Source organism: Halopseudomonas sp. L-58, assembly GCF_056859475.1.
The window spans coordinates 1-57,671 of sequence record NZ_JBSXON010000069.1; the positions used below are offsets into that span (position 1 = coordinate 1).

A 57,671-nucleotide genomic window follows, 5' to 3' on the forward strand; every position below is an offset into this window, starting at 1 on the left:
AGTCGGGTGGAAATAGGCCAAAATGGCCAGAGTTGAAGGCGATTTGCGGAGCAATGTCGCCAAGAACAGGTTCGCTGCATCAAAAATTCAGTTGATCGACACCGGTAATGCGCAAATCTGAATTGATCAGCGATTCCCTAATACCGCCAGCTCCTCGCCGCCCAGCCGCAATGCCAGGTCGTGCGGACGAATCGTCGCCACCATGCGCTGGCCGGCCTGAATCAGCACTTGGTCACCACCAGCGTGCCCACGCTCATCATTGATCCGCTTGAAATGATCCAGATCGCCATAGACAAAGCCGACCAGCAACCCCTCGCGCTCGGCACGACTGATGATCGCAGGCAACATGGTGCGCAACCCCTGACGGTTCCACAACTGCGTCAATGGATCAATCAGCGCCCGCCGCTCGGCCGCACCCAGCGCCTCCTGCAGCCAGGCCGCATCCATGCGCAACTGATGCGCAACAAACAGGGCCTCCAGCAACTGTTGAAAGTCGCCCATCGCCTCACGTTCGCTGTCGGTCAGCTCACGCGGCGCGGTATCGTGCACACAGAACGAGCCGATCCTGCTGCCATCGGGCGCATGCAGAGCAATGCCCGCATAAAAACGCACAAACGGATAGCCGGTTACGGCCGGATTATCGAAAAAGCGCTCATCGGCGTGCGCATCCTGCACGTAGAGAATATCGTCGGACAGAATGGTGTGACCGCAGAACGAAACGTTGCGCGGCCCTTCAAGATTCGTCGCTCCGATGCGCCCCTTGAACCACTGGCGATCAGAGTCGATCAGGGTCACCAGCGTACTGCCCACGCCAAACATCCGCTGAGCGATGCGCAGCAATGCATCAATATGCGGATCAGGTGGCGTATCCAGCAGTTGCATGGCGCGGAGCGCGGCCAGACGCTGCTGTTCATCTGCCGGTATGGACGCCTCTATCATTGCTCTTCTCCCATTACTGCCCAGCCCTTTCAGCATCACTTCTAATCTAGCTGCATCCAGCGGTCCGTGCGCCAGAGCCAGGCAAACCAGCCCCCCAGAAGCAGCGAGCGCAACGCCATAAACGTCAAAAAGCCAAACCAGACAAGATGATTACCTTGGCCTTGCAAGGCCCACGCCAGCGGCAGGTAGCACACCAGCGCGAGCAGCATGGTATTGCGCATGGCCAGGGCGCGGGACGCGCCGATGAACAAGCCGTCAAGCAGATAACTCCAAACGGTCACCAGCGGCATGATCGTAACCCAGACCAGATACTGCCGGGCCAGCGCCCTCACCTCCGGCAAATCCGTAAGCAAACGAATGAGCAGATCGCCGCCCAGAGCAAACGCCGCAACAAAAGCCAGGCTCAGCACCAGCGACCAGCCGGTGGTAATCACCAGCACCTGGACCAGCCCACGCTTGTCCCGCTTGCCCAGGGCGTGACCGCCAAGCGCTTCGAGCGCATGTGCCAGACCATCAAGCGCATGGGAGGTAATCAGCAGAAAGTTGAGCAGCACCGCGTTGGCCGCGACCACCTCATCTCCGAGCCTGGCACCCTGCACCACCAGCAGATAGAACACCGACTGCAACGCCAGGGTGCGAATGAGAATATCCCGATTGACCCGCAGCAGCGGTGCCGCCCCTTTGAGCCTGAGACCTCGCACCCAGTCAAACGCCCCGGGGTATTGCCGCAGGGTGGACCGCACAAGCGCGAGCCCGAGCAGCAGGCCGAGCACATCACCGCAGACGCTGGCCCAGGCCGCACCCTGCACGCCCAGATCCAGCCCAACCACCAGCAGCACATCCAGCAGCATATTGGTCAGGTTGACGGTCAGCAGCATCGCGAACGGCACGCGGCTGTTCTGGGCACCGATAAACCAGCCGATCAGCACAAAGTTGGCCAGTGCCGCCGGCAGACTGATCAGGCGAATCTGAAAATAGGCGCGGGCCTGCTCGAGCAGCGCCTCACTGCTCTGCAGATAGTGCAGCCCCATATTCAGTAGCGGCGTGCGAAACAGCCAGACCAGTGCACTGATCAACACCGCCAGCCAGATTGCCTGCAGCAGGATACGTCGGAGCTGATCGCCATCTGCGCTGCCACAGGCCTGCGCCGCAAACCCGGTGGTACCCATGCGCAGAAAGCCCGTTGCCCAGAGCACGAAGGTAAACAGCGTGCTGCCGACAGCCACAGCGCCCAGATGATGTGCCCCGTCCATATGCCCGATAACCGCGGTATCGACCAACCCGACCAGCGGCACACTGATATTGGAGAGAATCAGCGGCAGCGCGATATGCCAAACCCGGCGCTGCGCCAGCGGGTCGCGCCAGGCGTTCACCAGTTGCGGCCGAAGGATCACCCGCTCAGCCTCCGGCGCGCTTGACCTTGAACCCTTCCGCCACCAGCAGCTCGCAGACCTGATCGACCTTGTCGCCCTGAATCTCGATAATGCCGTCCTTGACCGCGCCGCCACAGCCGCAGCGATTCTTCAGCCGCTTGGCCAGCGCCTTGAGGTCATCGGCGTTCAGCAGTACACCGGTCACGGTGGTTACCGTCTTGCCACCGCGGCCTTTGGTTTCCCGGCGCACCCGGGCGATGCCGTCACCCTCGGGGATAGCCTGGTCAGCACAGCGACATTGCGCCACCGGCTGTTCACAGCCCGGGCACAGACGCCCGGCATCGGTCGAATACACCAGGCCACCCAGGGCCTGCAAACCGGTTTTTTTCATGCATGAAGTTCCAATGACGAGTGTTGCAACAGACGCGCCAGCGCTTCCAGGGAGTCGGGAGCGTATTGCTCCCCCGCACGCTGCCAGTCACTGCGCGGGTCTACCCAGCGTACCGCTTGCACCTCTTCCGGCTGCAGCGTCAGCGGGCCATCCCAGCGGCAACTGAATACCCCGCCCCACAGCTGGCTCTCGGCCGAGTTGAAGAAAAATCGGAAGTGTTCGGTCAACGGCACACCGGCTACCCCCAGCTCTTCGGCCAGCTCCCGTTCAGCGCCCTGCAGATAACTCTCACCAGCCGCCACTACACCGCCAGCTGCCACATCCCAGAAGGAAGGATACAGGCGCTTGTGCGGCGTGCGCTGATGCACACACAGCTCACCACGGGAGTTGAATACGAAGATAAAGGTACAACGGGTAATCAGACCACGCGACTGAGCGTCGGCACGCGACACGACACCCAGTTCACGATCCTGCTCATCGACATGAATCACCCGCTCGCTGCCGGAGGCCTGAAGATAGGCCGCGATGTGTTGCTGATCCACAAATCAGCCCTGTTCCAGCAAGCGGCGCAGCTCAATCATGCCGGCGTTGGCACGGGACAGATAGTTGGCCATGACCAGCGAATGGTTGGCCAGCATGCCGAAGCCGTCACCATTCAGCACCATCGGACTCCACAGCGTCTGCTGGGTGGCTTCCAGTTCACGGATGATCTGCTGCAGGCTTACCAGCGCGTTCTTCTTCTCAAGCACATCGGCGAAGTCATGCTCAACCGCACGCAGCAGTTGCACCAGGGCCCAGGAAGTACCGCGAGCCTCGTAGAACACGTCGTCGATTTCCAGCCAGGGCGTTGTCTCGCCAAGCTTTCCGCCGGTCGTCAACGGCGCGCGCCCCACACTGGCAGACAGGCGTTGCGACATGGAGCCAAGACGGGTGCTGACATCCCCTACCCAGCTGGAGAGGTTGTCTGCACGGGAGTAGAAGTCCGCCTCACCGCGTTGCAGGCGTTCGATATAGCTGTCGAGAGAGCGAATACCGTCGCGATATTCGCTTTCGCTGGCCGGCATGGCCCAGCTGTTGTTGTCGAAATGCAGCCGCGGCTCCGCCTTGGCCAGATCACGGTCCTCGGTAGACTGCGACTGCGAACGCGCCATATCGCGGCGCAGCGCACGGGTCATGTCACGCACCTGAACCAGCACGCCATACTCCCAGCGCGGCATGTTATCCAGCCACAGACCGGGCGGCATGATGTCGTTGCTCAGGTAGCCACCCGGCTTCTCAAGCAGGGTCTGCACCACAGCTCGCAGGGTGCGGGCGGTGTATTCGCCATTGACCATCTCGGGTTGCGGGGCACCGGCAACCGGCTCCAGATCAGGCTCGCTGCTCCAGTACCAGCCCACCAGCAGGCAGATAAAGAGCCAGATCACAACCAGTGCCAGCACTGCGCCGCTTACCAGTGAGCCATGACCGTCGCCGCCCGTAGCTGCGTTGCGCTTGCCAAATTTCATATTCCGACTCCTGTGGCTATTCTGCGGACCAGCATATCACGGCTGTTTGAATGGCTGCGCAGATCAGCGAAAACGCACTGCCGGGGGCGCGCCATCATCCGGCCAACGCATTCATCAAGCTGTCACACAACTGACATTATTATCCCGGCAGTCCGATTCTACCGGGGTACTGCCATGCGCCTGAAATCTCTCACCCTGTTCAATACCGTGCTGCTCGCTGCTGCCGGCGTAGCGCTGGGTGCCAGCCTGTGGTGGTCGCAACAGGCGTTGAAGGCTCCCTATGCACTGATGGACGCCTATCTCAACATGGTCGGACAGACCCAATCCCTGCAACAGGACACCGAGGCCTACCGCCAGCACGGTGATGCCCTGCGCCTGCAACAGGCCCAGAATACGGCTGCCGCGTTGCAGCAAAACCTGCAGCAGTTCCCGGAAACCATCCGCCAGCCATTCGACGCACCGCTGGCAGAGTTTGTCGAATTTATGCAGACCGATCTGCTGGCGGTCGGCAAGCTGGCCGGTGATCCGCAGGCATTACTGATTCAGGCCGAGCGCGAAGTGCTGGCCGAACTTTCACACCTGGCTGCCTACAGCCGCGACGGACAACGCCAGGGCGCTGAGGCGGCGGCAGATTATGTGCGCCTGATTGACGAATTGCAGGCCAACCTGGTGCGGATCAGCCTGGCAAGAGCCCGCCTGTTCAGCCAGAACGATCCCGCCTTGATTGAAAACCTGCAGCGCCTGCTTGCCACCACACGCCAGAACGCCGACGAGCTCGACCGGCTGCCGCTGCTCGGCGTGGTCGAGGCGCAGCAGAAAAGCAACGACCCCTTCGCCTCATTGCTGGGTGTCGATACAGGCAGCAAGGCAAGCGCCAGCGACCCTGGCAGCGACTACAAGCGCGCCCTGCAATCGCTGCTCAACCGCTACCCGGCAGAACTGGAACGAACCAGCGCATTGATCAGCGAGCGCGCCAGACTGCAACAGATCACCGGCGAGCGGATCGCCGGCCTGCTGCAAGGGGCCGAGCAAATGCGGCCGGCACTGACCGCTGCCCGCGACCGTGTCACCGCCCAGGTGCGCAACGTTCAGTTGGGCATCATCGCCATGCTGATTCTGATCGCGATTCTGATCGAGCGCATGCAGCGCTCCCTGGCCAACGGCATCAGCCAGTTCGCGCCGGTCCTGTCGACCTACGCCGGCGGTGACTTCACCAAGCCCGTTGCTACCCGCAGTCGGGTACAGGAACTGAAACAGCTCGAGCATTCGGCCAACCAGTTGCGCCAGTATCTGATCGAACTGGTGACCACCATCAATCAGCAGGCCGAGGCACTGAGCGGCACCAGCGACGACCTGGAAAGACTGTCTGCCGACACCCATGACCGGGCAGCCCAGCAACAGCGCGACACCCAGTCAATCAACCAGGATATCGGCGGCATGGACGAAGCCATCCGTCTGGTGGCCACCAACGCCGGCGAAAGCGCCGAGCTGGCACGGATCGCCAACCGCGAGGTGCGCGATGGCCAGCAGGTGATTGGCGGCACCATCGCCCAGATGCAGCAACTGGTGGTCGAGGTACAGAACAGCGCCCGTACCATCGACCGCATGGTGGCCGAATCAGACACCATTGGCAGCGTGCTGGAGGTTATTCAGGGCATTGCCGAGCAAACCAACCTGCTGGCCCTGAACGCCGCCATTGAGGCGGCCCGGGCTGGTGAGGCCGGGCGCGGTTTTGCCGTGGTCGCCGATGAAGTGCGGGGGCTGGCCCAGCGCACTGCCGGCTCGACCCAGGAAATCCGTCAGCTTATCGAACGGCTCCAACAGGTGGCTCGCCAGTCCGCCGGTCAGATGGAGGAGCAGGTCAAGCACGCACGCAATACCGCCGAGCAAGGCCAACTGGCGGACGCGGCACTGGGCCGCATCGTCAACGCCATCGAGCGCATCAATGAATTGGCCGAGCATATCGCCACCCACACCGACGCCCAGTCTGATCGGGTGCGCACCATCCGAGAAAACAGCCAGCAGATTCACCATCTGAGCGAGGCCAACCTCGGCATGGTGGTGCATACCCGCCAGCATACCCAGCAGATCAGCCAGCGCAGCCGCGCCCTGCTGTCGGCGGTCTCCGCCTTCCGAATCTGACCGGCTGAGCCATTCAGCAACAATTGCGGCACTGCGCCTCATGGCCAGTGCCTTTCACCTGCCTGCGTCAGCCTTTATGATGACCGTCCACTTTTCGGTCGGTTATCCCATGCGCGCGTTTCGTTTTTGCCTGATGCTGCTGGTATTGCTAAGCGCCAGCGTCCACGCCCAACTCTCCGGCAATGGCTCTCTTACCGGGCTGATCCAGAGCGGCAGCAGCCAAAATACCTTTCTGCCGGTTCATCAGGCCTTTCGCCCGGATATTCTTGACGCCAGCGCGCAACAGGTCACGGTCATCTTTGAAATGGCGCCTGGTTACTACCTGTATCGCCACCGCCTGCACCTGAGCAACCCGCAAAGCCCGGACCAAGACCTGCAGATCAGCCTGCCGGAAGGCAAACACAAGACAGACGAGTATTTCGGCGACGTTGAGGTCTACTACGACCAATTGCAGATTCAGCTCGACGCCAGCCAATTGACCGCAGGTCAGACCCAGCTGCGGGTCGGCTTCCAGGGCTGCGCCGACGCGGGTCTTTGTTACCCGCCGGAAACCGTCATGCTGGATCTGCCGGCACCGGCTGCGGGCGGCACTGCAGGCAGCGCGAACACCTCCGCAGCAGAGCCGACAACGACAGCAGCCCCCAGTGGCAGGGACAATGGCCGTCTGATGACCTGGCTGCTGTTTCTGCTCGGTGGCATCGGCCTGACCTTTACCCCGTGCGTGCTGCCCATGCTGCCGATTCTCTCCAGCATGGTGCTGGGCCGCAGCCATATCAGCCGCGGCCGTGCGTTGTCGCTGGCGCTGGGCTATGTGCTTGGCATGGCCGTGACACTGGCGATTGTCGGCGCACTGATCGGCAGCTTCGGCGCCGCGCTCAATCTGCAGGCACGCCTGCAATCGCCCTGGATTCTGGGCACCTTCGCGGTGTTCTTCGTGCTGTTTGCACTGGCCATGTTCGGCCTGTTCGATCTGCGCCTGCCCGAGTTCCTGCGCGAGCCGCTCGAACGTCTGAATCGCCGCGCCCACGGTGGGTCACTGGCAGGGGCAACGGCGATGGGCGCGCTGTCCACGCTGGTGGTATCGCCGTGCATTTCCGCGCCGCTGGCCGGTGCGCTGGTCTATATCAGCAGCACCGGGGACACCATAGGCGGCGGCCTAAACCTGTTCGCCCTGGGTCTGGGCATGGGGGTGCCGCTGATTCTGGTAACCCTGTTCGGCAAGAGCCTGCTGCCCGGTTCCGGCCCGTGGATGGAAACGGTCAAGCATCTGTTCGGCTTTGGCTTGCTGGCAGTCGCCATCTGGCTGCTTGAACGTGTCCTGCCGGGCCCGATAAGCCTCGCCCTGTGGGCTGCATTGGCCGCAGGTCTCGCCGTGCGGCTCGGGCTGATGCAAGGCGGCAACTACCTTCGTCAGACCATAGCCCTGCTGTTTGCGCTGTATGCCGCAGCCGCGCTGTTCGGCGCACTGGCTGGCGGCGAAGACCCGCTCAGGCCGCTGCAGCCACTGGCTGGCGGCAGCGCGACTCAGCCGGCCACTGCGGCTTTCACGCTGATCAGGGAGCCCGTCGAACTCGAACGCCAGCTGGCTTTGGCTGCCGAGCGCGGCCAGCCCGCGATCGTCGATGTTTATGCCGACTGGTGCATCAGCTGCAAGATCATGGAGCGCACCATCCTCAGCCAACCGGAGGTACAGGCACTGCTGGCCAACCATCTGCGCATCAAGCTTGATCTGACCGACAACAGCCCGGAACAACGAGCCTGGCTGACCCGCCACCAGTTGTTCGGCCCACCCGCCTACCTGTTTTTTGCCACCAACGGACAGGAACGCCGTGACCTGCGCATTCAGGGCGAAGTCTCACTGGAAGAATTCAGCAGCCTCGCCAGCCAGTCCGCGCAGGAAAAGATTGCGCCATAATGCAGCCATCATGCTGACATCTGATGTCAACAGTCCACTTCTGGACAGGCCGACCTGATTACGGCAAACTGCCGGAAAAATCTTGACTGACGGGTCACTGCCGCAGCGCACCCGTCCTGCAATGGAATACACGCACAATGGCCAGCATCCTGGTCCTCCACGGACCCAACCTGAACCGCCTCGGCAGCCGTGAACCCGGCGTCTACGGCGCGACGACACTGGATCAGATCAACCAGCACCTGCGCGAACTGGCCAGCCAGCAGGGGCATCATCTGCTCAGCCTGCAAAGCAACGCCGAGCATGAGTTGATCGAACGCATTCATGCCGCGGGTGACGAAGCCATCGACTTCATCATCATCAATCCGGCTGCTTTTACCCACACCAGCGTCGCAATACGTGACGCATTGCTCGCAGTGAGCATCCCATTCATCGAAGTTCACTTATCCAACGTGTATAAGCGCGAACCCTTCCGTCATCACTCCTACTTTTCGGACGTAGCCGAGGGAGTGATCTGCGGTCTGGGAGCCAAGGGCTACGAGCTGGCCCTGCAAGCCGCGATACACAAGATCGACCAAAACTGATTACGCAACCTGCTCTGGAGTGCATGCATCAATGGATATTCGCAAAGTCAAAAAACTCATCGAACTTCTGGAAGAGTCCGGCATCGACGAACTGGAAATACATGAGGGCGAGGAGTCGGTTCGCATCAGCCGTCACAGCCAGCACGCACCGGTACCGCAGTATCAGGTAGCCCCTGCTCCGGCCCCGGTTGCCGCCGCGCCTGCACCGGCCGCCGCACCGGCCGCCGAGCCAGCAGCTCCGGCCGAACCGAGTGGCCACCTGGTTCGCTCGCCGATGGTTGGCACCTTCTACCGCTCGCCGTCCCCGACTGCGGCCGTATTCGTTGAAGTGGGCCAGACCGTCAAGGCCGGCGACGTGCTGTGCATCGTCGAGGCGATGAAGATGATGAACCACATCGAAGCCGACAAGAGCGGCGTGGTCCAGGCGATTCTGGTAGACAACGGCCAGCCGGTCGAATTCGATCAACCGCTGTTCAGCATCGCCTGAGCCCGGGCCGGAGGCTTAGATGCAAAAAGTACTAGTTGCCAACCGAGGTGAAATTGCCCTGCGCGTGATCCGCGCGTGCAAGGAACTCGGTCTGAAAACCGTGGCAGTGCACTCCACTGCCGACCGCGAGCTGATGCACCTGGCCATGGCAGACGAAACCGTCTGCATCGGCCCGGCACCGGCGACCGACTCCTACCTGAATATTCCGGCGATCATCAGCGCTGCAGAGGTCACCGGCGCTGACGGTATCCACCCCGGCTACGGCTTCCTCGCCGAGCGTGCAGACTTTGCCGAGCAGGTGGAAAACTCCGGATTCACCTTCATCGGCCCGAGCGCCAGCGTGATCCGCCTGATGGGCGACAAGGTCTCCGCGATTGCCGCCATGAAGGAAACCGGCGTACCAACCGTGCCCGGCTCCGATGGCCCACTGCCGGAAGACGAAGCCGAGTGCCTGAAGATTGCCCAGCGCGTCGGCTACCCGGTGATCATCAAGGCCGCCGGTGGCGGTGGCGGTCGCGGCATGCGCGTCGTGCATGAAGAGTCCGAGCTGATCAAGTCGATCAAGCTGACCCAGGTTGAAGCGGGCGCTGCCTTCGGCAACCCGATGGTCTATCTGGAAAAGTTCCTGACCAATCCGCGTCACGTGGAAGTGCAGGTACTGTCGGACGGTCAGGGCAATGCCGTTCACCTGGGCGACCGCGACTGCTCGCTGCAGCGCCGTCACCAGAAGATCATCGAAGAAGCGCCGGCACCCGGCATCGACGAGAAGGCGCGCGCCGAAGTTCAGGCCCGCTGCGTTCAGGCCTGTATCGATCTGGGCTACCGTGGCGCAGGCACCTTCGAGTTTCTGTATGAAAACGGCGAGTTCTATTTCATCGAAATGAATACCCGCGTACAGGTTGAGCATCCGGTTTCGGAAATGGTCACCGGCATCGACATCGTCAAGGAGCAGATCCTTGTCGCATCGGGCCAGCCGCTGAGCATTCGCCAGGAAGATGTTGTCATTCGTGGCCACGCCATCGAGTGCCGCATCAACGCCGAAGATCCGAAGACCTTTATGCCCAGCCCCGGCACGGTCACCTTCTTCCACGCTCCAGGCGGCAACGGCATCCGTGTCGACTCCCACCTGTACAGTGGCTACAAGGTTCCGCCGAACTACGACTCGCTGATCGGCAAGCTGATCGCCTACGGCGCGACGCGCGATGAAGCGCTTGCACGTATGCGCAACGCCATCGACGAGCTGGTAGTAGACGGCATCAAGACCAATACCGCACTGCACCGTGAACTGGTCCGCGACCCCGGCTTCTGCAAGGGCGGCGTCAACATTCACTATCTGGAGCACAAGCTGGCAGGGAAGTAACTGCAAGCTGCAGGCTCACAGCGTATTATCTGCACCATTCGGGGGAGCGAATTATCGCTCCCCTTCTTTTTCTGCTGATCTTGCAGCTTGAAGCTTGCCGCTTGAAGCTGCGCCAAAGGAGCCCCCATGTCCTGGCTGCAACTGCGTCTTGCCATTACCCCCGAACAGGCCCCCACGCTGGAAGATCAGCTACTGGAACTCGGCGCTGTGTCGGTCACCTTTATGGATGCCGAAGACCAGCCCATCTTCGAGCCAGACCTGGGCACCACCCCGCTGTGGTCAAACACTCACCTGCTCGCGCTGTTCGAAGCAGACACCGACCCGGAAGCACTGCTGCAGCATCTGCGCCTGCTCTGGCAAGCCGAGCTGCCGCCGCACGAGCTGGAAAAAATCGAGGATCAGGACTGGGAGCGCAGCTGGATGGACAATTTCCACCCCATGCGTTTCGGTGAGCGTCTGTGGATCGTACCCAGCTGGCATGCAGCGCCAGAGCCCGACGCGGTCAACCTGTTGCTGGACCCCGGTCTGGCGTTCGGTACCGGCACCCACCCGACAACATCACTGTGCCTGCAGTGGCTGGATGCACAGCAGCTGCAGGGCAAGACGCTGATCGACTTCGGCTGCGGCTCAGGTATCCTGGCCATCGCCGGCCTGTTGCTCGGCGCAGAGCACGCCGTCGGTACCGATATCGACATTCAGGCACTCGAGGCCTCGCGCGACAACGCCCAGCGCAACCAGGTTGCCGATGACCGCTTTGATCTCTATCTGCCCGAGCAGATGCCGGATACACCGGCTGATGTGCTGGTGGCCAATATACTCGCCGGCCCGCTGGTCAGCCTGGCGCCGCGTCTGGCCAGCCTGGTAAAACCCGGGGGCCTGCTTGCCCTGTCCGGCATCCTCGCGGAACAGACCGACGAGATTCTGCAGGCTTACCGCGACGACTTCGAGCTGGACCCGGTCGCCAACCAGGAAGGCTGGATTCGGGTCAGCGGCCGTCGCCGGTGACAGCCCGCCCCTGATCCGGGCAGAATACCGACTCGAACAGCAAACCTCCGCAACAGGACAGCCGGCCATCCATGAGTGAACTGCAGGTCACCCAGTGCCCCTTCTGCAAGACGCACTTTCGTCTGACTCATGAGCAACTGCATGCCGCCGCAGGGCATGTCCGTTGCGGCGCCTGCCTCAAGGTGTTCAACGCCTTGCCTCAGAGCGCAATGGCAGACCTGCCGGCAGCGCCCGAACGGCCCGCGAGCTCCCATCGGGAGGATTTTCTGATCCATGACGACCTGGAACTGGACGACCTGGATCTGGAAGCCCTGGGTCTGGACGAGTCCATTCTCGACGAGATCAATCCATCTGCAGCGGGCAGCCCACCCCCTGCAACCGGCGACGTCGACCCTGCAGATGACGTGACGCCGGCCCGCGGTAAAACCGACGCCAGGATCGGAACCAGCCTTGACGCACTGATTGAAGATGAGCCGGATCTCGACGAATCCTTTCTGGCGACGCCACCTGCGCGTGATATCGGCCCGTTAAGCGCCAGTCGCTCGACCACCAACGATACCGCCTCAGCGCCGGCACAGGTGGTGCCGTCCACTCCCCTCATGCCCGACGACCGCATCGTGCCGCAACCGGACGACACCGACGAGCCGATACACCGTGATCGCAGGGAGCCCGCGTTCTCAGTGGTGCCCGATACGGAGACGGACAGCGTACCGGCACAAAGAGAGCCGGCCTTTGGCGATCTGCTGCACCTGCCGGAGCTGGAAGATGAGCCCTTGCCGTTCGAAGCACCACTTAGCCGACGTCGCGCACGCCACAACTGGCTGTGGGGCATCCTGTGTCTGCTCGCAATAGCGGCTCTGGCCACCCAGGCTGCGCTGTACAACCTGGATGCGTGGGCGCGCAATGCACAGTTGCGCCCCACGCTGGAGAGTATCTGTCTGATTACCGGCTGCCGCCTGCCGGCGCGCGTCGATATCAGCCAGATTCGGAGCAGCAACCTGCTGGTCCGCCCGCACCCGGAGTTTCCGAACACGCTGGACATCAATCTCATCATCTACAACCGAGCCGATTTCGACCAGCCATTCCCGGTCATCCGCATGGCATTCAGCGATAGCCGCGGCCGCGTTACAACGACCCGCGACTTTCGTCCCACCGAGTACCTGGCCGGCGAGCTGGCGGGGCGCACTCTGATGCCGTCACAGACGCCGATACATATCGCCTTGAGCATGGTCGCCCCGAGCCAGCAGGCAACCAGTTACCAGCTGGACTTCGTCACGCCCTGAGCCTTTCGTCGGCGCGCACCGCTGGCTGTCGCGCGGTGCCGCCAATTGGCCTAAACTCGCTGGTCAGCTGTACAAAAAACACCCAGAACAGTCTTTAACCGGTCATGCTTTGCGGGTATCATGTGCGCCCTTTTCGCCCATCTTCGCCCTGAGCCAGAGCGGACGGGATACAGCGACCCGCCAGCCGCACTGAAAACCGACAGTACAGGGATGGACCAGCAGTGATCAGTATCGGACCCTATCAACTCACCAATCGTGTGATTCTGGCCCCGATGGCCGGCGTTACCGATCAGCCCTTCCGGCAGCTGTGCCGGCGACTGGGTGCCGGGCTGGTCGTGTCCGAAATGGTGACCAGTGATACCCGGCTGTGGAACAGCCGCAAGTCACGTCTGCGTCTGGTGCATGAGGGTGAGCCCGAGCCACGCTCGGTGCAGATTGCCGGTGGCGATCCCGAGATGATGGCACAGGCGGCGCGGATGAACGCCGAGCTGGGCGCACAGATTATCGACATCAATATGGGCTGCCCGGCAAAGAAGGTTTGCAACAAGGCCGCCGGTTCTGCGCTGTTACGCGACGAGCCGCTGGTTGCAGCCATCTGCGAGGCCGTGGTTCAGGCCGTTGATATTCCCGTTACCCTGAAAATCAGGACCGGCTGGGATCCGGAGAATCGCAACGCCCTGCGGGTAGCGCGGATTGCCGAAGACAGTGGCATTCAGGCGCTTGCCGTGCATGGCCGCACCCGCTCCGAGCTATACACCGGTCACGCCGAGTACGACACCATTGCCGCAGTCAAGCAAAGCATCCGTATCCCGGTATTCGCCAACGGCGATATCACCAGCCCGGACAAGGCCCGCCAGGTCCTGCAGCACACTGGCGCTGACGCCGTCATGATTGGCCGTGCTGCCCAGGGCCGCCCGTGGATCTTCCGCGAGATTGACCACTTTCTGCGTACAGGCCAATACCTTCCGCCCGCGTCACTGGATGAGCAGCAGCAGATTCTGACCGACCATCTAAGCGCACTGCATGCCTTTTACGGCGCCGAGCACGGCGCCCGTATAGCCCGCAAGCACGTCAGCTGGTATCTGCAAACCCTGCCTGGCGCCACCGAGTTTCGCAGGGACTTCAACCGCATTACCGATGCGCACCAGCAACACATCGCCATCGCGCATTACTTCGCCCGTCTGCTGGAAGGAGATCTGGCAGCATGATTTACGACACCACCCTACCTGATGGAAGCCACACCGTGAGTGACAGCAGTCAATCCATCATCCCGGCAACCGGGATTGATGACATCCGCACCCCGAGAACGCTGCGCGACAGTGTCGAAGAGGCCCTGCACAACTATTTCCAGCATCTCGAAGGCCAGGACGTTACCGACGTCTACAACATGGTGCTTTCGGAGGTCGAAGCACCGCTGCTTGAGAGCGTGATGAATTACGTCAAGGGCAACCAGACGCGAGCCTCGGAAGTGCTGGGCCTGAACCGCGGAACGCTGCGCAAGAAGCTCAAACAGTACGGACTGCTCTGAAGCTGCCAGCCAGAATTGCCTCCACTTGAAGCTTGAGGCTTGTAGCTTGAAGCTGATTTTTTGAACCTAGCCTGGATCCAAGATGACCGATCAAACTACCCGCCTGCCGGTACGCCGCGCACTGATCAGCGTTTCCGACAAGACTGGCATCGTCGACTTTGCCCGCGAGCTTACCGCCCAGGGCGTTGAAATCCTCTCCACCGGTGGCACCTACAAGCTGCTGTGCGAACAGGGCATCAAGGCTGTTGAAGTAGCCGACTACACCGGTTTTCCGGAAATGATGGACGGCCGGGTCAAGACCCTGCATCCGAAGATCCACGGTGGTATCCTCGGTCGTCGCGACCTCGATGGCGACGTCATGGCGCAGCACGGTATCCAGCCAATCGACATGGTCGTGGTCAACCTCTATCCGTTCGCCGCCACCGTCGCCAAGCCCGGTTGCACCCTGCCCGACGCCATCGAGAACATCGACATTGGTGGCCCGACCATGGTTCGCAGCGCAGCAAAGAACCACAAGGACGTCGCCATCGTCGTCAACGCCAGCGATTACGACAGCATCGTGGAAGCCCTGAAGAGCGGCGGCCTGACCTACGCCCAGCGCTTTGACCTGGCCCTGAAGGCGTTCGAGCACACCGCTGCCTACGACGGCATGATCGCCAACTACCTCGGCACCATTGAGCAGACCCGCGACACCCTGAGCACCGAAGACCGCGCTACCTTCCCGCGCACCTTCAACAGCCAGTTCATCAAGGTGCAGGACATGCGCTACGGCGAGAACCCGCACCAGGCCGCCGCCTTCTATAAGGAAGCTGCCCCGGCCGAAGCCAGCATCGCCACCGCGACCCAGCTGCAGGGCAAGGAACTGTCCTACAACAACGTAGCCGACACCGACGCCGCGCTGGAATGCGTCAAGAGCTTCACCAAACCGGCCTGCGTCATCGTCAAGCACGCCAACCCCTGCGGCGTGGCGGTGGTCCCGGAAGACGAAGGCGGCATCCGCAAAGCCTACGATCTGGCCTGGGCAACCGACAGCGAATCCGCCTTTGGCGGCATCATTGCCTTCAACCGTGAGCTGGACGGTGCCACCGCCGCCGCCATCGTTGAGCGTCAGTTCGTTGAAGTCATCATCGCCCCGCGCATCAGCGCCGAAGCCCGTGCTGCGGTCGCCGCCAAGGCCAACGTGCGCCTGCTGGAATGCGGCGAATGGGGCACCGAGCGCCAGGCAGACTGGGACTACAAGCGCGTCAACGGCGGCCTGCTGGTGCAGAGCCGAGACATCGGCATGATCACCGCAGACGACCTGAAGGTGGTCACCAAACGCGCGCCGACCGAACAGGAAATCCACGACCTGGTGTTCGCCTGGAAAGTCGCCAAGTTCGTCAAATCCAATGCCATCGTCTACGCCAAGGGCCGCCAGACCATCGGTGTCGGCGCCGGCCAGATGAGCCGCGTCAACTCCGCCCGCATCGCTGCCATCAAGGCCGAGCACGCAGGCCTGCAGGTCGCCGGCGCGGTCATGGCATCCGATGCGTTCTTCCCGTTCCGCGACGGTATCGACAACGCCGCCAAGGTGGGCATCAGCGCCGTTATCCAGCCCGGCGGCTCCATGCGCGATCAGGAAGTGATTGACGCAGCCGACGAAGCCGGCATGGCCATGGTCTTCACCGGCATGCGCCATTTCCGTCACTAATCCCTGAGCCGCAAGCTGCAAGCCGCAAGCAGAGCGCCCAAACAGCGCCGCTTGCAGCGTGAAGCTTGAAGCTCTCTCCACAGGAGAGTTACATGAATGTACTCATTATCGGCAGCGGCGGGCGTGAGCACGCGCTGGCGTGGAAAGTGGCGCAGGACGAGCGCGTCGAGAAGGTCTTTGTCGCCCCAGGCAACGCCGGCACAGCGATTGAGGCCAAGTGCGAAAACGTCGCCATCGACGTGCTGGAACTGGACAAGCTGGTTGCCTTTGCCAAGGACAATGTCAGCCTGACCATCGTCGGCCCCGAAGCCCCGCTGGTTGCTGGTGTTGTTGACCGTTTCCGCGCGCAGGGCCTGCCCTGCTTTGGCCCGACCGCCGGGGCCGCGCAACTGGAAGGCTCCAAGGCCTTCACCAAGGACTTTCTGGCCCGTCACCAGATTCCAACTGCCGAGTACCAGAACTTTACCGAGATCGAGCCCGCGCTGGCTTACCTGCGCGAGAAAGGCGCACCGATCGTCATCAAGGCCGACGGCCTGGCTGCTGGCAAGGGCGTGATCGTTGCCATGACGTTGCAGGAAGCCGAGGATGCCGTGCGCGACATGCTGGCCGGCAACGCCTTCGGCGAAGCAGGTTCACGCGTGGTCATTGAGGAGTTTCTCGACGGCGAAGAGGCCAGCTTCATCGTCATGGTCGACGGCGAACACGTGCTGCCGATGGCGACCAGCCAGGATCACAAGCGCGTTGGCGACGGCGATACCGGCCCCAATACCGGCGGCATGGGCGCCTACTCCCCTGCCCCGGTGGTGACCAACGAGGTCCACCAGCGGGTCATGGAACAGATCATCTGGCCGACCGTGCGCGGCATGGCTGCCGAAGGCAACATCTATACCGGCTTCCTCTACGCCGGTCTGATGATCGACGCCGACGGCAATCCCAAGGTCATCGAGTTCAACTGCCGTTTCGGCGATCCGGAAACCCAGCCGATCATGCTGCGCCTGCAATCAAGCCTCGTTACCCTGGTTGAAGCAGCCAATGCAGGTACCCTGGATCAGGTCAGCGCCCAATGGGATCCGCGTTGCAGTCTCGGCGTTGTGCTGGCTGCCGGCGGCTACCCTGCCGACTACGCCAAGGGCGACGTCATCAGCGGACTGGAAGAGGCGGTCAGCGACAATGGCAAGGTGTTCCATGCCGGCACTGCGCTGAAAGATGGCCAGGTCGTTACCAGCGGCGGTCGGGTCCTCTGCGCCACCGCGCTTGGCGAGACCGTCAAGGCCGCCCAGCAGGGCGCTTACGAGCTGGCCCGACAGATAAGCTGGAAAGGGAGCTTCTACCGCAGCGATATCGGCTACCGCGCCATCGCCCGGGAGAGCTGAACAAGGCACGGCCGGACAGGAGACTGTCCGGCCGCTGCATTTCTGCAGGCAGATGGCTGCGCTATACTGGCCAACGCATTGTATCAACCGGACACCAGAACCAAGGACAGGACTCAATCGTGAAGCAGATCAGCTCGTTGATACTCGCCCTGATTCTGGGTATTGCCTTCACGTTCACTACCTGGATCGACAAGGTACAAAGCGGCACGCCCGCTTATCGAACCTATGTCGACGCCAGCGGCGAGCTGCTGCTGCAGGACATCCTGTCCAACCGCTACGCCAACCGCTTCGTACCCGCACCTTCCGCGCCTCTTAGCCTGCCCGGCAAACCGGGTGCGCTGTGGGTCGAAGTCCGTCTCGACAATGTCGAGAACCGATTACTGATCCTCGAAAACCCCAGCATCGCGCTGATCGAGGTCTATCGATTGCAAAACGGCGAGGCCAGCCACCTCTATCGCACGGGCAGCCGGATGCCGGCCGACACCCGGCCATTGCCATTCCATGGCTTTGCTTTCCCGCTTGAGCCCAGTACCAGCGCTGGCGACACCCTGATTCTGCGCCTGCAGAACGATTACCCGCTGAGCACCCGAATCGAGCTACTGGATGTCAAGGAAGCCTCGGCACGCCACAGCATGCAGCAGACGCTCCAGGGCATACTGGTCGGTCTGATGCTGGCCCTGGTGCTGCACTGTCTGTTGCACGGCGTGCTGGGACGCGACCCGTTCCACCTGCTGCTGGGCGGTGCAAGCCTGCTGATGTCGATCAGCAGCCTGAGCGGTTTGAGCTGGATTGCCGAGGCTATGCCGCGACTGTACGGTCATCCCGGCGAAATCGTTCATCTCAGTGCCTATCCGCTGCTGGCCCTGCTGACTTGCTCGCTGCTGGGTAACGACAGCCGCAGCAATCGACGTCATGCCATTTACGCAGCGGCGGTCGTAACGGCACTGCTGACAGCTGGCTGCGCGGTGTTCCCGTCGCTTTCGCGTCTGCTCATCCATACCGTTCACATCGGCCTGCCCGCGGCCCTGCTGCTGCTTGCGTACTGGGTAAGCATCCGCGAGCAACGTTTGGACGTCCCCTTCACCAGTGCAACCTGCCTGCTGCTGGGTAACGGCCTGATGGAGGCCATGGCTGGCCAGCAACAGCCGGAGGCCTATCTGGCGGAGCTGCTGCTCTGGAGTGCGCTGGTGGGTTACAGCTGGAGCCTTTATCGCCGCCTGCAGGGAATCATCAGTCGCCGCGCACGCGACCGCCAGGACAGCGCAACCGCGCGTGCCGAGCAACGCGCCAAGGCCGAGTTTCTGGCACGTATCAGCCACGAGATCCGGACGCCGATGAACGGTGTTCTGGGCATGAGTGAACTGCTGCTTGATACCGCCCTGTCCGCCAAACAGCGTGATTACGTGCAGACCATCCATGGCTCCGGCAACGACCTGCTCAACCTGATCAACGAAATTCTCGACATGTCGCGGCTGGAGTCCGGTCAGTTGACCCTCGAACGGGTGCAGTTCGATCTGCATGCGCTGGTCAACGATTGCCTCGATATCTACCGCGCCCGCGCCGAAGGACAGGGCATTGAACTAATCGGCTTCGTCCACCCGGAGGTACCTCGCACCCTTCAGGGCGACCCTACACGCCTGCGTCAGATCCTGATGAACCTCCTTGCCAACGCCCTGCACTATACGGAACAGGGTGAGGTGCTGCTGGTGGTCGGAATGGAACAGAAAGATGGCGCTCCTCAGCTGCGCTTTGCAATTCAGGACACCGGCGCCGGCATGCCGGAAGATGCGTGCAACAGTCTGCTCAACAGCGATTTCAAGGTCACCCGCTTCCTCGATCAGTCCGATACTGACGGCAAGTTGCCACTGGTGATCACCCGCCAGTTGATCGGCATGATGAAGGGCCAACTCGGCATCAAGTATGCCAACGACCAGGGCACCACCGTCTGGTTTACCCTGCCGGCAAGCAGCATCGATGCAGGGCTTGACGCAGACACGGATGGCAGCAGCCTGACTGACCGCAATGTGCTGATCGTTGACGACAACGCCACCTGCCGCAAGGTTCTGCAACAGCAGACCGCAGCCTGGGGAATGCGCGCGCAATGCGCATCAAACGGTCGCGAGGCACTGGCCCTGCTGCGCAGCCAGGCCAATCTGGGCAATCCGTTCGAAATCATTCTGCTCGATCAGTCGATGCCCGGCATGAGCGGCGTTGAACTGGCCGCCCGCATCAAGGACGACCCGACCATAAACAGCGATCTGCTGATCATCATGCTGACCGGAATCAATCAGGTACCCAGTCGGGTCATTGCCCGCAATGCCGGTATTCGCCGGATTCTCAGCAAACCGGTTGCCGGCTATACCCTGCGCACCACTCTGATAGACGAGTGGGCACAGCGCCGTACCCCGGCCCAGGACAGCAGTGACCGCGACCAGCCGGTCGCGACCCGGGAGGAAAACCACTTCAGGGTTCTGGTTGCCGAAGACAACGCGATTTCAACCAAGGTCATTCTCGGCATGCTGGCAAAGCTGCAGGTGTCTGCCACAGCGGTGGATAACGGCGCCAGAGCGCTGGAGGCAGTGCAACAGCAGCCCTTTGACCTGGTACTGATGGACTGCGAAATGCCCGAGATGGATGGTTTCACCGCTGCCGAACGCATACGCCAGTGGGAGCAACGCACTGGCAGCCAGCCGATTCCAATCATCGCCCTGACCGCCCATATCCTTCCCGAGCACCGCGAGCGGGCACGCAAGGCCGGCATGAACGGCCATATGGCAAAACCGGTGGAGCTGAGCCAGTTACGCGAACAATTGCAACACTGGCGCGAACTCAAAGCCGAGAGCGACCTGTCCCTGCTCTGAGGTTCTCACCTCTAACAGGCCGACGCGGCGGCATAGTCGGCCCACCAGCGCATCCAGATTTCGTTCAGCATGACGGAGCCCTCTGCGAATTGCAGCGGCGCCTGACGACGCCACCTGATAATCACTGTAGGCAGAGAATGCGCTCACGGCCATTCGAAAACGGCTATCAGGACAATAGCCCCGTCGCCTCTATCCGCGACGGGCCGGCTTGCGCCTTCCGCCTGACGGCTTGCCGGCCCCCTTCCCTGCGCCCTTGCCCGCGCCAGTCTCGCGCGGCGGCAGTCCGGTATGCTGGGTGAGCACGCGCCCGGCCTTCTTGCTGCCGGCGGGTGTCGAGTTCTTGCGGCGGGCGCTCTGGTATCCGGCCACTGCGGGCTGGAATGCCGGAATCAGCTGATGCTTGCCGTTGCCAATCAGATCAGCGCGACCCATATTGGTCAGCGCCTCGCGCAGCATCGGCCAGTTGTTCGGATCGTGATAGCGCAAAAAAGCCTTATGCAGGCGCCGCTGGCGCTCGCCCTTGACGATGTTCACGCCGTCGCTCTTGTAGGTGACCTTGCGCAGCGGGTTCTTGCCCGAGTGGTACATGGCCGTCGCAGTCGCCATAGGTGACGGGTAGAACGCCTGCACCTGATCAGCGCGGAAGCCGTTGCGCTTGAGCCAGAGCGCCAGGTTCATCATATCCTCATCGGTGGTGCCCGGATGCGCGGCGATGAAGTACGGGATCAGGTACTGCTCCTTGCCCGCCTCTTTCGAGAACTTCTCGAACATCTGTTTGAAGCGATCGTAGGAGCCGATGCCCGGCTTCATCATCTTGGTCAGCGGCCCTTCTTCAGTATGCTCCGGTGCAATCTTCAGGTAACCGCCCACGTGGTGGGTGACCAGCTCCTTGACGTATTCCGGCGACTCCACGGCCAGGTCGTAACGCAGCCCGGAGGCAATCAGAATCTTCTTCACCCCCGGCAGATCCCGAGCCTTGCGATACAGCGAGATCAATGACGAGTGATCGGTATTGAGGTTCTCGCAAATACCGGGGAACACGCAGGATGGCTTGCGGCAGGCAGCCTCGATTTCCGGGCTTTTGCAGGCGATGCGATACATGTTGGCCGTTGGCCCGCCGAGATCCGAAATCACCCCGGTAAAGCCGGGAACGCGGTCGCGAATTTCTTCGATTTCGCGAATAATCGAGTCGTGTGACCGATTCTGTATGATGCGCCCCTCGTGCTCGGTGATCGAGCAGAAGGTACAGCCACCAAAGCAGCCACGCATGATGTTGACCGAGAAACGAATCATTTCGTAAGCCGGAATGCGCGCATCACCATAGGCCGGATGCGGAACGCGGGCGTACGGCAGACCGAACACGTAGTCCATCTCTTCAGTCGACAACGGAATTGGCGGAGGGTTGAACCACACATCGCGGTCACCATGGCGCTGCACCAGAGCCCGGGCGTTGCCCGGGTTGGTTTCCAGATGCAGCACGCGGTTGGCGTGAGCATAGAGAACCGGATCGCCTTTGACCTTATCGAACGCAGGAAGGCGGATCACCGTGCGGTCACGCTCCAGGCGCGGATGCGGCAGCAGCTCGACTACCTGAACATCATCGTCACTTTGCTGGTCCGGGCCCTTGGCCTGCTCTACAGCACAGGCTGCTGTGTCCTGAGTATTGACGTAGGGATTGATGATCTTGTCGATCTTGCCAGGGCGATCAATGCGGGTCGAATCCAGCTCGAACCAGCCCTCGGGGGTATCACGACGCACAAAGGCCGTGCCACGCACGTCGGTAATACTCTGGATCGGCTCGCCGCGGCTCAGACGATGGGCCACCTCGACGATCGCCCGCTCGGCATTGCCGTAGAGAAGAATATCGGCCTTGGCATCGATCAACAGCGAATGGCGAACCTTGTCCTGCCAGTAGTCATAGTGAGCAATGCGGCGCAGCGATGCCTCAATCCCGCCGAGCACAACCGGCACGTCCTTGAAAGCCTCACGGCAACGCTGGCTGTAGACCAGGCTGGCACGATCCGGGCGCTTGCCGCCACTGCCACCGGGCGTATAGGCGTCATCGGAGCGCACCTTGCGGTCAGCCGTGTAGCGGTTGATCATCGAGTCCATATTGCCGGCAGCCACACCGAAAAACAGGTTTGGCTTGCCCAGCTTCATGAAGTCATCTTTGCTGTGCCAGTCCGGCTGGCTGATGATACCAACGCGGTAACCCTGCGCCTCGAGCAGCCGCCCGATAATGGCCATGCCGAACGACGGATGGTCGACATAGGCGTCGCCGGTAACAATGATCACGTCGCAGCTGTCCCAGCCGAGCAGGTCCATCTCCTCCCGACTCATCGGCAGGAAAGGCGCCGGACCGAAGCACTCGGCCCAGTAACGCGGGTAGTCGAACAGTTGGTGCTTCGCGACCGGAATGCTGACCGCCATGCTTACTCCTCCCCGTAGCCGGAATAGGAACCGGGTGCGAGGTTTTCAAAACGGGTATATTTGCCCAGAAACGCCATCCGTGCCGTGCCGATGGGGCCGTTACGCTGCTTGCCGATGATCAGCTCGGCGATACCCTTGTCCTGGGTATCTGGGTGATAGACCTCATCACGGTAGACGAACATGATCACGTCCGCGTCCTGCTCGATCGCGCCGGATTCCCGCAGGTCAGAGTTGATCGGGCGCTTGTTCGGGCGCTGCTCCAGCGAGCGGTTAAGCTGCGACAGCGCAATAACCGGTACGTTGAACTCTTTGGCCAGCGCCTTGAGCGAGCGGGAAATTTCGGAAATCTCGTTGGTCCGGTTTTCCGAGCTGGCCCCACCAATGCGCATCAGCTGCAGGTAGTCGATCATGATCAGGCCAAGATCGCCGTGCTCGCGCACGATACGACGCGCGCGTGTGCGCATCTCCATCGGGGACAGGCCGGCGGTGTCGTCAATGAACAGCTTGCGGTCGTTGAGCATGTTGACCGCCGAGGTCAGACGTGGCCAATCCTCGTCATCAAGACGGCCGGAACGCACCTTGGTCTGATCGATCCGCCCCAGTGATGAAAGCATACGCATGATCAGCGACTCGCCCGGCATCTCCAGGGAGAACACCAGCACGGCCTTGTCGCTGCGCATCACCGCATTTTCGACCAGGTTCATCGCGAAGGTCGTTTTACCCATCGACGGACGACCGGCCACAATAATGAGGTCAGCCGGCTGCAGGCCCGAGGTCATGTTATCCAGCTCGGTAAACCCGGTAGACAGACCGGTAATCGACCCTTCACTGTTGAACAGGGTGTCGATTCGGTCGATGGCCTTGGTCAGCAGGCTGTTGACGCCCTCTGGGCCACCGGTCTTGGGGCGGCTTTCAGCAATCGAGAAAATCTTGCGCTCGGCTTCATCGAGCACTTCGGTCGCCTGCATTCCCTTGGGATTGAAGGCGGTGTCGGCAATTTCGGTGCTGACACTGATCAGTTGCCGCAACGTTGAACGCTCGCGAATAATCTGCGCGTAGGCGCTGATGTTGGCAACCGAAGGGGTATTTTTGGCCAGTTGGCCGAGATAGGCGAGCCCGCCCACCTGATCAATCAGACCTTCCTTGTCGAGATCTTCCGCCAGCGTCACCACGTCGAATGGCTGGTTGCGCGAGGCCAGGCGCACCAGCGCCTTGAAGATCATTCGGTGATCGTGCCGATAGAAATCACTTTCGCTGAGCAGCTCTGAAACGCGTTCCCAGGCCATGTTGTCCAGCATGACCCCGCCCAGCACAGCCTGCTCGGCCTCAATGGAGTGCGGCGGTACCTTCAATGCTGCGGTCTGCAGATCGAGTTCCGGATGTTCGCTATACAGTGTGTCAGTCATGAAAGGGCGCTCAAAACGGCTGGTACAGAAATGCAACACGGCGCCTGTCCGGAGACAGGCGCCGTGTGACAAGTCTAACGAGAATGCACCGGCAAATCACCCGCCACGGGCGAGCACTGCCAGTGCAACCCGTTATCAGCCGGCTACAACAACCAGCTTGACGGTGGTTTCAACGTCAGTGTGCAGCTGCACGACGACATCGAACTCACCTACGTTGCGCAGCGCGCCGTCGGGCAGACGAACTTCGCTCTTCTCGATGGCAACGCCAGCTGCGGTAACGGCATCGGCGATGTCGCGAGTACCGATGGAACCGAACAGTTTGCCCTCTTCGCCAGCGTTGGCGGCGATGGTAACAGTCAGTTCAGCCAGCTGAGCGGCACGGGCGTCAGCCTCGGCCTTCTTCTCTGCAGCCAGTTTTTCCAGTTCGGCACGACGTGCTTCGAACGCGGCAACGTTTTCAGCGGTAGCCGGAGTAGCCTTGCCGAAAGGCAGCAGGAAATTGCGAGCGTAACCAGCCTTGACAGCGACTTTGTCGCCCAGGTTACCCAGGTTCGCGATCTTTTCGAGCAGGATAACTTCCATTGCGATGACCTCTTAAATTCAACCTTGACCGTTTGAGTCATCGTTTCCACTGGCACCGGAAGCCGGCTGCAAGCGGGAACGGAAATCAAACAGACTATCAATAAACGCCAAAAACATGATCAGGGGGTACAGCACTTGCCAGACAAAAATCAGCGTCGCGTAAAGCACCACCAGCGGGCCGATACCCAGCCGCTTGATACCGACAACGCCATGCACCAGCGCCAGTCCGGCAAACAGCAGCGGCACTGTGGCAATCGGTGCAAGCATTGCCAGCCCATCAAACTGCGGGCCAACAAACACCAGCAAGGCCAAAACGATGCTCATCCACGGAGCCAAGCGCAAACGGTGAAACTCGTCGCGAAACCCGCCAGGGTTGAACAACCGGGCTTGCCAGCTGCGCGCGAGAATCAGGCACACCAGTGTCATGGCTGCGTGGGTAGCCCCCATCAAACCGGCCAGCAGCGGCACCATAAGTGCCTGCAGGCGGGCCAGTGCAGCCTCGTCGATTTCTGCGCTCAACTCGGTCAGCATCTGCGGCAGCGCAGAGCGAATCTGATCTGCCACCTCTTGCAACGGGCCCTGCAGGGTAACCAGCAGTACCAGTGCAAAAACCAGCCCGAGCGGCGCAGTCGCCATCGTCACCAGTGACCACTCACTGCGCTGGCGCAACAACAGCGCCAACGCCGAACAGCCCAACAACACCATCAGCGGGGTAGGATCACCCAACAGCGCCCAGGCAACTGCAGGCAAGGACGCCCAACCCAGCACCGGGAGGCCTTCCGACCACCCGCGGCGCAACAGCACCAACGCCATTGCCACCGCACCAAACCAGAACAGCATGGGTACTGCGACCGACAAACCCACCACCAGTGTGGCTTGTCTGCGACCGCGCATGATGAACTCAGCCAGCCCCTGCATGCCGATTCGGTTTCCTGATCAATTACTTTTGGCTACCAATTAACGACCGTGGCCGTCGGTGTAAGGCAGCAGAGCCAGGTAGCGGGCGCGCTTGATAGCAACGGCCAGCTGACGCTGGTACTTAGCCTTGGTACCGGTAATGCGGCTCGGGACAATCTTGCCGGTCTCGGTAACGTAGGCCTTCAGAGTGTTGAGATCCTTGTAATCGATCTCTTTAACGCCTTCAGCGGTGAAACGGCAGAACTTTCTGCGACGGAAAAAACGTGCCATGGCAGCGTCTCCTTAATTCTGGAATGGGAACTGAAAAAACTTACTCGTCGTCACCGTTGTCATCGGTGTCGTTGCTGTCAGCGTTATCGCCGGAGTCATTATCGTCGTTGCGCTCGCGACGCTCGCGACGCTCACCACGACCACTCTCTTCAGCCTTGAGCATGTCGGACTGTTCGGTAACGGCTTCGTCACGACGGATGACCATGTTACGGATAACGGCATCGTTGTAACGGAAGTTTTCAGTCAGCTCTTCCAGTGCTTTGGCGCTGCACTCAACATTCATCATGATGTAGTGAGCTTTGTGAACCTTGTCGATCGGGTAAGCCAGTTGACGGCGGCCCCAGTCTTCCAGACGGTGCAGTTTGCCGCCGTCTTCTTCGATCAGCTTGGTGTAACGCTCAACCATCGCGTTAACCTGCTCGCTCTGGTCCGGGTGAACCAGAAATACGATTTCGTAATGACGCATACAAGCTCCTTACGGGTTATAGCCAGCTGCCCAAACAGTCTGGCAAGGAGTGGAACATAGGGTTTGGGGCACACATCATAGTGAACGGCCGCCGAGCTTGCAAGGGAAATGCCAGCAAGACGCAATTCTTGGCTGGAAGCTGGAAGCTGGAAGCTGGAAGCTGGAAGCTGGAAGCTGGAAGCTGGAAGCTGGAAGCTGGAAGCTGGAAGCCAATAGTGTGGGTGGGGGCTAGCTACCCTGCAAGGGTTGAGTTACACCGACGGCGCCCTCGGCACCGTCGGCATCCGGATCAGCTCGATGCCCCGCGCTGGCGTACCGCTTCAAACAGGCAGATGCCGGTAGCGACCGAGACATTGAGACTGCTGACACTGCCGGCCATCGGCAGCTTGGCCAGATAATCGCAGTGCTCACGGGTCAGACGACGCATACCCGCGCCCTCCGCACCCATAACAATCACCGACGGAACGGTGAAATCCACATCATAAATAAGTTGTTCCGCTTCGCCGGCAGTACCAACCACCCACAGTCCGCGCTGCTGCAACTGCCTCAGCGTACGACTGAGGTTGGTTACAGCCACCAGTGGCACAGTCTCCGCTGCGCCACAGGCCACCTTGCGTACCGTCGGATTCAGGGTCGCGGAGCGATCCTTGGGCACAATCACGGCGTGCGCCCCGGCGGCATCCGCACTGCGCAGGCAGGCGCCGAGATTATGCGGATCAGTCACACCATCCAGCACCAGCAGCAATGCCGGACCATCGAGCCTGTCCAGCAGATGTCCCAGCATCTCCTCGGACCACAGCTGACTGGGCGATACTTCTGCCAGAACGCCCTGATGAACGCCATCTGCCTGGGCATCCAGTTCATCAACCGCCAAACGAACAACACTCAGTCCGACCTGTTCCGCCTCGGACAAAAGCCGCTGCTGACGCTCATTCAGACGACCGGACTGAATTATCAGACGCTTGACGCGCTTGGGGTAACGCTCAATCAGCGCCTGCACGGCATGGACGCCGAACACCCGTTCAAGATCACTCATCAAACTGCACTCACCCTATCGCGCCTTGCGCTTTCGCGGGCCGCGACTTGTCGGCGCCGCACCCTTGCCATCTGCCTTGCCACCAGCAGGCGCCTTTGCGGGCCGAGCAGTCTTGCTCCGCGAACCCCCTCCCGGCTTGCCGGTGCTGGCGTCGGAGCGCCCCTTGCGCGGCGCATTGCCACGCGGCGCCACCTCTCCGGCGGCACGACGGGCATCAGCGAGCAGCTTTTCACGCATGGCGCGACTGGCCGATACCTGACGTTCCACAGGGGCCTGTGGCGCATCTGCCGCCATCTCGAAGTCGATCTTGCGATCATCAAGATCAACTCTGGCCACCTGAACCCGCACCGAGTCGCCCAAACGGAAGCGGCGACCGGAACGCTCGCCGATCAGCGAGTGATGCACCGCATCAAATTCGTAGTAGTCGGCAGGCAATGCCGTAATGTGCAGCAACCCTTCTACATAAATATCTGTGAGCTCGACGAACAACCCAAAGCTGGTGACCGCAGTAACCAAACCATCAAAACTGTCACCGACGCGATCCTGCATGAACTCGCACTTGAGCCAGCTCACCACATCCCGAGTCGCCTCGTCGGCACGCCGCTCATTCTGGGAACACTGCTCGCCCAGCTCGACCAGACGCTGATGGTCATAGGGATAGATTTTCGCCTTCGGAATCACGCCGGCGCCGGCGCGACGTACCAGAGAGGTATTACGACGCGAGCGGATGACACTGCGAATGGCGCGATGCACCAGCAGGTCCGGATAGCGACGAATGGGCGAGGTGAAATGGGTATAGGCCTCGTAGTTGAGACCAAAGTGCCCGGCATTGTCCGGGCTGTACACCGCCTGGCTGAGCGAGCGCAGCATCACCGTTTGAATCAACTGGGCATCGGGACGACCTTGGACACGCGCGAGCACTGCTGCATAGTCTTCCGGCGTCGGATCACCCTTCTTGCGGGTCAGACTCAGGCCGAGCGAGTTGAGAAACTCGCGCAAACGCTCGATTTTTTCCGCCTGCGGACTGTCATGCACACGATACAGCCCCGGCAGCTCAAGCTCCTGAAGGAAGCGCGCAGTCGCCACATTGGCGCACAGCATGCATTCCTCGACAATCTTGTGCGCATCATTGCGCGTTGTCGGCAGAATCTCGACGATCTTGCGATCATCTCCAAACACCATACGCGTTTCGGTCGTTTCGAAATCGATCGCCCCGCGCCCCTGGCGCGCCTTGGCCAGGGCCTTGTAGAGCTCATACAGGTTTTCCAGATGGGCAACCACCTCGGAATACTCGTCACGCAGCGCCTTGCCTTCACGACTGCGCGGATGTTCAAGCATGCTGGAGACCTTGTTATAGGTCAGGCGCGCATGCGAGTGGATAACCGCCTCGTAGAACTCGAAGTCAGTCAGCTCGCCACTCTTCGACACGGTCATTTCGCAGACCATGGCAAGGCGATCAACATGCGGATTCAACGAGCACAGCCCGTTGGACAACTCCTCAGGCAGCATCGGAATGACCTGACTGGGGAAGTAGACCGAGGTACCTCGCAGCTCGGCCTCTTCATCCAGCGCCGAGCCCAGCGGCACGTAGTGCGAGACATCCGCAATGGCAACATAGAGCTTCCAGCCACCCGAGAACAGACGCCAGCCGCTGGCCTTATGCGGCTCACAGTAAATCGCATCGTCAAAGTCACGCGCATCTTCGCCGTCAATGGTGACCAGCGGCAGATGGCGCAGATCAACCCGCTTCTGCTTGTCCTTTTCGACCACATGATCTTTCAGCAGAGCGGCCTCTTTCAACACCGCCTCGGGCCACTCGCTGGGGATATCGTAACTGCGCAGCGCAACTTCAATTTCCATCCCGGGCGCCATATAGTCGCCCACCACCTCAATGACCTCACCCTGGGCCTGACGACTCGGGGTCGGCCAGTGGGTGATGCGTACCTCGGCATATTGACCATGCTTTACACCGCCCTTGGCGGTGGGAGCAATCAGCACGTCCTGATTGATACGGGCGTTATCGGCGACGACATAGCCTATGCCGTCTTCCTCGTAGTACCGGCCAACCAGAATTTCGTGCGCGCGGGAGATCACTTCGACTACCGCACCTTCGTTGCGCCCGCGCCGGTCGACCCCAGTGATGCGCACCAACGCGCGATCACCGTCGAAGACCAGGCGCATTTGCGACGGGCCGAGAAAAATATCACCGCTGCTGTCGTCGGGAATCAGGAAACCGAAGCCATCACGATGCCCCTGGATACGCCCGGGAATCAGATCCAGCTTGTCGACTGGGGCATAAGCGCCGCGACGGGTATAGATTACCTGCCCGTCGCGCTCCATGGCGCGCAGACGGCGGCGTAGCGCCTCGATACTGTCTTCGTCGGACAGACCGAACTCCTGCTGCAGCTGCGCACGGGTCGCAGGCGCGCCACGGGACTCCAGCAGATGCAGGATCAGTTCGCGGCTCGGAATGGGGTTATCGTACTTTTCGGCTTCGCGCCGAGCTTCCGGGTCGAGATGACTCCAGTCCTTGGTCAAATCGAGATCGGGGGAAGCGTTTGAGGTGGTCGACCGAGAGGTCGAACCGGGGGATTTCGTCTTTTTCGTCATAGGGCCCTATTGAACCGAAAATGAAGCCTGCATGCACCTGTTTAAAAAAATAATTTTTCCGTGCCAGGGGTTTACAAGTGCGCCGGGACTATCTAAGATTCGCGCCGTCAGCAGGAAACAGCTACTGCAACGAACTTCGGTTCAGCATAGCAGGTCCGCATGACATGCCCAGGTGGTGAAATTGGTAGACACGCTAGCTTCAGGTGCTAGTGGCCTTACGGCCGTGGAAGTTCGAGTCTTCTCCTGGGCACCAATTTCGAAAATCGGATTATCTTCTCCTGATTTTCAACAGTAGTAAATCGCCCAGGTGGTGAAATTGGTAGACACGCTAGCTTCAGGTGCTAGTGGCCTCACGGCCGTGGAAGTTCGAGTCTTCTCCTGGGCACCAATTTCATAAAAGAACCGAGCCTTGCGCTCGGTTTTTTTATGCCTGCAAATCCCCTCCCCCGCAGACAACACGCAACACCGCCACCCTCTTGCGCAGACCGCCAGGCACCCCAAACAAAAAAGGCGCCCCGCAGGACGCCTTTTCAGCACCGAACCAATAACCGCGTCAGAATACCTGACGCAGAATCACTGTTTCGTTGCGATCAGGGCCGGTCGAAATAATATCGATCGGCGCACCAACCAACTCTTCGATGCGGGCGATATACGCACGCGCGGCAGCCGGCAGCCCCTCAATGGTCTTGATGCCCAGAGTAGACTCCTGCCAGCCCGGCATATCCTCGTAAACCGGCTCCAGACCAATGTAGCTGTCTGCATCGGTCGGCGCCTCAAGCACATCACCGGCTGCATTGCGATAGCCAACACAGATACGAATCACATCCAGACCGTCCAGCACGTCCAGCTTGGTCAGGCAGAGGCCACTGATACTGTTGATCTCGATGGCGCGGCGCAGGATGACTGCATCGAACCAGCCACAACGGCGAGCGCGACCGGTTGTCGAACCAAACTCGTGACCCCGCTCGGCAAGCCGGCTACCCACATCGTCAAACAGTTCGGTCGGGAACGGACCGGAGCCCACGCGCGTGGTGTAGGCCTTGGTGATACCCAGCACATAATCCAGATACAGCGGACCAAAACCGGAACCGGTCGCAGTACCACCAGCCGTAGTGTTGGAGCTGGTAACGAAGGGATAGGTGCCGTGATCGATATCCAGCAGCGAACCCTGAGCACCCTCGAACATGATATTCGCACCTTCGCGACGCAGTTCGTGCAGGCGCGAGGTTACATCGGTCATCAACGGTGCCAGCCACTCGGCATAGCCCATCGCCTCATCCAGCGTTTTCTGGAAATCGATCGGATCAACCTTGTAGTAATGCTGCAGCGCGAAGTTGTGATAGTCGAGCACCTCACCCAGCTTGGCAGCGAAACGCTCGCGGTGGAACAGATCCGCCACGCGCAGGCCGCGACGCGACACCTTGTCCTCGTAGGCCGGCCCGATACCGCGACCGGTAGTACCGATCTTGGCTTCGCCGCGAGCCTTCTCGCGCGCCTGATCCAGGGCTACGTGATAAGGCAGGATCAGCGGACAGGCCGGGCTGATGCGCAAACGTTCGCGAACCGGCACACCCTTGGCCTCAAGCTCGGTCAGCTCCTTGAGCAGCGCTTCGGGCGACAGCACAACGCCGTTACCGATAAAGCACTGGACGTTGTCACGCAGAATCCCGGAAGGAATCAGGTGCAGTACGGTTTTCTCACCATCGATTACCAGCGTGTGACCGGCGTTATGCCCGCCCTGATAACGCACTACTGCAGACACCTGATCGGTCAGCAGGTCGACGATCTTGCCCTTGCCTTCATCGCCCCACTGGGTCCCCAGGATGACAACATTCTTACCCATGTTCAGCCCATGCCTCACTAGAAATAAAATGACCTTTCGGCCTTGTAATCACGAATTCAGTTCGACTACCTGCCAACCACCGCCCGAATAGGCAAGCCGCCGGCTACAGCCATGCTGCGCAGCCTCGGCATCCCCTTGCCCGGGCAGCGCCACTATTACGCGCTCACCCTGAGCCCGCAGCCCGGCAACCACATCCTGCAAATCCGCCTCAGCGCTGTGCGGCGCCCAAATTGAAGCAGGGACGCCGGCATCAGGCAGTTCGCCGCGCTGGACCAGAAAACGCAGATCAGTGGAGAAGCCGGTGGCCGGACGGGCACGACCGAAGTCGCGACCGATATCGTCGTAACGACCACCCTGAGCCACACTCTGACCGATACCTGGTACAAACGCTGCAAACACCACCCCGGTGTGGTAATGATAGCCACGCAACTCACCCAGGTCGAAATACAGCGGCACACCCGGATACCGACGCGTCAGTACCTGGGCAACCTCGGCCAGATCATCCAGCGCAGCCATGACCGACTCGGGCGCCCCATCGAGCAACGCATGGGCCCGGTCAAGCACCTCGACCCCACCGGACAACTCAACCAGACTGCACAGCATGGCCCCGATAGACGCCTGCGGCAGACCTCCAACCAGAGCTGCCACCTCATCGGGCGCCTTGCGCTGCAGCGCATCAAACAGTGCCTGCTCGGTAGCCTCGTCCAGATTTGCAGCCTGCACCAGACCACGATAGATACCGACATGCCCGAGGTCCAGGTGAACACCCTTTACCCGACAGACCGCCATGGTCTCAAGCATCAGGGAAATGACTTCGATGTCACTGGCACTCGACGCGTCCCCGTACAATTCCGCACCCAGCTGAATCAGGCTGCGAGAGGTAGACAGCGGTCGTGGCAGGGTATGCAGTACGCTACCGCAGTAACAGAGACGGGAAGGCCCTTCCGCCCCCAGCGTGTGCGCATCGATGCGCGCTACCTGAGGGGTAATATCCGCCCGCAAGCCGAGCATGCGCCCGGACATCTGGTCGATCATCTTGAACGTCTGCAGTTCAAGATCGTGACCGGCACCAGTCAGCAGGGATTCGAGGTATTCGATATGCGGGGTGATGACCAGGTCATAGCCCCAGCGGGAGAACAGATCCAGCAACTGCCGACGGGCTGACTCGATACGCACCGCCTCGCGGGGCAGCACCTCGTCGATGCCATCGGGCAGCAACCAGCGATCTACAGTAGGCATTTTCAGAACCTTTCATACAGGGTGACGAGGGGGAGGACTATAGCCCTGCCCACATCACGCCACCTGGCGAACCAGATACAGACACAGGGTACCGAGCACCATACTGGCAAGCGCTGCCAGCCGAACCTGACGCGGACTCAGGTCGCCGATACCACTCATCATTCGTTGCCAGCGCTCAGGCACCAGAAAGGGCAGGATACCCTCGAGTACCAGCACCAGGCACAGCGCGGTAAGAAAATCCTGCCACATGCGAGCCTCTTCCAGCGCCGACCCGCCAGCCATAGGCGTGGAGCGGTCACAAAAAAGCCGGGATTTCCCGGCTGCGCAAGTGTAACACGTTTTACGCAGCAGACACCCGGGCATTCAGCCAATTTAACGTTACGCCGACAGCAAAACGGGCCACCTGTCGGGTGACCCGTTTCATGGCTCTAGTCAGCCTGTCAGGGATTGGCCTGATTGCCCTGCATGTATCTGAAGAACTCGCTTTCCGGATCCAGCACCAGCATGTCGGACCGCTCCGCGAAACTCTCACGATAGGCCTGCAGGCTACGCGTGAAGGAGTAGAACTCAGGATCCTTGTTATACGCCTCGGCATAGATGGCTGCGGCCTTGGCATCACCATCACCACGAATCTTTTCGGACTCACGGAAGGCTTCAGCCAAAATTACGCGCTGCTGACGATCCGCATCTGCACGAATACCCTCTGCCAGTTCCGCGCCCTTGGCTCGATGCTCGCGCGCTTCACGCTCACGCTCGGTACTCATGCGATCAAAGACGCTGCGGTTGACCTCAGCAGGCAGATCAATGGCCTTGACCCGAACATCCACAACCTCGATACCCAGCTCGCGGCGAGCATTCTCGTCGAGGGTCGCGGTGATGTCAGCCATCAACTGGTCCCGCTCACCCGAAACCACTTCATGCAACGTGCGGCGAGCCACCTCGTTACGCAGACCAGATTCGAGCTGACGCGACAAACGCTCCTCCGCGATTGCACGCAGGCCGGATGTAGCAGTGTAGAAACGCTGAACATCCGCAACGCGCCACTTGGCATAGGAGTCCACCATCAATGCCTTCTTCTCCAGCGTCAGGTAACGCTGGGTGGCGGTATCGAGGGTGAGCAGGCGACCATCAAAAATCTGCGCCTCCTGCACGAACGGCAGCTTGAAGTGGAGTCCAGGCGCTACATCGCTCTGCACAACCTTACCAAACTGCAGCACGATGGCGCGCTCGGTCTGGTTGACCACGAAGAAGCTGTTCCAGCCGACGATCACTACCGCCAGCAGACCAATTAAACCCATCAGAGACTTGTTACTCATCAGCGAGACTCCCTGGAACGCAGATCGCGCTGCTGCGATGTAGTTGAGCGTGTCGAAGCGTCGCCCTGCGACATCGACGGCAGACTGGAAGCACCGGTAGCAGATGATGTCGAACCACCTTGGCCGATCATCTTGTCCAGCGGCAGGTAAAGCAGGTTGTTACTGCCCTCGCCACCCGCGATCAAGACCTTGCTGGTGTTGCTCAACACATCCTGCATGGCGTCCAGATAAAGACGCTCGCGCAACACGCCCGGCGCAGCCTGATACTGCTCCAGCAACAGATCAAAGCGCTGAGCTTCACCCTCTGCCCTCGCGATCACCTCATCGTGGTAACCGCTAGCTTCCTCGAGCATGCGCTGGGCGCGACCACGGGCCTCCGGGATAACGCCATTGGCATAGGCTTCAGCCTGGTTGCGAGCACGCACCTCGTCTTCCTTGGCACGAATCACGTCGTCGAAAGCATCCTGCACCTCGGCCGGTGCCTGGGCATTCTCGATGTTTACCTGAGTGACGGTAATACCGGTGTTGTAGGCATCAAGATAACGCTGAAGCCGCTCGGTCACCTCTACCGCCATCTGCTCACGACCCTCGGTCAACACCTGGTGCATCGGCGTGGAACCCACCACATGACGCACGGCGCTCTCGGTAGCGTGGCGCAGACTGGTTTCCGGGTCTTCCACCTTGAGCACGAAGTTTTCCAGATTGGAAATGCGGTACTGAATTGCGACCGGCACCTCAACGATATTCTCGTCCTCGGTCAGCATCTGCCCCTTCTGGCGATAGGAACGCACCTGGGTGACATTGCGCTGAAACTTGCTTTCCACTGGCGGGAAATACAGGTGCAGACCAGGGCCGACGGTCCGGTGATACTCACCGAAGCGCAGAATCACGGCCTGCTCCTGCTCATTGACCATATACACAGCCTTGAACGCCCAGAAACCCAGCACCACAACCAGCGCCAGCCCCCAGATCCAGCCGGGAACACCAGCACCACTGCCGTTACCGCGGTCAGACCCGCCATTACCGCTGCGCTTGCCCGAGCCAAACAGATTATTCAGGCTGTCCTGCAACTTGCGCAGCGCCTCGTCCAGATCCGGCGGACCTTGCTTGCCGCCGCGATTACCGCCGCGATTGCCGCCGCTACCCCAAGGGTCCTGGTCGTTTGAATTATTGCCGCCACCAGGCTCATTCCAGGCCATAGCGTTCTCCGTTGTCTGTAACGTTCAAGGTCAGGGAGTTGCCCCGTAACCGGGTGACATCCTACCGTAAAGGGCGCGACGGACGCGAACCGCGCCCTCGCACTTTCATTGCAAAGTATGTTGCTGCAGAAACTGCTCGGGCAACCAGCCTTCACGTTTGAGCAGCCGATTGAAATCACTGCGCTGCAGGCGCACATTCAACTGCTGGCGTCCGTCGTCGCCGACCTGCTCGCTCAGCACCGCCCCCACAGCATAGAACTGGGCACGCAGTCTCGCCTCGGCATGCTCGAGCACAATCTGCGCGTGCACCACCTCATCACCCACCCGCTCGGCGATTGCCTGCTGCAGCAGCTCCAGCCCAAGCCCCTTCTGCGCTGAGATCCAGACGCGTACCGCGACACCGTCCTCGTTACGCTGAATCTGCGGCTCGAAGTCATCCAGCAGGTCGATCTTGTTATAGACCTCCAGCATGGGCAACTCGAGCGCACCGATCTCCCCCAACACCGCGAGCACCTGCTCCATGTTGGACTCGCGCTCCTCGTCCGCCGCATCAATCACATGCAGCAGCAGATCGGCCTGGCTTGACTCTTCAAGTGTCGCGCGGAAAGCCTCAACCAGCTTGTGCGGCAAATGGCGGATAAAACCCACCGTATCGGCGAGAATGACCGGCCCGACGTCGTCAAGCTCAATGCGTCGAAGTGTCGGATCCAGGGTAGCGAACAGCTGATCAGCCGCATAGACGGTAGCGGTAGTGAGGGCGTTGAACAGCGTTGACTTGCCGGCGTTGGTATAGCCCACCAGCGACACCACCGGAATCTCTGCACGCTGACGAGCTCGACGGGCCTGATCGCGCTGGCTGCGCACCTTCTCCAGGCGCTTGTTGATCTGCTTGATCCGCACACGCAACAGGCGGCGGTCGGTTTCAAGCTGGGTTTCCCCCGGCCCGCGCAGACCAATACCGCCTTTCTGACGCTCAAGGTGGGTCCAGCCGCGAACCAGGCGGGTACTCAGGTGATCAAGCTGGGCCAGTTCCACCTGCAGCTTGCCCTCGTGGGTCCGGGCACGCTGGGCAAAGATATCGAGAATCAGGCCGGTACGGTCAAGCACACGACACTCAAGCTCACGCTCGAGGTTGCGCTCCTGACTCGGTGTCAGTGTGTGATTGAAGATCACCACTTCGCCTTCACTGGCCTTGACCAGCGCCCGCAATTCCTCGACCTTGCCAGGTCCGATCAGGAATCGCGGCGTGGGCTTGTGACGCGTGATGGTAAGGAAGCCTGCATTTTCAGCCCCGGCCGAACGCACCAGCTCGATGAATTCATGCGGGTCTTCACGACGCTGTTCATCAACGCCCTCAAGGTGAACGAGGATGGCACGTTCACCCCCTTCATGACGCTCAAAAAACAATCAGGCCTCCTGCATCATCAGGGATTGCCAACCTCAGCGTCGTCAGCACCGGGCTGGGTCGGCAGACGTACCGGACGACCCGGAACGACGGTAGAAATGGCGTGTTTGTAAACCATCTGACTGACAGTATTCTTCAGCAGAATGACAAACTGGTCGAAAGATTCGATCTGACCCTGCAGCTTGATGCCGTTAACCAGATAAATGGATACCGGAACACGTTCCTTGCGCAGAACGTTCAGGTAAGGGTCTTGTAGAGAATGCCCTTTTGACATTGCCTCACTCCTTTCATGGAAACCGTATAATTTTTACGCATCATAACAATGCAATTTGGCCGGCCTGTCCATTATCCAAAAGACGAGCAGGCATGTACCGCGAACAGACAGGGAACTGGCAGAAACGTCACGCCTATATTGCGACGGTATCCAGCACTTTCAAGGCCCGCTCAAACCTTTTCGGATCGAGACTGTCGAGCCACTCGATTGAAGTATGCCAACCGCGCAACCAGGTAAACTGCCGCTTGGCCAATTGCCGCGTCGCAATAATGCCGCGCTCACGCATTTGCTCGTAATCAAGCCGCCCTTCCAGATAATCCCAGACCTGCCGATAGCCAACCGCACGGATCGAGGGCATACCGACATCCAGATCCCCTCTCGCATGCAACGCTTCGACCTCGGAAAGCAGCCCTTGTTGCAACATCAGCGAAAAACGTTCGGCAATTCGTTGATGCAGCACCGAACGCTCCTGCGGTGCGACCGCCAGATAGCGCACAGTATAAGGTAAAACACCGCTCTCCGGCGCCTGCCCCGAGGCTTTTTCTGCATGCTGGCGACGGTGCCATTGACTCAGTGTAATACCACTGCTGAGAAATACCTCATACGCCCGCTGAATCCGCTGCGGATCGTTCGGATGAATGCGTGCTCCAGCTTCGGGATCGACCTCGGCCAGCGCAGCGTGCACCGTCTCCCAGCCACCCTCCAGCGCCATGCGTTCGATCCTGGCCCGTATCACCGGATCGGCCGAAGGCATCGTTGCCAGGCCGTCGGTCAATGCCTTGAAATACAGCATGGTCCCGCCCACCAGCAGCGGCACCTTGCCCCGCGCCGTAATATCGCGCATCAACGCCAGCGCATCATCCCGAAAGCGCGCGGCAGAATAGGCCTCGGCCGGGTCAAGAATATCGATCAAATGGTGCGGATAACGCTGCAGCGTCTGAGCATCAGGCTTGGCCGCACCGATATCCATCCCACGGTAGACCAGCACCGAGTCAACGCTGACCAGCTCACACGGAAACCGGTCGTAAAGATGCATGGCAAGTTCGGTCTTGCCCGAGGCGGTTGGCCCCATCAGACAAATGACCGGCGGACGCACGGCCGATGCGTCGCTGTCTGGCACGCTCATACTCAGCGCCCCCGCAGGAACAGCTTGTCCAGCTCAGCCATGCTGAGCTGCGTCCAGGTCGGGCGTCCGTGGTTGCACTGCCCGCTGCGCTCGGTCTGCTCCATATCCCGCAGCAATCCGTTCATTTCCGCCAGTGTAAGACGCCGGTTGGCGCGCACGGCACCATGGCAGGCCATGGTCGCCAACAGCTCGTTGAGATGCGCCTGAATACGATCACTGGTGCCGTATTCCAGCAAATCACTCAGCACATCACGGACCAGCTGCTCGGCATCCGCCTGCCGCAACAGGGCTGGCACCTCGCGGATGGCCAGCGATTCGGGCCCCATTCGCTGCAACGACATGCCCAGCCGCGCAAACCAGTCCGCATGTTCATCCGCGCAATCAGCTTCCCGCTGACTCACCGCAAGGGTTTCCGGGACCAGCAGCGGCTGACTGCGCAGCCCCTCCTGATCCATCGCCAGCTTCAGCCGCTCGTAGGTAATGCGTTCGTGGGCAGCATGCATATCCACGACAACCAGACCGGCCGCATTTTCGGAAAGGATGTACACCCCATGAAGTTGTGCGACCGCATAACCCAGCGGCGGAATGGCTTCGTCCTTGCCGCTATCGGGCAGGCCTGCGTCAGCCGCTGGTGCCCCGTACAGACCGGCGTAGGCTGCGCCGGTACCGGCCGGAGGCCTTGACTGCACCTGCTGACCGGGCAACGGCATGGTTCCAGCTTCCCAGCGGGCGGGCGGTTCGTTCAGCGCCATTCGCTGCTGCCCTGAAAATACGCCCGCATCAATGCCACTGACGGCAGGCTGCGCCTGCACCGGATTCAACGCCGGAGCGCCGCCTCCCTCGCCCTCTTCCCCTGCCGACTGATCGCCGGGACGCTGATCAGCCAACGCCCGGTACAGAGTGCTGAACAGAAAATCATGCACCATCCGGCCGTCCCGGAAGCGAACCTCATGCTTGGTCGGATGCACATTTACATCGACCACAGCAGGGTCCAGCTCCATAAACAGCACGAAGGTTGGATGCCGCCCGTTGAACAGCACATCGCGGTAAGCCTGGCGTACCGCGTGCACCACCAGCTTGTCGCGAATCATTCTGCCGTTAACAAAGAAATACTGCAGATCGGCCTGGCTGCGCGAGAACGTCGGCAAGCCCACCCATCCCCACAGCCGCAAGCCGCTGCGCTCATGATCGATGAAGCGCGACTGTTCAACGAACGCCGGACCACACACCGTGGCCACGCGGCGACGCGCCTCCTGTTCGGTACGTGCCGGCGGCAAGCTGAACACCGGACGGCCGTTATGCCGCAGATTGAAACCCACATCGAAACGCGACAATGCCAGTCGTTTGACCACCTCTTCCAGGTGAGCAAACTCGGTCTTTTCGGTACGCAGAAACTTGCGCCGAGCCGGCGTATTGAAAAACAGGTCCCGCACCTCGACAGTCGTACCCTGCGGATGCGCGGCAGGTCGGATGTTCGGGGCCATGTCACGCCCCTCGGTCTCGACCTGCCAGGCCTGATCGCCGCCTTCGGGACAGGACGTCAGCGTCAGACGCGATACCGAGCTGACCGATGCCAGTGCCTCACCCCGAAAGCCAAGCGTGGCGACTCTTTCCAGATCGTCCAGATCACGAATCTTGCTGGTTGCATGGCGAGACAGCGCCAGCGGCAAATCATCCTGCTCGATCCCGGAGCCATCATCACGCACACGAAGCAGCTTGACGCCAGCTTGTTCAACATCGATGTCGATGCGCCTTGCACCGGCATCCAGGCTGTTTTCAAGCAACTCCTTGATAACCGATGCCGGACGCTCAACGACCTCACCAGCCGCGATCTGGTTGGCCAGACGCGGGCTCAACAATTGAATTCGGGACATATCAGCGTTCGTTTTGGACCAGCATGCTGCTGGCCGGCACATTCAGCACCTGGCCAACCCGGATCTGGTCGGTAGAAAGATCATTGGCCGCGCGCAGGCTCGCCAGCGAGACTTGATAGATGTTCGCGATCATAGACAGGCTGTCACCACGGCGGACGGTATGCTGCCTGGGCCCTTGTGCCAGCTGCCCGCCCGCCTTCAGCGCGGCGATACGCGTACCTGGTGGAGGATTGCGATGGAAATAGCCTCTAACGCCAGTATAAATGGCCCGGGCCATGGCCTGCTGATGGCTGCGGGTAACCAGCTTGCGCGCCTCGCCGGGATTGGAGATAAAGCCGGTCTCCACCAGAATCGACGGGATGTCCGGCGACTTGAGCACCATGAACCCGGCCTGCTCCACCCTTGGCTTGTGCAGACGATTGACCTGACCAACCGAGGACAGCACCTGTTGCCCCACATCCAGACTGGCAGACAGGGTGGCAGTCATGGACAGATCCAGCAGGACGCTGGCCAGCACCTGATCCTTGTTGTCGAGACTGACGCCACCCACGCCGCCGATCAAATCGGAGCGGTTCTCCCGATCTGCCAGCAGACGCGCCGTCTCCGACGTCGCACCCCGGTCAGACAGGGCGAATACGGAGGCGCCATTGGCACTGGCGCGAGTGAAGGCATCCGCGTGAATCGAGACAAACAGGTCGGCGTTGTGCTGGCGAGCGATCTCCGTGCGTCGACGCAGCGGAATAAAGTAGTCGCCGGTACGCACCAGCTCCCCGCGGAACCCCGGCTCTGCATCAATCAGGCGCTTGAGATCGCGTGCGATAGCAAGCACGACCTCTTTCTCACGAGCCCCACCGTGCCCGATGGCTCCGGGATCTTCCCCCCCATGACCGGCATCAATTGCAATCACGATATCGCGATTGCCCGCTTCGGCCGCAGAGCGGGTCGGTGTCTGCGGCAGGGGAGATGCCGATGGCGCCGCCGGTTGCGGCAGGGAAGCAGTCGGGCGACCGTTATCAAAGAGGTCAACAACCAGACGATCACCGTACTGCTGGTTGGGCGGCAGCACAAAACTCTTGGGATTGACTTGCTCGGACAGATCCAGCACCACACGCAGGCCGTCACCATCGCGGGGTGCAGCGCGCAAGCCACGAAGCGGCGTATTTTCCAGCGCCAGCGCGCTGGTATCAGCCATCAGACGGGCATTACTGATATCGATGACAATCCGCTCGGGATTGGACAGGGTAAACAGGGTATGTTCAGCCGGACCACTGAGATCAAATACCAGACGCGTATTATCCGGCGCGCGCCAGAGGCGAACGCTCTTGATATCGGCAGCCTGCACAAAGCCTGACAGCAGGCCAAGGAGCAACAGCACCCCACCCGCAACCAACCGGCTGCCTTTCCTTGCGTTCATGCGCGCCACGCTAGCCTTCACTCCGCATCTGTTGAATCCGTCGACACGTCAGTTCACCGTGGGTGGTTTGCCCAACGAGCGTCAGACGACGCCCCTCACCCTCGGCGCCAATGGTAATCGTCAGGTCGGCTGTTGGCAAAACCCCCCGCCCCTTCGCCGGCCACTCGATCAGACACAGGTTCTCACCGTCAAAGTAGTCACGAACACCAAGGAACTCCAGCTCCTCCGGATTCGCCAGGCGATAAAGGTCGAAGTGATAGACGTTCACCTCACCCAGCTCGTAGGGTTCGACCAGCGTGTAGGTAGGACTCTTGACCGGCCCTTGCTGGCCCAGAGCCCGGATGATGCCGCGACTCAGCGTGGTCTTGCCCATCCCGAGGTCACCCTCCAGATAGACGATCCCCCGCCCTTCCAGCGCCCTGGCAATATCGCCGCCAAGCGCTGTCATGGCATCTTCCCCCACCGCATGCAGCTCCAGCTTCATTCAACGCCCCGCCGATTCAAAACCCTGCGCATGGCAGGCATCATTTCGCCGGCACGCATGCCGACCTCCCCCAACTCCCCAGCCAACAGATCGCCGGCCAGGGCATGAACCAGCACAGCATACCGTGCCGCCTGCCCCGCGGGAACGCGCTGCGCCAGCAGCGCACCCAACAAACCGGACAGCACGTCACCCATGCCGCCTACCGCCATCCCCGGATTACCCGCGGCACAGACCCCCGGCAACATTTCAAAGCGGGCGGGACTGCCAACCAGGGAACCGACCCCCTTTAGAACCGCGTGACAGCCCAGAGGTTCGATCAGCTGCTGCAACGCAGCCAAACGATCATCCTGCACCTCGGCCGTTGAACACCGCAGTAACCGGGCAGCCTCCGCCGGATGGGGAGTGATCACGGTATCGGCACCCAGTTCGGGCATGGCGGACTGGCAGGCCAGCAGGTTCAGCGCATCCGCATCCAGCACCCGCGGCAACGCGGCATCCAGGCACGCCGAGATCATCTGTTCAGCCCAGGGACAGCGCCCAAGCCCCGGCCCCAACACCAGCGCATCGGCCGTTGCCAGCAAGGGCGCCAACGCCTCGGCATCAGCAACCGCGCGCACCATTACCTCAGGACAGCGCGCCAGCAAGGGTGCCACGTGCTCGGCAGAGGTGGCCACGCTGACCTTGCCGGCTCCGCTGCACAACGCGGCTTCCGCCGCCAGCATGATGGCCCCACCCATTCCGGGCCCACCACCAACCAGCAGCAGGTGGCCGAAACGCCCCTTGTGGGCAGATTTCATGCGCGCAGGGAGACAGCCCTGCCAACGCGACCATTGCAGCAGCTCCAACGCAGCCGGCACGTTACTCGGCAGCGGATCAGCCAATGCCGCATACACCAGCTCGCCGCACAGGTCGGGCCCCTGTGAGGTCAGCAGACCGAGCTTTAAGGCAATAAAGGTAACCGTGACATCGGCCTTCACTGCCACACCCAGCGCAACGCCCCGATCGGCGTCGAGTCCGCTGGGTACATCCACAGACAATACCGGGCAGCGGGCGCCGTTAATCGCTGCGATGGCCTCGGCGAAGGGCGCGCGCACACTGCCGGTCAGCCCGGTGCCCAGCAGCGCGTCAACCAATACACCGTCCAGTGTCGCGCCGGAAAACCAGTTAGCTATCGGCACGCCGGCGTCCCGCGCCTGCAGCCAGGCAAGTGCAGCATCTCCAACCAACCGCTCCGGTGCCGACACGGCCCACACCTGCACCCGCCATCCCGCCAGCAACGCCAGACGGGCAATCAGATAGCCATCGCCGGCATTATTGCCGGAGCCACACAACACAGTGATGCAGCCTGCATCAGGCCAGCGTGCAAACACCGCCTGCCATGCCGCCATTGCGGCGCGTTGCATCAGATCGATCCCGGCAATACCAGAGGCGATAAGGGCGGCATCAAGCTGGCGCGTCTGTTGCCGGGAATGCACCCACGCTGGCATCGGGTCGGACATTGATAGGCTCCTGCAGGGGTTGTCTGGCACAATTATACGAGATTCCAGACAGCCAGCCCCAACATCATCATGTCCGACCAACCAGACTACCAGGCACTTGCTGAGCAGATTCGCGTCTTCGCGCAGGATCTGGGGTTCCAGCAGCTGGGCATCAGCGCGCCTGATATTGGCGAGCATGAACAGTGGCTGCAACGCTGGCTTGATGCCGGCTATCAGGGCGAGATGGAATGGATGGCCAGCCACGGCAGCAAACGCACGCGGCCGCCGGAGCTGGTGCCCGGCACGCAACGGGTTATCTCCGTGCGCATGGACTATCTGCCTGCCGACGCAGCCATGGCCAGGCGCCTGGCCAGCCCGGACACTGCCTACATTTCACGCTATGCGCTGGGCCGCGACTACCACAAACTGATCCGGCGTCGCCTTCAGCAACTGGCCGACCGCATACAGGAACTGATAGGCCCGTTTGGCTACCGGGCATTCGTCGACAGCGCCCCGGTAATGGAACGCGCACTGGCCAGCCGTTCAGGGCTCGGCTGGATCGGCAAGAACACCATGCTGATAAACCGCAGGGCCGGCAGCTACTTCTTCCTCGGCGAGCTGTACACCGATCTGCCGCTGCCGACTGACTCGCCCCAGCAAACCGAACACTGCGGCAAATGTACGGCCTGCCTGGAGCGCTGCCCGACCGACGCCTTTGTCGGCCCGCACGTGCTGGATGCCCGGCGCTGCATCTCGTATCTGACCATTGAGCTCAAGGGCGCGATCCCCGAAAACCTGCGAGCAGCCATGGGCAATCGGGTATTTGGCTGCGACGACTGCCAACTGGTGTGCCCATGGAACCGGTTTGCCAAGCCAACCGGGGAGCCCGACTTCAGCCCGCGCCACCAGCTCGATCAAGCGGACCTGGTCGAGCTGTTCAGTTGGGACGAGGCGACATTTCTGCAACGTACCGAGGGGTCGCCGATACGCCGTATCGGCCATGAACGCTGGCTGCGCAATCTCGCCGTAGGGCTGGGCAACGCCACCACCAGTATCCCGGTCGTCGAAGCCCTTAAACGACGGCGCGCCGATACCTCAGAGCTGGTTCGTGAGCATGTTCGCTGGGCGCTTGAACAGCACGGCGCAAGCTGACTATCAAAACTTGATGAAGTGCTCGCGGTAGTGTTTCAGCTCGGCGATCGAATCACGAATGTCGTCCAGCGCCAGGTGACTGCTCTGCTTCTTGAAGCCGTTCTTCACCTCGGGCGCCCAGCGCGCCGCCAACTCTTTCAGGGTCGAGACATCCAGGTTGCGGTAGTGGAAGTATTTCTCCAGCTCTGGCATACCCCGATAGAGAAAGCGCCGGTCCTGGCAAATGCTGTTGCCGCACATCGGAGACTTGCCCGCCGGAACCCAGGCGGACAGAAAGTCGATTGTCTGCCGCTCGGCATCAGCCGGACTGATAGTGCTTTCACGCACCCGGCGGGTCAGCCCGGATTGACCATGCTGCCGGGTATTCCATTCATCCATACCATCGAGCAATGCATCGGGCTGTTTGATCGCCAGCGACGGCCCTTCGGCCAGCACATTCAACTGCGGGTCAGTGACAATGGTCGCAATCTCGATGATGACGTCGTTGTCCGGATCAAGGCCGGTCATTTCAAGATCGATCCAGATCAGGTTGTCAGGGTGTTGCATGGGAGCTCCTGGCTAGGCGTAAAGGCGCGCTAAACGCGCGATGGCTGCAGTATAACTGCAGCGTGCTAAACTGCCGCCGATTATTCAGACGCAGAGCCCATGGCCAAACGAAATCTTACCCGCCGCCAGAACTGGCGCATCCAGAAAATCCAGGACGAGCGCGCAGCTCGCGCCGAACGTCGCGCCGAACGTGCTGAGGAAAGCCTGGTCGGTGGCGACCTTGGCCCCGAGCAGTCCGGCCTGGTGATTGCGCATTTTGGCGTTCAGGTTGACGTCGAAGCCACCAGCGGCGAGCTGGCCGGCCAGATTCGACGCTGCTACCGACGCGCCAACCTGCCGGCACTGGTCACTGGCGACCGTATTATCTGGCGGCCAGACAACCAGCAAGGCGGGGTTATCGTCGCGCAGCAGGAGCGCCAGACCGAACTCTGCCGCCCCGATCAACGCGGCCAGCTGAAGCCGGTTGCCGCCAATGTCGACCGCCTGATTATCGTCTTCGCTCCCCTGCCGACGCCCTACACCAACCTGATCGACCGCTATCTGGTTGCCGCCGAGCAGGCCGGCATCGAGCCGCTGCTGGTAATGAACAAGTCGGATCTGCTGAAAAACAGCCCCGATCCCGAGTTGCTGCAGTGGCTGGATGACTACAGTCAGCTGGGATATCACACCCTGTTGCTGTCCGCCGACGAGGGGGATGGTCTGGACACGCTGCGCGCCGAGCTGAAAGACCACACCAGTGTCTTTGTCGGGCAATCGGGGGTCGGCAAGTCATCCCTGATCAACGCGCTGCTGCCGGGCCAGGATCTACGCGTCGGTGCCCTTTCCGAAAGCACCGGTAAAGGCACTCATACCACAACAACGGCCCGGCTCTTTCATTTCCCGGCGGGCGGCGACCTGATCGACTCGCCCGGTATTCGCGAATTCGGCCTGACGCATATTTCGCACGACGAACTGCTGGAGGGCTTTATCGAGTTCCGCCCGTTTCTGGGCCACTGCCGTTTCCGCGACTGTCAGCATCTGCACGAACCTGGTTGCGCCCTGCTTCAGGCGGTTGAGGCCGGAGCGATATCGCCCATTCGCATGAGCAGCTATCGCCACATCCTCTCGACCCTTACCGGCTGAGCCGCCTCACTGCTGCAGACGCCTGATCGGCTCGGCGTTATCGAACAGGTTTAGACGTCGTTCGCGAGCAGGCTCGGTTGAAGCCGGTTGATCAACCGGCGCAGCCTCTTGCAGCTCTTCAGGCTCAACCGGGAGTTCGACAGCCGGCTCTGCAGGCTCAGGCTCGGACTGCTCAGATTCAGACTCAGGCACAACCGGCTCGTCCGGCACCTGCGCCCCGGCCGCCTCGACACCCTCAAGCATCTGCTCTTCGGCATGCCGGTTAAGCACCACGATATCAATGCGCCGATTGGTCGGACTCAGAGGATCATCACGGTCGAACAGCGCCGAATCCGCGTAACCGACTACTCGCGCGACCTGCTGTTCGGGATAGCCCGCCGCGAGCAGGGTGCGGCGTGCCGCATTGGCGCGCTCGCTGGACAGCTCCCAGTTGCCGTAACCACGGCGACCGACAAAGGGCTGCGCATCCGTATGCCCACTGATACTGATCTTCTTGTTCACCTTTGCAATGGTATCGCTGAGCGAGAGCAGAATGTCCTCAAAATACGGCTGTAACTGGGCGCTGCCGCTGGAGAACATTGGCCGATTCTCGGCATCAACGATCTGTATGCGCAGACCATCCTGGGTAATCTCGATCAGAATCTGATCCTTGAAGCGCTGCAACACAGGTTCATTGTCGATCTGATTCTGCAACTCCTGCAGCAGAGCCTCCATATCCTGGCGCTCGATCTGATCGGCCAACTGCCGGGCAGAATCTTCGTCAATCAGTTGCTGATCCTCGGGGTCTTCGGTCTTGTTAAGGGTCCGCTCCGGCGCCACCGCAGGGGAGCCGCCAAGATCAATGGCAAAAGGACTGCCGCCCTCGCTGAAGCCGACAGGATCGTTGAAGTAACCGGAAATATTGCGCAACTGCTCCGGAGTCGCGACGGTCACCAGCCACATGACAAGGAAAAACGCCATCATCGCTACGGCAAAGTCGGCGAAGGCGATCTTCCATGACCCGCCATGATGACCGGCTTCCTTGCGGGTCACCCGCTTGACGATAATGGGTTGATTGTTATCCACCGCTTAGCGTCCCTTCACCGAATCTTCCAGCTCGGTGAAGCTGGGTCGATGCTCCGGCAGCAGCGACTTGCGCCCGAACTCGACAGCCAGGGCCGGCGGCAAGCCCTGGGCACTGGCAACCAGCGTCATTTTGATCGCCTCGTAGGTGTTGGCCTCTTCGTGGGCCGTATGCCCCATGGCCGTGGCGAAGGGGCCAACAAAACCATAGGCAGCCAGAATACCAAGGAAGGTACCCACCAGCGCGGTGGCCACTTTCTCGCCGATCTCTGCCTTGTCCGCATCCCCAAGGATGCTCATGGTGATAACGATACCGAGGACAGCAGCAACGATACCGAACCCGGGCAGGGCATCGGCTACACGGGTCACCGCATGCGACGGCTCCTGAAGCTCTTCGGAAATCGCGGAAATCTCCACGTCAAACAGCGCTTCCAGCTCATGCGGAGCCATATTGCCGGTGGACATAATGCGCAGATAGTCGCAGATGAACTCGGTCATCATCCGATCTTTGAGAATGGCTGGATACTTGCTGAAGATCGGGCTCTCGTTCGGTTCCTCGATATCCTGCTCGATGGCCATCATGCCCTCGCGCCGGCTCTTGTTCAGCACCTCGTACAGCAGACCCAGCACATCCAGATAAAACGGCTTGGAAAAGCGGTGCCCGAAAATGATGGCCGGCGCCGCGCCAAGGCACTTTTTCACCACCTCAATGCTGTTGGCTACCAGAAAGGCCCCCAATGCGGCGCCACCGATGATGAGGATTTCAAAGGGATGCCAGAGTGCGGCGATATGCCCGCCGGACAGCAGGAACCCCCCCAGAACACTGACGATGACGACAACGAAACCACCAATTTTCAACATATATTCGAGGTATCCAGAACAAGCCGGTGCGCATCACCGCGCAGAGCAGCAAACTGCTGCCATTCGAGTTATAGTCGTGCAGAAGACTAGTATAAAGCTGTGAAGCGCATGAGCACACACCCCAACATCGGTAGTAAAGAGGTTATCGGCGAGCTGCGTCAGAAACTGAACGCATGCGTGCTGCCGATCACTCGCGACCAGCAAAGACAACTGGTGGAACAGCTGGAAGGTGACCTGCTCAGCATCAACGAGCTGACCCAGGCGATCATGCGCGCCCCGGTGGCGGCCCTGCATATCTGCCGCGCAGCCGGTGCCGCAGCGCGCAACAGGGATGTGGACGTGTTGACGCTGGAACAGGCCTGCTCATTACTCGGGACCCAGCGCATTGCAGACCTGCTCAAGGGCATTCCGGTGGTCGAACCCGATCAACTGCCCTGGGCCTACCGGCAGCTCCTGAGCATAAGCGAACACGCTGTCAGCCAGGCCCAGGGGCTGTTTGCAAACCGCATTGCCCGGCTGTGGCACGAGATGTCACTGGCGACCCTGCTGTTTCTCTCCCCCCTGTGGACACTTGCCTACCTCAAGCCACACCTGTTCGAACAGTGGGAGCGACTGAATGACGGCGTTCTGCCTGACGGCGTCAGCCGGCGCCAGATTGCCGATACCACCGCAAACGGCTTTCAGCTGGTTCAGCTGGTAGCGCAGGACTGGTGGCTGCCGCCCTGGATCCTGCAGGGGTACCGCTCGCTTAACGCCAATCGTCGTACCATGGTCAAGGCTCTTCGCGTAGCGCGGGACAGCGCTCATCCGCAGGAACAGCAAGCCCAACTCGACGGCGACCGGGAGCTTTACCGCTGGCTGACCCAGCCCGCCAATAGCGCGCTGATCGCCAATGGCATGGCGCTGGGCACCCATCACAGCTGGTACAACCGACATACGTCCCGCTGGCAGAAATTGAGCGCCCTGTATCTCAATATTGAGGTCGCTGACGCCCAGCGCCTGACGCACGAGAACGCCGTCAATAGTGCGCATGACCAATTTACGCGCTGCAGCAACGACATTTTTCTTCCTGCCAGCACGCTTCCGCAACCGCCCCCCGCGACAGGCAAGACGCCTGCAGCATGCACCGGGGCGCCGCCCAAAGCACAACCCGAGCCGGCAAGACCAGAGCCGCGATCAGCTGATCCGGATCTCTGGCGCAGCCTGTGCCTGCGCCTGAGCAAACAACCCGACTCCTTCGGCAACCTGGCCCAACTGCTCGAATGCGCGCAACACGCCCTGATCAAGGGGCTCGGCCTTACGACCTGCTGGATCGCCCTCTCCAGCGCTCGCAACCATCAGTTGGTAATTGCCGTTGCCAGCGGCTTTGCCTCAGGGCAGCCGCTGTCTGGGACAGCCGTGGGCAGCAGCCGCGAAGGTCACTGGCCCGCGTGGCTACGCAGCGCCAGCTGCCATGAGGTACAGCCGCAGCAAGCGCCTGGCGCCATGCCCGAGAAGGTGCTCGAACTCGGCGCAGGAAGTATCTTTTATCTGGCGCCCCTGACCCACAACGAGCAGCTGGTCGGTCTGATCTATGTCAGTAACGGCAGCCCCCAGCCACTTGACAGCAAACGCCAGCAGGCCGTGGTTAAAACCGCCGAATGTCTGCATAAAGCCTTGCTTCACCTCAAGCAACGCGCCTAGCATCCACCCTTTTTTTGACGGAGCGCCAGTTTGCTCCACTGCAGGAGACCTTGTTCATGGCATCCCTTACGCTGCCACTACTGATTGAACCCGCTGAGCTACCGCTGCCTCTGAACAGCGAACAGGTCCGCCTGGTTGATCTCTGCAGCACGGCCCAATATCAGGCAGGGCATATTCCCGGCGCCGTGCATCTTGCGCCCGCACGTACCGCCTCACCCGCACCACGTCCGGGCCCGCTGCCCGGCCTGCCCGAGTTGCAGGCCATTTTTGCCGAGCTGGGTCACCGTGACGATCTCCACTATGTCGTTTATGACGACGAGGGTGGAGGCTGGGCGGGGCGTTTTATCTGGATGCTCGACTGCATTGGTCACACCCGCTACAGCTATATCAACGGCGGCCTCAAGGCCTGGATCGAAGACGGGCTGCCGCTGGAAAGTGCACCGCAGCTGGCCACACCCACGACGCCAACAATTACACCGAACAACGACCACACCATCACTCTGGCGCAGCTGATGGCAGACCTGCACAATCCCGACCGGGTCATCTGGGATGCTCGCTCGCCACACGAGTACCGTGGTGAGAAGGTTGTCGCCAGCAAAGGCGGCCATATTCCCGGCGCAGTCAATTTTGAATGGACTGCCGGGATGGACCCCGAGCGAGGCCTGCGCATGCGCTCGGACATGGCCGAACAGCTGCTCAAGCTGGGCATCACACCGGACAAGGAAATCGTCACCCACTGCCAGACGCACCACCGTTCCGGCTTCACCTATCTGGCAGCCAAGCTGCTGGGCTACCCGCGCGTCAAAGCCTACGCAGGCTCATGGTCCGAGTGGGGCAACCATCCAGACACCGCAGTAGAATTTTAAGGAAGCACCATGCCTGATCGTCTGTTTATCCTGTTTCAGTACCTGCTGCCGCACCACCTGCTCTCGCGTCTGGCAGGCTGCCTGGCCAATTGCACCTGGGGCTGGGTCAAAAACCCGTTCATCACCTGGTTTGTCAAACGCTACCAGGTCGACATGAGCGAGGCACAAGAAGAGAACCCGACTGCCTACAGCAGCTTCAACGACTTTTTCACCCGCGCGCTCAAGCCCAATGCCCGCCCGCTGGATCAAACCCCGGGTGGCATCCTCTGCCCGGCCGACGGCGCCATCAGCCAGCTCGGCAAGATCGAACACGGCCGTATCTTCCAGGCCAAGGGGCACAGCTTCAGCGTGCAGGAGTTGCTCGGCGGTAACGCCGAGCTGGCAGCACCATTCCAGGGCGGAGAATTCGCTACCGTTTACCTCTCACCCAGGGACTACCACCGCGTACACATGCCCCTGGGCGGCACCCTGAAGGAAATGATCTACGTTCCGGGCAAACTGTTCTCGGTCAACCAGACGACCGCCGAGAACGTACCGGAGTTGTTCGCCCGCAATGAGCGCGTGGTGTGCCTGTTCGATACAGAGGCAGGCCCGATGGCACTGGTTCTGGTCGGCGCCATGATCGTTGCATCGGTTGAGACAGTGTGGGCTGGCCTGGTTGCCCCGCCCAGCCGCACGCTGCGCAGCACCGCCTACGGCCAGGCCGCACCGAGCCTGGAAAAAGGTGACGAGATGGGCCGCTTCAAACTGGGCTCAACCGCTATCGTGCTGTTCGGCCCAGATGCGATGCGCTGGAACGAAACCCTCAAGGCCGGGGATAGTGTGCAGATGGGGCAACTGATGGGCAGCCTTGCCTGATCCTCAGGCACGCTGCGTATCGAACGCGATAACCTCACCAATCGTGCTGGCGCCCAGCGCCAGCATCACCAGCCGATCCACCCCCAGCGCCACACCTGCGCACGAGGGCATGCCAGAGCGCAACGCGTCTACCAGTGGCATGTCGATCGGTAATGCCGCAATACCCAGCGCCTCGCGCTGCGCCTGATCTGCCTCAAAGCGCCGCAACTGCTCATCGGCATCAGTCAGCTCGAAGTAGCCGTTGGCCAGCTCCATGCCCTTGACGAACATTTCGAAGCGCGCGGCGCTCGGCACCCGATCATCGCCCTCGACAACCCGCGCCAGCGCCGCCTGCGAAGCGGGAAACGCGTAGACCAGGGTCGGCGCCTGCAACCGGGGCTCGACACATTCGGAAAACAGCAAATTCAGGTAGCCGTCGCGCGACAACTCACCCTGAAAGCCGCAGCGCGCGGCGGCCAGGCTTTGCAGGTCGGCATCACTGCACTGGTGAATATCCAGACCGGTATGCTCGGCAAACACGGCGGCATAAGTAACCCGCCGCGCCGACTCGCCGGCAAGCACCGCGCGCACCAGCGCATCAACTTCATCCATTAGCTGATGGTGATCAAACCCTGGGCGATACCACTCGAGCATGCTGAATTCAGGATTATGCCGCCTGCCAATCTCGCCGTTGCGATAGACCTTGCACAGTTGCCAGATCGCACCACTGCCCGCCGCCAGCAGACGCTTCATCGGATATTCCGGTGAGGTATGCAGATACAGCATCGCCGCCTGGCCGCCGCCCTCCGGGACATACTCGGTGGCAAAGGGGTGCAGAAACGGATCACTGACTGCGGCATGCGACAGGCTGGGCGTATCCACCTCCAGCACACCACGCTCGGCAAAGAACTCGCGAATACGATTGATAATGCCCGCGCGCCGACGCAGAGCGTCGATGGTTGCACTGGGTTGCCACGGTCGATTCATGCTGCCTACCTCGATTTACGGACACAAAAAACCGGGGACGGGCCCCGGTTTCTTCAACCACCAAAACCGTTACGCGCGACCAACATACTCGCTGGAACGGGTATCAACCTTCAGCACGTCGCCGGTGTTGATAAACAGCGGCACCTTGACCACGGCACCGGTTACCAGCTTGGCCGGCTTGTTGCCGCCACCGGAGGTATCACCACGCACGCCCGGGTCGGTCTCGACCACTTCCAGCTCAACGAAGTTCGGCGGAGTAACGGCAATCGGTGCGCCATTGAACAGGGTTACAGTGTAAATAACCTGCTCTTTCATCCAGTTCATGCAGTCGCCAACCGCCTTCTCGTCAGCGCCGTACTGCTCGAAGGAGCCGTCGGTCGCCATGAAGTGCCAGAACTCACCGTCGGAGTACAGGTATTCCATCTCGCGATCCATCACGTCGGCGCCTTCCAGGCTGTCGCCCGACTTGAAGGTACGCTCGTTGACGCGACCGGTCTTCAGGTTACGAACCTTGACGCGGTTAAACGCCTGGCCCTTACCCGGTTTGACGTATTCGTTCTCGAGAATCGAGCACGGATCGCCGTCCAGCATCACCTTAAGACCCGGTTTGAATTCGTTGGTAGAATAGTTGGCCATACAAGTTCCCACTTTAAATTGAATGGATGATCCGACTCGCGCCACACCAGCCAGTGTGCGAGGCAGTCAGTCGGACACCCTGACACCCATGCGCGGAAAAACGCCAATGATACATGGTTCTGCAGTTCGTGTTGAGTCCGCCAGCTGGCAAAATATTCTGGCCAACAGCATCACCAGCCCCGCCGAGCTTCTGCGCCGCCTGCATCTCGAAAGCACACTGCTGCCAGCGGCTCTGGCTGCAGCGGAGACATTTCCGCTGAGGGTTCCGGAGCCTTACCTCAGCCGGATGCGTCCGGGCGATATCAATGACCCGTTGCTACGTCAGGTCCTGCCAATCGGCGAAGAGCTGGCAGAGCAGCCGGGGTATGTACTCGACCCCCTCGGAGAACAGCACACCAATGCCCGGCCCGGGATCATTCACAAGTACCATGGTCGCCTGCTGCTGGTCGTCAGCAGTGGTTGCGCCGTCAACTGCCGCTATTGCTTCCGTCGCCATTTTCCCTACGACGACAACAACCTCAGCACCAGCGAGTGGAACGAGGCCCTCGACTATATCCGCAACGACAGCAGCATCAGCGAAGTCATTTACAGCGGCGGTGATCCGCTCGCAGCCAACGACCGCCGTCTGGCCTGGCTGACCCGCGAAATTGCCGCCATTGCCCACGTGCGACGCCTTCGCGTGCACACCCGGCTGCCTGTCGTCATACCGCAACGCATCACCCCGGAGCTGATCGACGCGCTGTGCGGCACGCGCCTGCCGGTCACCATGGTCTGGCATTGCAATCATGCAGCCGAACTGGACGCCCGAACCGCAGAAGCAGCAGCCCTTTTGCGCCAGGCCGGCGTCATACTGCTCAATCAGGCCGTCTTGCTGCGCGGGGTCAACGACAGCCTGGAGGCGCAGCAAGCGCTGGGTGAGGCACTAGGCGATGCCGGTATATTGCCCTATTATCTCCATTTGCTTGACCGCGTCCGCGGCGCCAGCCACTTTATGGTCCCGGACGACGAGGCTCGCGCGCTGGTCGGCACCATGCTTACCCGCATGCCGGGCTACCTGGTACCCAGGCTGGTGCGGGAAGTTGCCGGCGAGCCGGGCAAGGTGCCGGTCAGCGTCGAGCTGCAACAGAACGCGCCCCAAACGGGCAATCAGGCATAATCATCAGACTTGGTGACAACGGCAGGGAGCAGGCTTAGCCAGTTGTCAGCTAAGCTGCTAGAGTGTGTTTTCGGAAGGCTGTTTCCCCCCACTGAGCCACGGAAGACCGGCACACCCCGTGGGCCGGAATCAGGCCATAGACGCTTGTACTGGATACGACAGTTATGGATAGCACAACGCAAAAGCTGCATTTGCGGATACCCCAGCAGACACTCAGCAACCTGAGTTTTGCAGAAGGGTCCGAGAAAGGCATAGCCCAGTGGCTAGCCAACCTGCCAAAAGCCAATATCGGTGAAACGGCGCGCCAGCTCTATCAGGGACTGATTGAACTGAACCAGTACGACGTGCCTGCCGACAAGCGCCTGGCCATGCTGGAGCGCATTCGGCCCGAGGTGCACTATGTCTGCACCGCCCTTTCGCGCTACTACCTGGGCCAATCGATTGTGCTCGAGGACAAGCCGCGCAAGGTTGCCAATCTGTCCCAGTCGCTGCAGAACCACCTGGCCAACGGCTACAAGATCATCGTTGCTCAGGAGCGCAGCATCAAATCACGCGATCACGCCAACCTGATGACACTGGCCCTGCAGCGATCAATCCGCGGATTGTGCGGGCCACTTCTGCGTGCCTTCCAGCTTTACTGTCCGGTAGCAGATGGGGTCTGGCTTGAGTTGCACCAGCTGTACCAGCTTGCACGCAAACGCAACCTCCACCAGACACCGGTACCGGACAGCGAGAGCGCTGACCGCCGCCCCCTGAGTATCGAACAATGCTATCTGGTCGCCCTGCTGATGGGCGCGAGCCGCCCCAATCAGATGCGCCAGAGCGCAATGGGTCGCCTGTTTGCCACTCTGGAAGACTGGAGCCGTTATGCACGGCTGGTCTCCCCGGAAGACTCGAAGGCACTGTTCATCATCAACCCTGACATGGACTGCCCGCCACGCTACAAATCTCTGATTCGTGGCGAAAGCCTTGACCACAGCCTGGGACTCGACACCCGCAAGCTGGTCAACGGCATTAAGGAATTCATGACTACCGGCAGCGACTACCGGGGCGAATTGCACATCCCCAGTGTTCTGGGCGTGGAATTGCTGCAGCACGTCAGCCAGTCCTGGGGAGACCTGGCCGAGCGCACCTTCAACCGAATCCCGAGCCAGGGGCACCTGCGTGTCAGCATTGGCATGAGCGCGACTCACTACCGGATTTCCGGCAAGAGCTTCGCACGCATGATCGACGCCAGCGATGCCGAGCTCAATCCGTTCTCGGACGCGGCGCAGCGGGCCCGTGAAGGCGGCTGGAGCAGCGCGTTTGATGGTGGTGACTCGGTAGAGTGGCATGCCGCCGGCGTCGAGCAAATCAACTACGGCAGCAACTCGGAAGAAGCCGAAGAGGGTGACGAGCAATATCCGATCCACAACCTGCCGATTGTCAACCACAGCCCCGGCGGCTTCTGCCTGACCTGGCCGAAAGAGGTTCCAAAACAACTGCAGGCAGGCGAACTATTGGGTATCCAGGAAGCAAACGAACAGGACTGGAGCCTGGCCGTCGTGCGCTGGATTCGTCAGGTTCGCGGTGGTGGCACGCAGATGGGCATCGAACTGATTGCACCCCACTGCATACCCTGCGCCGCCAAGCTGATCCGCAAGACGGGCGAACCAAGCCAGTACCTGCGTGCACTGCTGTTGCCCGCCGTGACAGCGATCGACCGCCCGGCCACCATCATCACCCCGCGTCTGCCATTTCAGGTCAACAGCAAGATCAACATTCTGCAGGGCGGAAAGGTCGAAAAGGCAAATCTGAGCAATCGCGTCAGCGCGACCGGCAGTTTCAGTCAGTTCGAGTATCACCTGATCGAGCAGGAGACCGCTGGGACCAGCCAATCTGAGACGGGGCGCGCATCTCTGACCACTGGCCCCGAGGATGACTTTGACTCACTCTGGAAGTCTCTGTAGATTCAAATTCCTTGATCTGTAAGGGGCCATTCAAACCGGCCCTGCACCCCCCGGAAGACCATGGCCAACGACAACCAAGCCATCAAGCTGCTGATCCTCGACGACTCCCAGAACAATGCCGAGCGTATGGTCAGTCTGCTGCGTAATGCAGGCCACGCCACACGCGCCCACAGGGTTACCTCCATCGAAGATCTGCAGGAATGCCTGCAGCAGAACTGGGATATCTGCCTGGCCCAGACCGAAACCAGTTACATGACGGCGGAAGACGCCATCACCCTGATCAAACGCCAATCCAGAGACATCCCGTTCATCCTGCTCAAGCCCGAAATTGATCTGGAAATGCGCACCGAAGCGCTACGCAGCGGCATGACCGACGCAGTCCCGCATGATGCCGACGTACTTCTGACCCTGATCGTCGACCGCGAGCTGGCCAATCTGAATGCGCGCCGCCAACGTCGCATCGTCGAACAGACCCTGCGCGAAGCCGAGAAGCGCTGCCAGCTGTTGCTGGACAGCTCCGTGGACGCCATCGCCTACGTGCATGACGGCATGCATATCTATACCAACCGTGCTTACGGCGAGCTGTTCGGCTATGAAGATCCGGATGACCTGGCAGCAGAACCGATGGTGGGGCTTATCGATGGCGATGATCAGGGCGCCTTCAAGGATTTCCTTCGCCACTACGCCAGCCAGGGTGGCCAGAACGAGATTCGCTGCAAGGCAGTGGACAGCAGCGGCAAGCGCTTCCCGGTGGTCTTGAACTTTTCTCCAGCCAGCTATGACGGCGAACCCTGCACCCAGGTCGTCATCCGGGCAGAAACGGCCAGCAGCGACTTCGAGGAAAAACTCAAGGAGATGGCCAGCCGTGACTTGGTAACCGGCATGTTCAATCGCGCCTACTTCCAGGAGCAACTGGATAGCGTGCGCGACCAGGCCGTTCGCCAAGGTCAGCCAAGTACCCTCGTCTACCTGAGCATAGATGGCTTCAGCAGTCTGCAAGCCGACATTGGC

Annotated in this window: 50 protein-coding genes and 2 tRNA genes (1 of these 52 running past the window's edge); 22 read left to right on the plus strand and 30 right to left on the minus strand. The window is 60.8% G+C overall.

Annotation, left to right across the window (positions count from 1 at the left end; all coding sequences use genetic code 11):
• Positions 1-126: 126 nt before the first annotated feature.
• The 5 genes from AC13EY_RS11985 to AC13EY_RS12005 are packed head-to-tail and all read right to left on the minus strand — an operon-like array spanning position 127 to position 4,208.
• Positions 127-939, minus strand: coding sequence for a diguanylate cyclase domain-containing protein (locus AC13EY_RS11985; RefSeq protein ID WP_482876732.1), 813 nt, complete (start codon positions 937-939; stop codon positions 127-129).
• Between the two features lie 41 nt (positions 940-980).
• Complete coding sequence (locus AC13EY_RS11990; RefSeq protein ID WP_233048322.1) at positions 981-2,333, minus strand: MATE family efflux transporter; 1,353 nt, start codon at positions 2,331-2,333, stop codon at positions 981-983.
• Positions 2,334-2,337: 4 nt separating this feature from the next.
• On the minus strand, positions 2,338-2,703 hold the full coding sequence (locus tag AC13EY_RS11995) for a translation initiation factor Sui1 (protein ID WP_233048323.1): 366 nt from the start codon (positions 2,701-2,703) through the stop codon (positions 2,338-2,340).
• Positions 2,700-3,245 carry an NUDIX hydrolase gene (locus AC13EY_RS12000; RefSeq protein ID WP_233048324.1) on the minus strand — a complete coding sequence of 182 codons (546 nt, stop codon included), beginning with the start codon at positions 3,243-3,245 and terminating at the stop codon, positions 2,700-2,702. Before AC13EY_RS12000 ends, AC13EY_RS11995 begins: the two co-directional genes overlap by 4 nt.
• 3 nt (positions 3,246-3,248) lie before the next feature.
• The gene (locus tag AC13EY_RS12005) at positions 3,249-4,208 is read right to left on the minus strand and encodes a DUF2333 family protein (protein WP_233048325.1); all 960 of its coding nucleotides are present in this window, start codon (positions 4,206-4,208) and stop codon (positions 3,249-3,251) included.
• A gap of 174 nt (positions 4,209-4,382) precedes the next feature.
• Here AC13EY_RS12005 and AC13EY_RS12010 point away from each other — a divergent pair, with 174 nt between their 5' ends.
• The 12 genes from AC13EY_RS12010 (at position 4,383) to AC13EY_RS12065 (ending at position 20,433) form a co-directional block, all read left to right on the plus strand.
• Positions 4,383-6,350, plus strand: a complete 1,968-nt coding sequence (locus tag AC13EY_RS12010) for a methyl-accepting chemotaxis protein (RefSeq protein WP_233048326.1) — start codon at positions 4,383-4,385, stop codon at positions 6,348-6,350.
• Between the two features lie 109 nt (positions 6,351-6,459).
• Positions 6,460-8,265, plus strand: a complete 1,806-nt coding sequence (gene dsbD, locus AC13EY_RS12015) for a protein-disulfide reductase DsbD (protein ID WP_233048327.1) — start codon at positions 6,460-6,462, stop codon at positions 8,263-8,265.
• A 137-nt stretch (positions 8,266-8,402) separates the two neighbouring features.
• On the plus strand, positions 8,403-8,846 hold the full coding sequence (gene aroQ / locus AC13EY_RS12020) for a type II 3-dehydroquinate dehydratase (protein WP_228245221.1): 444 nt from the start codon (positions 8,403-8,405) through the stop codon (positions 8,844-8,846).
• A 31-nt stretch (positions 8,847-8,877) separates the two neighbouring features.
• The gene (gene accB, locus AC13EY_RS12025) at positions 8,878-9,333 is read left to right on the plus strand and encodes an acetyl-CoA carboxylase biotin carboxyl carrier protein (protein WP_233048328.1); all 456 of its coding nucleotides are present in this window, start codon (positions 8,878-8,880) and stop codon (positions 9,331-9,333) included.
• A gap of 19 nt (positions 9,334-9,352) precedes the next feature.
• Positions 9,353-10,693, plus strand: coding sequence for an acetyl-CoA carboxylase biotin carboxylase subunit (gene accC, locus AC13EY_RS12030; protein WP_088273459.1), 1,341 nt, complete (start codon positions 9,353-9,355; stop codon positions 10,691-10,693).
• Positions 10,694-10,819: 126 nt separating this feature from the next.
• A complete protein-coding gene (gene prmA, locus AC13EY_RS12035) occupies positions 10,820-11,698 on the plus strand; it encodes a 50S ribosomal protein L11 methyltransferase (protein WP_228245217.1) in 879 nt (292 codons plus the stop codon).
• Between the two features lie 71 nt (positions 11,699-11,769).
• Positions 11,770-12,981 (plus strand): DUF3426 domain-containing protein, encoded by a 1,212-nt coding sequence (locus AC13EY_RS12040; RefSeq protein WP_228245216.1) that lies wholly within the window; start codon positions 11,770-11,772, stop codon positions 12,979-12,981.
• 221 nt (positions 12,982-13,202) lie between these two features.
• Entirely contained in the window at positions 13,203-14,189 is a 987-nt protein-coding gene (gene dusB / locus AC13EY_RS12045) for a tRNA dihydrouridine synthase DusB (RefSeq protein WP_335599181.1), read from the plus strand.
• A complete protein-coding gene (fis, locus tag AC13EY_RS12050) occupies positions 14,186-14,509 on the plus strand; it encodes a DNA-binding transcriptional regulator Fis (RefSeq protein ID WP_088273456.1) in 324 nt (107 codons plus the stop codon). Before dusB ends, fis begins: the two co-directional genes overlap by 4 nt.
• A gap of 82 nt (positions 14,510-14,591) precedes the next feature.
• A complete protein-coding gene (purH, locus tag AC13EY_RS12055; protein ID WP_228245213.1) occupies positions 14,592-16,199 on the plus strand; it encodes a bifunctional phosphoribosylaminoimidazolecarboxamide formyltransferase/IMP cyclohydrolase in 1,608 nt (535 codons plus the stop codon).
• Positions 16,200-16,291: 92 nt separating this feature from the next.
• Positions 16,292-17,572, plus strand: a complete 1,281-nt coding sequence (purD, locus tag AC13EY_RS12060; protein WP_335600754.1) for a phosphoribosylamine--glycine ligase — start codon at positions 16,292-16,294, stop codon at positions 17,570-17,572.
• 119 nt (positions 17,573-17,691) lie between these two features.
• On the plus strand, positions 17,692-20,433 hold the full coding sequence (locus AC13EY_RS12065; protein WP_335599183.1) for a response regulator: 2,742 nt from the start codon (positions 17,692-17,694) through the stop codon (positions 20,431-20,433).
• 189 nt (positions 20,434-20,622) lie between these two features.
• Here the strand turns inward: AC13EY_RS12065 and AC13EY_RS12070 are convergent, their stop codons facing one another.
• The 8 genes from AC13EY_RS12070 to rnr form a co-directional block, all read right to left on the minus strand.
• Entirely contained in the window at positions 20,623-22,863 is a 2,241-nt protein-coding gene (locus AC13EY_RS12070; protein ID WP_308444258.1) for a YgiQ family radical SAM protein, read from the minus strand.
• Between the two features lie 2 nt (positions 22,864-22,865).
• The gene (gene dnaB, locus AC13EY_RS12075; RefSeq protein ID WP_088273910.1) at positions 22,866-24,269 is read right to left on the minus strand and encodes a replicative DNA helicase; all 1,404 of its coding nucleotides are present in this window, start codon (positions 24,267-24,269) and stop codon (positions 22,866-22,868) included.
• 135 nt (positions 24,270-24,404) lie between these two features.
• The gene (gene rplI, locus AC13EY_RS12080) at positions 24,405-24,851 is read right to left on the minus strand and encodes a 50S ribosomal protein L9 (protein ID WP_088273451.1); all 447 of its coding nucleotides are present in this window, start codon (positions 24,849-24,851) and stop codon (positions 24,405-24,407) included.
• Between the two features lie 18 nt (positions 24,852-24,869).
• The gene (locus AC13EY_RS12085) at positions 24,870-25,769 is read right to left on the minus strand and encodes a YybS family protein (RefSeq protein WP_335599184.1); all 900 of its coding nucleotides are present in this window, start codon (positions 25,767-25,769) and stop codon (positions 24,870-24,872) included.
• Between the two features lie 39 nt (positions 25,770-25,808).
• Positions 25,809-26,039 carry a 30S ribosomal protein S18 gene (gene rpsR / locus AC13EY_RS12090; protein ID WP_083723771.1) on the minus strand — a complete coding sequence of 77 codons (231 nt, stop codon included), beginning with the start codon at positions 26,037-26,039 and terminating at the stop codon, positions 25,809-25,811.
• Positions 26,040-26,079: 40 nt separating this feature from the next.
• On the minus strand, positions 26,080-26,505 hold the full coding sequence (rpsF, locus tag AC13EY_RS12095) for a 30S ribosomal protein S6 (RefSeq protein ID WP_088273449.1): 426 nt from the start codon (positions 26,503-26,505) through the stop codon (positions 26,080-26,082).
• Between the two features lie 289 nt (positions 26,506-26,794).
• Positions 26,795-27,541, minus strand: coding sequence for a 23S rRNA (guanosine(2251)-2'-O)-methyltransferase RlmB (gene rlmB, locus AC13EY_RS12100; RefSeq protein WP_269686899.1), 747 nt, complete (start codon positions 27,539-27,541; stop codon positions 26,795-26,797).
• A gap of 15 nt (positions 27,542-27,556) precedes the next feature.
• The gene (gene rnr / locus AC13EY_RS12105) at positions 27,557-30,079 is read right to left on the minus strand and encodes a ribonuclease R (RefSeq protein ID WP_335600332.1); all 2,523 of its coding nucleotides are present in this window, start codon (positions 30,077-30,079) and stop codon (positions 27,557-27,559) included.
• 238 nt (positions 30,080-30,317) lie between these two features.
• On the opposite strand from rnr, the gene AC13EY_RS12110 reads away from it, so the two are divergent.
• Positions 30,318-30,404 (plus strand) — tRNA-Leu (locus AC13EY_RS12110).
• Positions 30,405-30,452: 48 nt separating this feature from the next.
• Positions 30,453-30,539: transfer RNA gene (locus tag AC13EY_RS12115), tRNA-Leu, on the plus strand.
• Between the two features lie 165 nt (positions 30,540-30,704).
• On the opposite strand, the gene AC13EY_RS12120 is transcribed toward AC13EY_RS12115, so the two are convergent.
• The 12 genes from AC13EY_RS12120 to AC13EY_RS12175 all read right to left on the minus strand — a co-directional run bounded on the left by AC13EY_RS12120 (position 30,705) and on the right by AC13EY_RS12175 (position 43,824).
• The gene (locus AC13EY_RS12120; RefSeq protein WP_088273446.1) at positions 30,705-31,994 is read right to left on the minus strand and encodes an adenylosuccinate synthase; all 1,290 of its coding nucleotides are present in this window, start codon (positions 31,992-31,994) and stop codon (positions 30,705-30,707) included.
• A 48-nt stretch (positions 31,995-32,042) separates the two neighbouring features.
• Positions 32,043-33,233: an ATP phosphoribosyltransferase regulatory subunit gene (locus AC13EY_RS12125; protein WP_269686897.1), complete on the minus strand. Its 1,191-nt coding sequence runs from the start codon at positions 33,231-33,233 to the stop codon at positions 32,043-32,045.
• 54 nt (positions 33,234-33,287) lie between these two features.
• The gene (locus AC13EY_RS12130) at positions 33,288-33,482 is read right to left on the minus strand and encodes a DUF2065 domain-containing protein (protein WP_088273909.1); all 195 of its coding nucleotides are present in this window, start codon (positions 33,480-33,482) and stop codon (positions 33,288-33,290) included.
• Positions 33,483-33,673: 191 nt separating this feature from the next.
• The gene (gene hflC, locus AC13EY_RS12135) at positions 33,674-34,549 is read right to left on the minus strand and encodes a protease modulator HflC (RefSeq protein WP_269686896.1); all 876 of its coding nucleotides are present in this window, start codon (positions 34,547-34,549) and stop codon (positions 33,674-33,676) included.
• Positions 34,549-35,748 carry an FtsH protease activity modulator HflK gene (gene hflK, locus AC13EY_RS12140; RefSeq protein ID WP_228245202.1) on the minus strand — a complete coding sequence of 400 codons (1,200 nt, stop codon included), beginning with the start codon at positions 35,746-35,748 and terminating at the stop codon, positions 34,549-34,551. The genes hflC and hflK overlap by 1 nt, the downstream gene beginning before the upstream one ends.
• A 105-nt stretch (positions 35,749-35,853) precedes the next feature.
• Complete coding sequence (gene hflX / locus AC13EY_RS12145; protein WP_228245201.1) at positions 35,854-37,155, minus strand: ribosome rescue GTPase HflX; 1,302 nt, start codon at positions 37,153-37,155, stop codon at positions 35,854-35,856.
• A 17-nt stretch (positions 37,156-37,172) separates the two neighbouring features.
• Complete coding sequence (gene hfq / locus AC13EY_RS12150; RefSeq protein WP_088273441.1) at positions 37,173-37,427, minus strand: RNA chaperone Hfq; 255 nt, start codon at positions 37,425-37,427, stop codon at positions 37,173-37,175.
• A gap of 133 nt (positions 37,428-37,560) precedes the next feature.
• Positions 37,561-38,553, minus strand: a complete 993-nt coding sequence (gene miaA / locus AC13EY_RS12155; protein ID WP_228245200.1) for a tRNA (adenosine(37)-N6)-dimethylallyltransferase MiaA — start codon at positions 38,551-38,553, stop codon at positions 37,561-37,563.
• 2 nt (positions 38,554-38,555) lie between these two features.
• The gene (gene mutL / locus AC13EY_RS12160; protein ID WP_228245199.1) at positions 38,556-40,427 is read right to left on the minus strand and encodes a DNA mismatch repair endonuclease MutL; all 1,872 of its coding nucleotides are present in this window, start codon (positions 40,425-40,427) and stop codon (positions 38,556-38,558) included.
• A gap of 1 nt (position 40,428) precedes the next feature.
• Complete coding sequence (locus AC13EY_RS12165) at positions 40,429-41,841, minus strand: N-acetylmuramoyl-L-alanine amidase (RefSeq protein WP_228245198.1); 1,413 nt, start codon at positions 41,839-41,841, stop codon at positions 40,429-40,431.
• 10 nt (positions 41,842-41,851) lie between these two features.
• Entirely contained in the window at positions 41,852-42,325 is a 474-nt protein-coding gene (tsaE, locus tag AC13EY_RS12170; protein WP_228245197.1) for a tRNA (adenosine(37)-N6)-threonylcarbamoyltransferase complex ATPase subunit type 1 TsaE, read from the minus strand.
• Positions 42,322-43,824: an NAD(P)H-hydrate dehydratase gene (locus tag AC13EY_RS12175; protein ID WP_228245196.1), complete on the minus strand. Its 1,503-nt coding sequence runs from the start codon at positions 43,822-43,824 to the stop codon at positions 42,322-42,324. The genes tsaE and AC13EY_RS12175 overlap by 4 nt, the downstream gene beginning before the upstream one ends.
• Positions 43,825-43,893: 69 nt before the next feature.
• Here AC13EY_RS12175 and queG point away from each other — a divergent pair, with 69 nt between their 5' ends.
• The gene (queG, locus tag AC13EY_RS12180; RefSeq protein WP_228245194.1) at positions 43,894-44,955 is read left to right on the plus strand and encodes a tRNA epoxyqueuosine(34) reductase QueG; all 1,062 of its coding nucleotides are present in this window, start codon (positions 43,894-43,896) and stop codon (positions 44,953-44,955) included.
• A 3-nt stretch (positions 44,956-44,958) separates the two neighbouring features.
• Here queG and orn read toward each other — a convergent pair whose 3' ends face one another.
• Entirely contained in the window at positions 44,959-45,501 is a 543-nt protein-coding gene (orn, locus tag AC13EY_RS12185; RefSeq protein WP_228245190.1) for an oligoribonuclease, read from the minus strand.
• A gap of 99 nt (positions 45,502-45,600) precedes the next feature.
• On the opposite strand from orn, the gene rsgA reads away from it, so the two are divergent.
• A complete protein-coding gene (gene rsgA / locus AC13EY_RS12190; protein ID WP_228245189.1) occupies positions 45,601-46,623 on the plus strand; it encodes a small ribosomal subunit biogenesis GTPase RsgA in 1,023 nt (340 codons plus the stop codon).
• A gap of 6 nt (positions 46,624-46,629) precedes the next feature.
• Here rsgA and motB read toward each other — a convergent pair whose 3' ends face one another.
• The gene (gene motB, locus AC13EY_RS12195; protein ID WP_269686888.1) at positions 46,630-47,688 is read right to left on the minus strand and encodes a flagellar motor protein MotB; all 1,059 of its coding nucleotides are present in this window, start codon (positions 47,686-47,688) and stop codon (positions 46,630-46,632) included.
• A 3-nt stretch (positions 47,689-47,691) separates the two neighbouring features.
• Positions 47,692-48,546, minus strand: coding sequence for a flagellar motor stator protein MotA (motA, locus tag AC13EY_RS12200; protein WP_335600333.1), 855 nt, complete (start codon positions 48,544-48,546; stop codon positions 47,692-47,694).
• Between the two features lie 108 nt (positions 48,547-48,654).
• Here motA and AC13EY_RS12205 point away from each other — a divergent pair, with 108 nt between their 5' ends.
• The 3 genes from AC13EY_RS12205 to asd are packed head-to-tail and all read left to right on the plus strand — an operon-like array spanning position 48,655 to position 51,953.
• Complete coding sequence (locus AC13EY_RS12205; protein WP_335600334.1) at positions 48,655-50,229, plus strand: hypothetical protein; 1,575 nt, start codon at positions 48,655-48,657, stop codon at positions 50,227-50,229.
• A gap of 56 nt (positions 50,230-50,285) precedes the next feature.
• Positions 50,286-51,095, plus strand: coding sequence for a rhodanese-like domain-containing protein (locus AC13EY_RS12210; RefSeq protein ID WP_335600335.1), 810 nt, complete (start codon positions 50,286-50,288; stop codon positions 51,093-51,095).
• A gap of 9 nt (positions 51,096-51,104) precedes the next feature.
• On the plus strand, positions 51,105-51,953 hold the full coding sequence (gene asd / locus AC13EY_RS12215; RefSeq protein ID WP_269686886.1) for an archaetidylserine decarboxylase: 849 nt from the start codon (positions 51,105-51,107) through the stop codon (positions 51,951-51,953).
• A 3-nt stretch (positions 51,954-51,956) separates the two neighbouring features.
• Here the strand turns inward: asd and epmA are convergent, their stop codons facing one another.
• Both epmA and efp read right to left on the minus strand, forming a co-directional pair.
• A complete protein-coding gene (epmA, locus tag AC13EY_RS12220) occupies positions 51,957-52,919 on the minus strand; it encodes an elongation factor P--(R)-beta-lysine ligase (RefSeq protein WP_335600336.1) in 963 nt (320 codons plus the stop codon).
• A gap of 69 nt (positions 52,920-52,988) precedes the next feature.
• Positions 52,989-53,555 (minus strand): elongation factor P, encoded by a 567-nt coding sequence (gene efp / locus AC13EY_RS12225; protein ID WP_228245181.1) that lies wholly within the window; start codon positions 53,553-53,555, stop codon positions 52,989-52,991.
• 106 nt (positions 53,556-53,661) lie between these two features.
• Between efp and epmB the strand changes: the two genes are divergently transcribed.
• From epmB to AC13EY_RS12240, 3 genes are all read left to right on the plus strand, one after another.
• Positions 53,662-54,711, plus strand: a complete 1,050-nt coding sequence (gene epmB, locus AC13EY_RS12230) for an EF-P beta-lysylation protein EpmB (RefSeq protein WP_335600337.1) — start codon at positions 53,662-53,664, stop codon at positions 54,709-54,711.
• A 164-nt stretch (positions 54,712-54,875) separates the two neighbouring features.
• On the plus strand, positions 54,876-56,660 hold the full coding sequence (locus AC13EY_RS12235) for a molecular chaperone (protein WP_228245179.1): 1,785 nt from the start codon (positions 54,876-54,878) through the stop codon (positions 56,658-56,660).
• Positions 56,661-56,720: 60 nt separating this feature from the next.
• Positions 56,721-57,671 carry the 5' end (the start) of a GGDEF/EAL domain-containing response regulator gene (locus tag AC13EY_RS12240; RefSeq protein ID WP_335600338.1) on the plus strand. The gene runs 1,119 nt beyond the window's last position, so the window shows 951 of its 2,070 coding nt (coding positions 1-951); the start codon lies at positions 56,721-56,723; the stop codon falls past the right edge of the window.

Bases quoted from the DNA above. Each gene is read 5' to 3' on its own strand.
- AC13EY_RS12235 (WP_228245179.1), top strand. From the start codon at position 54,876: ATGGATAGCACAACGCAAAAGCTGCATTTGCGGATACCCCAGCAGACA.
- dnaB (WP_088273910.1), bottom strand. From the start codon at position 24,269: ATGACTGACACACTGTATAGCGAACATCCGGAACTCGATCTGCAGACC.
- AC13EY_RS12120 (WP_088273446.1), bottom strand. From the start codon at position 31,994: ATGGGTAAGAATGTTGTCATCCTGGGGACCCAGTGGGGCGATGAAGGC.
- AC13EY_RS12210 (WP_335600335.1), top strand. From the start codon at position 50,286: ATGGCATCCCTTACGCTGCCACTACTGATTGAACCCGCTGAGCTACCG.
- epmA (WP_335600336.1), bottom strand. From the start codon at position 52,919: ATGAATCGACCGTGGCAACCCAGTGCAACCATCGACGCTCTGCGTCGG.
- AC13EY_RS12125 (WP_269686897.1), bottom strand. From the start codon at position 33,233: ATGCCTACTGTAGATCGCTGGTTGCTGCCCGATGGCATCGACGAGGTG.
- rpsF (WP_088273449.1), bottom strand. From the start codon at position 26,505: ATGCGTCATTACGAAATCGTATTTCTGGTTCACCCGGACCAGAGCGAG.
- motA (WP_335600333.1), bottom strand. From the start codon at position 48,546: ATGTTGAAAATTGGTGGTTTCGTTGTCGTCATCGTCAGTGTTCTGGGG.
- purD (WP_335600754.1), top strand. From the start codon at position 16,292: ATGAATGTACTCATTATCGGCAGCGGCGGGCGTGAGCACGCGCTGGCG.
- AC13EY_RS12010 (WP_233048326.1), top strand. From the start codon at position 4,383: ATGCGCCTGAAATCTCTCACCCTGTTCAATACCGTGCTGCTCGCTGCT.
- orn (WP_228245190.1), bottom strand. From the start codon at position 45,501: ATGCAACACCCTGACAACCTGATCTGGATCGATCTTGAAATGACCGGC.
- miaA (WP_228245200.1), bottom strand. From the start codon at position 38,553: ATGAGCGTGCCAGACAGCGACGCATCGGCCGTGCGTCCGCCGGTCATT.
- rsgA (WP_228245189.1), top strand. From the start codon at position 45,601: ATGGCCAAACGAAATCTTACCCGCCGCCAGAACTGGCGCATCCAGAAA.
- rplI (WP_088273451.1), bottom strand. From the start codon at position 24,851: ATGGAAGTTATCCTGCTCGAAAAGATCGCGAACCTGGGTAACCTGGGC.
- accB (WP_233048328.1), top strand. From the start codon at position 8,878: ATGGATATTCGCAAAGTCAAAAAACTCATCGAACTTCTGGAAGAGTCC.
- dsbD (WP_233048327.1), top strand. From the start codon at position 6,460: ATGCGCGCGTTTCGTTTTTGCCTGATGCTGCTGGTATTGCTAAGCGCC.
- hflC (WP_269686896.1), bottom strand. From the start codon at position 34,549: ATGAGTAACAAGTCTCTGATGGGTTTAATTGGTCTGCTGGCGGTAGTG.
- rlmB (WP_269686899.1), bottom strand. From the start codon at position 27,541: ATGAGTGATCTTGAACGGGTGTTCGGCGTCCATGCCGTGCAGGCGCTG.
- AC13EY_RS12040 (WP_228245216.1), top strand. From the start codon at position 11,770: ATGAGTGAACTGCAGGTCACCCAGTGCCCCTTCTGCAAGACGCACTTT.
- fis (WP_088273456.1), top strand. From the start codon at position 14,186: ATGATTTACGACACCACCCTACCTGATGGAAGCCACACCGTGAGTGAC.
- aroQ (WP_228245221.1), top strand. From the start codon at position 8,403: ATGGCCAGCATCCTGGTCCTCCACGGACCCAACCTGAACCGCCTCGGC.
- efp (WP_228245181.1), bottom strand. From the start codon at position 53,555: ATGGCCAACTATTCTACCAACGAATTCAAACCGGGTCTTAAGGTGATG.
- AC13EY_RS12005 (WP_233048325.1), bottom strand. From the start codon at position 4,208: ATGAAATTTGGCAAGCGCAACGCAGCTACGGGCGGCGACGGTCATGGC.
- AC13EY_RS12205 (WP_335600334.1), top strand. From the start codon at position 48,655: ATGAGCACACACCCCAACATCGGTAGTAAAGAGGTTATCGGCGAGCTG.
- AC13EY_RS12130 (WP_088273909.1), bottom strand. From the start codon at position 33,482: ATGTGGCAGGATTTTCTTACCGCGCTGTGCCTGGTGCTGGTACTCGAG.
- accC (WP_088273459.1), top strand. From the start codon at position 9,353: ATGCAAAAAGTACTAGTTGCCAACCGAGGTGAAATTGCCCTGCGCGTG.
- AC13EY_RS11995 (WP_233048323.1), bottom strand. From the start codon at position 2,703: ATGAAAAAAACCGGTTTGCAGGCCCTGGGTGGCCTGGTGTATTCGACC.
- prmA (WP_228245217.1), top strand. From the start codon at position 10,820: ATGTCCTGGCTGCAACTGCGTCTTGCCATTACCCCCGAACAGGCCCCC.
- AC13EY_RS12175 (WP_228245196.1), bottom strand. From the start codon at position 43,824: ATGTCCGACCCGATGCCAGCGTGGGTGCATTCCCGGCAACAGACGCGC.
- hflK (WP_228245202.1), bottom strand. From the start codon at position 35,748: ATGGCCTGGAATGAGCCTGGTGGCGGCAATAATTCAAACGACCAGGAC.
- AC13EY_RS12070 (WP_308444258.1), bottom strand. From the start codon at position 22,863: ATGGCGGTCAGCATTCCGGTCGCGAAGCACCAACTGTTCGACTACCCG.
- mutL (WP_228245199.1), bottom strand. From the start codon at position 40,427: ATGTCCCGAATTCAATTGTTGAGCCCGCGTCTGGCCAACCAGATCGCG.
- queG (WP_228245194.1), top strand. From the start codon at position 43,894: ATGTCCGACCAACCAGACTACCAGGCACTTGCTGAGCAGATTCGCGTC.
- AC13EY_RS11985 (WP_482876732.1), bottom strand. From the start codon at position 939: ATGATAGAGGCGTCCATACCGGCAGATGAACAGCAGCGTCTGGCCGCG.
- tsaE (WP_228245197.1), bottom strand. From the start codon at position 42,325: ATGAAGCTGGAGCTGCATGCGGTGGGGGAAGATGCCATGACAGCGCTT.
- hfq (WP_088273441.1), bottom strand. From the start codon at position 37,427: ATGTCAAAAGGGCATTCTCTACAAGACCCTTACCTGAACGTTCTGCGC.
- epmB (WP_335600337.1), top strand. From the start codon at position 53,662: ATGATACATGGTTCTGCAGTTCGTGTTGAGTCCGCCAGCTGGCAAAAT.
- rpsR (WP_083723771.1), bottom strand. From the start codon at position 26,039: ATGGCACGTTTTTTCCGTCGCAGAAAGTTCTGCCGTTTCACCGCTGAA.
- purH (WP_228245213.1), top strand. From the start codon at position 14,592: ATGACCGATCAAACTACCCGCCTGCCGGTACGCCGCGCACTGATCAGC.
- asd (WP_269686886.1), top strand. From the start codon at position 51,105: ATGCCTGATCGTCTGTTTATCCTGTTTCAGTACCTGCTGCCGCACCAC.
- AC13EY_RS12085 (WP_335599184.1), bottom strand. From the start codon at position 25,769: ATGCAGGGGCTGGCTGAGTTCATCATGCGCGGTCGCAGACAAGCCACA.
- AC13EY_RS12165 (WP_228245198.1), bottom strand. From the start codon at position 41,841: ATGAACGCAAGGAAAGGCAGCCGGTTGGTTGCGGGTGGGGTGCTGTTG.